Origin of the sequence: Pseudomonas putida (assembly GCF_002025705.1) — a bacterium.
Classification (GTDB): domain Bacteria; phylum Pseudomonadota; class Gammaproteobacteria; order Pseudomonadales; family Pseudomonadaceae; genus Aquipseudomonas; species Aquipseudomonas putida_J.
On sequence record NZ_CP018846.1, the window covers coordinates 3,212,543 to 3,268,341 of the forward strand.

Genomic DNA, 55,799 nt, shown 5'->3' on the forward strand with positions numbered 1-55,799 from the left:
GCGCATCATGGTCGGTTACTACCGCACCGAAATGGCCATCAACAACAACCTGCTGGGGCTGGCCGACCGGCCGGACGGGCAGCTGGAATACAAGGACACCGATGTCGGCGTGGGCGTCAACCTGGGCCTGCTGTATCAAGTCGACCCGCGCACCCGCGTCGGCCTGGCCTACACCAGCAAGGTCAAGCTGGAGTTCGAGGACAAACCGCACCTCAAGGACATCAACAACCCGTTGCTCAACGCCGCCCTGCGCCGCCTCGACGTGGATTCGCTGGAGCTCGACCTCAATGTGCCGCAAACCGTGACCTTCAGCATCGCCCATGAGCTTGACGACCAGTGGACCCTGCTCGGCAGCCTCAACTGGCAGGACTGGAGCGACTTCGGCGACGTTGGCGTGGAGGTCGACAGCAACGCTGGAGGTACCAGCCGCACGGTCGACCGCAAGTACAAGGACACCTGGCATGCCTCGGTGGGCGCACAGTACCAGGCCACCCGGCAATGGCGCTGGAGCGTTGGCCTGGGTTATGACAGCTCGGCCGTGGACGACAAGGACCGCACGGTCGACAACCCGATGGGCGAGGCCTGGCGGCTGGCCGCCGGTGTCAATTACCAGGTTGACGAGGGCCTGGACCTGCACCTGGCCTACACCTTGGTGTGGCTCGGCAACATGGACGTTGAACAGACCAAGTCGCGCTCCGGCACGACCTTGTCCGGCAGCTACGACAACAGCGCCCTGCACATCGTTGGCGGTGGTGCCACCTGGCGCTTCTGACCCACCCGGTACTGCTTTGGGAATTGATCATCGCGACGAAGGAGAAGCTGCATGAACACCAAGACATTGGCTGCATCGTTGTGCCTTGCAACCTTGATGTTGCAAGGGTGCGCCAGCAAGTACGTGGAATCCGACCAATATTCGGGCTTTCTGAAGGACTACAGCGTACTCAAGGAAGACAAGTCGCCTTCGGGCGCGCCCGTGATGCGCTGGATAAAACCGGGGGTCGATGCCAAGCGCTACACCAGCGTCTATATCGAACCCAGCCAGCTCTACCCCAAGCCGCAACCGACCGATAAGGTGCCGCAAGCGACCTTGCAGGGCATCACGCAATACTACGACCAGACACTCAAGAATCACTTCTCCCAGGCCTTGCCACTGGCAACCAGCCCTGGCCCGGGCGTGCTGGTGGTGCGCCCGGCGATTACCGCCGTGAGCGCCAAGACCAAGAGCCTGCGCCCCTATGAAGTGATCCCGATTGCGCTGATCGCCGCCGGCATCAGCACCGCCACCGGTATTCGTGACCAGGACACCAGCATTGCCACCGAGGCCGCGTTTATCGATGGCGACAGCAACCAGGTAGTGGCCGAAGTCGTACGCAAGGGCGCAGGGACCGAGCTGGAAAACTCATCCCAGGTCATGCAGGCAAAAGACGCAAAAGCCGTACTCGATGGCTGGGCCAAGGACATGGTCAGCTCGTTCCAGGCCTTGAGAAAATAAGCCACTTCCCTTCAGCACGGGGCGCACTGAACAGCGCCACTTCATGGCCCACTTGCGCATCACCCTGGCGGGGGGCGGCAACTATCGCCGCCCTCCCTGCCAGATTACGGGTCGTGCCTGCCCAAGCGGTGCAGGCGTTTGAGCCCCCTCCTCTGAGCTACTGCCCTTGGCTGCGATAGCTGCGTGGCGCCATCCCCAGTTGCTTCTTGAACGTCTTGGAAAAATGCGCGGAATCGGCGAAGCCCCAACGGGTACCGATGTCGGTGATCGAGCGATGACCATAGGCAGGGTTACGCAAGTCCTGAGCAGCCCTGAGCAGCCGCTCGCGCAGGATGTAGCGGCAGACGCTGTCACCGCTGGCCTCGAACAGGCGATACAGCTGGCGGCTGGAGATGCCCAATTCCTCGGCCAGGGCGACGGGCGTCAGGCGCGGCGAATCCAGGCGCTGCTGGATCAGTGACTGCACTTCGTGAAGGTGCAGGCCGGGCGAACTGTCACGCGCCCGGTATTCCAACACCGAGCCAAGCAGCCCGACCAGCGCGGCCTGCAACCCGTCACCGTCTTCCGGGCAGGCCCACTGTTCGAGCTCGCCTTCGGCCACCTGGCGCACCAACGTCGCCAGCAACTGGCCACACACGCCGGCGGTGGACAGCTTGCCGAAACGGCTGGGGTCCAGGTTTTTCAAGCGCTCACGGGGCACGTGAATGGACACGTGGGAGAACAGCCCGCGGGGGATCATCTTCATCGCCTGCGCCGAGTCCAGCAAGGCCATGTCACCTTCGCGCAGCTCAATTACCCGGTCGCCCAGCTCGATGGACATTTCCCCGTGCTGTTGTAACACAAGGAAACAATGTGTATCGCCGTCACGCCCCGCCTCGCGCCCCGAACGGGCGATCGCATGGGCATTGCTACGGATATGGGCGACCTGCGTGGTGCCCAGCAGCGAGGGGCGCAAATCGCCGATGAAAAGGCTCTGGCAGTGGTCGTAGCGCGTTTCGAAGCGCCCGCATACCGCGTGGACACTCGCGTTCCAGACAGACATCGCTTGACCGTTCATGAACCACCTCTATCGAGAGCACGCGCCATATTAGTGCAATATTCACGTGATTTTGGGTAACAAAAAGACTGATAGGCGAACGGTAAGCACATACCGCGCCACATTGCCTTTCGTCACCTACCGCCGAGCCATCGTTGCACGTAACGCAACAACATTGCGCCTGGCTGTCATTGAGCGCCCCACCCACTGACCTTTAGCGTTTCCTACCGTTTTGCCCGGGCGTTGCCGTGCGGGGAAGGTCCGGGCCTTTTTTATCCAGGAGCACGCTTGATGTCCCACCACTACGAACTGCTGCGTTTCACCTTGCGCGTGCGCACACCCGGCCAGGCCTTGCCGCGCCTTCAGGAGGCCTTGCAGGCTGCCATGGAAGGTGTCGAGCTGATCGGCTGCTGGGTGTCCGAGATCGGCCCGCAGAACACCATTGCCGTGCTGCGCCGCTTCGCCAGCGTCGAAGTCCAGGCGGCCGAACGCGAGCGTGTGCTGCTGGCCAGCGACGCCTTCGGAATCGGTGAGTTCGTGCTCGAGCAGCACATGGACGACTACCGCCTGTTCCCCTTCCTGCAGCCGCTGGCCCCCGGCAAGCATGGGCCGTTCTACGAGCTGCGTGAGTACGACCTGGTCAGCTCCGGGTTGCTACCAACCCTGGACGGCTGGCGCAAGGCGGTCGGGCCGCGCACTGGTGAGCAGTACTCGCCAGTATATGCGGCGTTCTACGCCACCAATGGCCGGGTGCCGCGCTACCTGCACATCTGGCCCTACGCCAGCCTGGAGCAGCGCCTGGATGTGCGCACCCGCGCCGTCGGCGACGGCGTGTGGCCGCCGGAGAATTCTGCCCCGCAGCTACAGAAGATGAACTCGGTGGTGTATCTGCCCGCCGCCTTCTCACCGCTGCACTGACAAAAGCGCACGGCGCCGCTGCGCCCTGCGCAGCAGCCTGTCGACGGCAGCCATGGCCGGGGCTTGCACGCCTTGGCGCCGGGCATGGGCGAGCAAGGCGCCGGACAGCGCGTCGACCTCCATGCGCCTGCCATGCTCAAGGTCCTGGAGCATGGAAGGCTTGTGCGCGGCGTGCACGACGAACGCCTGTTCCACTGCCTGCGTGACCCGCAGCGGATCCAGCGCCACACCCACCGACGCCGCAATGGCCGCAGCCTCGGCGACCAATGTCAGGGCCACTTCGCGCCCACGCGAGCATCGGCCAAGCTCGCCGACATTCTCCCCCGCCAGGGCACACAGCGAGTTCAGGGCCGTGTTGAAGGCGACCTTTTCCCAGATGCTCACCTCGATGTCCGGGTCCTCGATGCAGTGCATGCCGCCGCGGCGCAAGCAATCGATCAGAGCTTGCAATGGGCCGAGCGGCTGCGGCCCAGGCAACAGCCCGCGCAAGCGCACCTCGCCAGCGCCGCAGCTGCGGACGCTACCCGGCGCCAGCACATCGGCCGGGTAGAGGGTCATGCCTATGGCCAGGCAACGGTCAGCCACGAACTCGCGCAGCACCGGCACGCTGTCCAGACCATTCTGCAACGTCACCACCAGGGTCTGCTGGCTGAGCAGATGCCGATTTGCCTGCATGGCCTGGCGGGTGTGATAGCTCTTGGTCAACATCAGCAGGACATCGACCTGGCCGTGCAACTGCTCGGCGCGCGCCGCCTGCGGCCAGTACACGCGTGCGCCCAGTTCGTCTTCCAGGCGCAGGCCATGGGTGCGCAGGGCGTGGAGCAAGTGCTCATCGACATCGACCAAGGTCACCTCGGCACCGGCATCGATCAACCTGGCGGCAAACAGGCTGCCCATCGCCCCTGCCCCGATCACAGCAATCTTCATGCTTGGTTTCGTCCTTATCTGCGTGAAATGAAAAAGCTCGCCGGGTCATCCCCGGCGAGCCTCTTCTACCCAGGCTGCATCCGTCACAGCTTTGGCAAGGTCACCGCGTCGCCAATCGGCTCGCGCTTGCCCGCCTGCTGCGAGCGCAGCACGGCAGCACCGTAGATCGCCAGCACGCTGATCGAGCAGGCACCGGAGAACAGCAGCACGGCGGTGTAGCCGTAAGATTCGATCAGCAGGCCACCGACCGCCGGCCCCACCGCCGCGCCGACCGACAGGCACAGCGCACCCAAAGCAACCAACCGCCCCGACAGGTCGAACTCGGCCATCACGCCGAAGGTGTAGGCCAGCACGAAACTGATCGAGAACAGGAAGCACATCACCCCGGCCACGTAGGTGGTCAGCGAGTCGAACTGTGCCAACAGCACCAGGCCGGCCACCTCGGCCGCAATGATCACCGCCACCGGCAGGAAGCGCCCGGCCTTCAGGCCGACCGACGAGGCGATGAAACCGCCACCGGCGTTGATGATGAAACCGAGCGCCAGCACCGAGCCAATGGTGTCCGAAGACAAGCCGCTCTTCTTGCCCATCAGTTCAAGGAATGCCCACACCGACATGATGCCGGTCAGGAACACCAGGCTGGCGAGCAGGCTCAGCCAGGCAATGGTGCGGCTCTCGCGGCACACCACCGGCGCCCCGCCTGCGCGCGCCTCCAGCTGCCGCGCGCTGCGGCTCGGCACCCACGGCAAAGGCGCGACGCCCATCAGCAGCATGCTGATGACCAGTGTCACCAGCATGCCCTGGAAGCCCCACAGCGGCGCCACGGCGACCGGCAACACGATCAACAGCACGGCGCCGGGCACGGTCTCCATGCCCAGCTTGAAACCGAATGCCCGCTCAGGTTGCGCGCTGTCGCCAAAAATGGTCATCGCCAAGGCATACAGCCCACCGGTACCGGCGCCTGCCAGGGCCATGAGCAGCATCAGCGTCTCGTACGTGGGGTTGCCCAGCATGCCCGCCAGCGCAGCCGCCACCAGCAGCGAGGCCAAAGTGGAAATCACCCGCCAGCTCAGGCGCTGGATCCACAGCAGCGAGGCCAGGCCGAGCACCCCGAAACCGAGGTTCATGGCCATGGCCAGGCTGCCCAGTTGCTGTTCGCCATAACCGAACTGCTCGGCCAAGGCGCCGAACAGTACCGGCAGCACATTGAGCAGCAGCGCCCCGCCAGCGGAAACCAGGCCTGCGCAGATGTACACGGATGTCTTGTCAATCGGATTGGATGTTGTTGTTTTCATGGGCTGATCCTGAATTGAGGTGCCTTGCGACCGCCACAGTGTGCAGCGCTCGAAGGCACATGGCATGTACCGCATTGCCGGGCTTTTGGCCATGCCTGCCAACACCACCGTGGCCCGAAATGCGTCGAAAACACGCAAAGCCCCGGGCTAGAGAGCACGGACCGGCATGGCTGCAGGCACCCCGTCATTCCTGACCAATTCGGGATAGCCGCGCGCCCTGGCGCATTCCTAACATCGGCACCGTCAGCAGCAGCCCCCCGCTGCAGGCACTTCCCCCATGCCTTCGAGACAAGCCATGACTACAACTACAAAAATCGACTTTCTCTACCTGTCCGAGCAGGACATGATCCGCGCCGGCGTCACCGACATGCTGGCCTGCGTGAACACCATGGAGCAGATGTTCGCCCTGCTGCACCACGGTGACTACCGCATGGCCGGGCCGAACAGCGATTCCCACGGTGCAATGATCACCTTCCCCAAGGACTCGCCTTTCCCCAACATGCCCAAACCTACCGCCGACCGGCGCATGATGGCGATGCCGGCCTACCTGGGCGGCGACTTCTGCACCGCCGGGGTCAAGTGGTACGGCTCCAATATCGCCAACCGCGACAAAGGCCTGCCGCGCTCGATCCTGATGTTCACCCTCAACGACCCCGACACCGGCGCCCCGTTGGCGCACATGTCGGCCAACCTGCTGTCGGCCTACCGCACCGGCGCCATCCCCGGAGTCGGCGCACGCCACCTGGCCCGCCGCGACTCGCGGGTGATCGGCCTGCTGGGCCCTGGCGTCATGGGCAAGACCACCGTGGCCGCGTTCATGGCCGTGTGCCCGCAAGTCGATACGCTCAAGCTCAAGGGCCGCGGCCAGAAAAGCCTGGACGACTTCATCAGCTGGGTAGGCGACACCTATCCGCAGATCACCACCATCGAAGTGGTGGACAGCATCGAGGCCGTGGTACGTGGCTCGGACCTGGTGACCTACTGCACCTCCGGCGAAACCGGTGACCCGTCCAGCTACCCGCTGGTCAAGCGTGAATGGGTCAAGCCCGGCGCGTTTCTCGCCATGCCGGCTGGCTGCAGCATCGATGCCGGCATGGAACAGGCCGACGTGCGCAAGGTGGTCGACAACACCGGCCTGTACGAAGCCTGGTTCGAGGAGCTGCCCAAGCCCGCACACAACCATGTGCCGCTGGTGGGCGTGCGCTTCATGGACATGATCGCCGAAGGCAGCCTGCCGGCTGATCAGCTGGAGGACATCGGCAAGATCGTCGCAGGCGTTGCGCCCGGCCGGCGCAACGACGAGGAGATCATCATCATGTCGGTGGGCGGCATGCCGGTCGAGGATGTGGCCTGGGGCACGGTGGTGTACCGCCAGGCGCTGGAACGCGGTGTCGGCGTGCGCCTGAACCTGTGGGAAAGCCCTGCACTGAGCTGATTCATCCACCCAACCCTGAGGCCAATACCATGCTGCAAATCACCAAACTGAAAACCGGATCGAAATACGAGACCCTGGGCAGCTACTCGCGCCTGGTAGCCGTGGACGACTGGATCTTCGTCTCCAACACCGCCGGGCGCAACCCGGCGACGGGCGAAATTCCCGAGGACCTCGAAGCACAGACCCGCCAGGTGTTCGCCAACATCGAAGCCGCGCTGAACGCCGTGGATGCAACCCTCGCCGACGTGGTCTGCTCACGGGTGTTCATCCAGAACCCTGCGGATGTCGCCACCGTGATGACCATCGTCGGTGAAGTGTTCCGAGGAGTCGACCCAGCCAGCACGGTCACCTGCCCGCCTCTGGGCTCGACGGTCTACCGAGTGGAGCTGGAGGTCACCGCCTACCGCGGAGCATCCCGCGCCACCACCCACCTGATCGACCTGCAGCGCTAGCCCGCCCGCTTCGAGGAGAACCGCCCATGTCCCCTGTCATCGCGCCGGTGCACTGCGCAACCACACCCCCCAGTGCCACCACCGTGGTCATCATCGGCGGCGGCATCGTCGGCCTGACCGCTGCACTGACCCTCGCCGAACGCAACATCCCGGTGGTGGTACTGGAGAAAGGCCGCATCGCTGGCGAGCAGTCCTCGCGCAACCTGGGCTGGGTGCGCAAGACCAGCCGCCACCGCGAGGACCTGCCCCTGGCCCTGGCAGCGGACCGCCTGTGGGCACAGATGCCCGCCCGGGTCGGCCGCGAGGTCGGCTACCGGCAGGCGGGCATCCTGTTCGCCGCCCGCGAGCCCGGGCAGATGGCCATGCACGAAGCCTGGCTGGCGTCGGTGCAAGGCCTGCCAGTGGGCTCGCGCCTGTTGAGCAACGCCGAAATCGCCCGCCGCGTACCGGGTGGGCAAGCGACCTGGGCGGGTGGCATCTTCACCGAAAGCGACGGCCGTGCCGAGCCAACCTTGGCCAGCAGCGCCATCGCCCAGGCCGCCATGGCCCGTGGCGCAGTGATTGTCGAGCAGTGCGCCGTGCGCAGCGTCACCACCGCCGCCGGGCGCATCGACGGCGTGGTGACCGAACACGGCGAGATCCGCTGCGAGCAGGTGCTGCTGGCGGGCGGCTTGTGGTCGCGGCGCCTGCTGGGCAACCACGGGGTCGCCCTGCCAAGCTTGCCGCTGAACTGCTCGGTGCTGCGTACGGCGCCCATGGAAGGCCCGACCGACATCGCCGTGGGCGGCCCAGATTTCTCGTTCCGCAAGCATATCGACGGCGGTTTCATCATCACCCAACGGGGTGCCCTCGACGCGCACCTGACCCTGGATCATGCCTTGCTGGGCTCACGCTACCTGCCGCAGTTCCGGGCACAACGGGGTTTGCTGCGGGTGTCGTTCGGCAAGCCGTTCTTCAAGGACCTGGCGCTGGCGCGGCGCTGGTCGCCCACTGCGGTCTCGCCATTCGAGCGGATCCGCACCCAGGACCCTGCTGCCAACCCGGCCTTGAACCAGGAGGCGCTGAACAACCTCAGAGCCGCCTGGCCGGTATTCAAGCAGGCGCGCATCGAGCAGGCGTGGGCCGGCACCATCGATGTGACCCCCGACTCGCTGCCCGTGATAGGGCCAGTCAAGCAGCTACCGGGGATGGTGCTGGCTACCGGCTTCTCCGGCCACGGCTTCGGTACCTCGCCAGCGGCCGGGCAACTGGCGGCGGACCTGGTCGATGGCAGCACTCCCCTGGTGGACCCGACCCCTTACCGCCTGGAACGCTTTGCCTGACCAAGGCTGTCCAGGCGACGGGTGTGCGAAGGCAGTTCACCGAACAGCGCGCGGTAGGCCCCGGAAAAATGCCCGAGGTGGGTGAAGCCAAGATCACTGGCCACCCGGGCAACGGTGAACTGCTCGGCTGCGGTGCGCTGCAGCCGTTGACGCACGGCATTCAGGCGTACCGTGCGCAGGTACTCGACCGGGCTCAGGCCGGTGACCCCCAGGAAGCTGCGCTGCAAAGTGCTGCGGCTGACATCCAGCCGCTCGCAGATCTGCAACACCGATAACGGCTCGTCCAGGCAGTCCAGAGCCATCTGGTGCGCCTGGCGGACCAGATAGGCGCTGACCGCAACATTCCCCCCACGCCCGCTGCCGTCCTGGTTGACCTGATCCAGCAGCACCAGCATGCACTCGAGCAGCGAGTCTTCGAGCTGCGCTTCCACCAGCGCTTCACCCTGCAGCGCCGCGTCGATCAAGCCTTGCAGTTGCAGACGTACCGCCCCCAGAAAAGCCGGGCTGACGTTCAGCCGGGTGGTGCGGTTCAATGCACGCAGCTCCTGGGCACTGAACTCACGCTCGGCCAATTGTTCCAGACGATCGGCGTCGACACTGACCGCCAGCAGGTCCATGCCCTCGGGCGCATGGACGAAAAATTCCTGACCACTGTGAAGAAGAGTGACATCCGCGCTACCGACGCTGCTGCCCTGGAACACCCCGGCACCCGCGCTGCCAGCGGGTATCGCCAGGCAAAAACGCCGCGCCGGCGCCACCCCGTGCTGGACCACGCGCTTGTCCAGGCACTCATGAAAAATCTGGAAGCGCTCTGCGGTGAGATGGGTGAGTTCGGTGTGGGCGCTGCCGGCGCTGATCTGGTCGTAGGTCTGCTGCCAGCCGAGGATGGCGCTGGCATGGGTGTTGACGTCATTGAAGCGATGGCGTTGGGCGTGCATGGCGTTTCTGTTACCTCAAGTGCATGTGGCGCAGAGAAGCAAAGAGCGGGCCACACGGGTAAGCAAGCGGGTTATCCTGCAAGCCCCCTTCGTCACGAGATTGCCATGTCCTCCGCTGCCGATGCGGCGCCCATCCAGCGCGCCGACCGAGATTCGCGCAACGCCGCCCAGGTACTCGGCCTGTGCCTGCCCAGTGATGTGCTGCTCTACCTGTTGCTGCCGATGTTCGCCGCCGACTTTGGCGTAACCCTGGCCGAAGCGGGCCTGCTGCTGGCGGCCAATCGGCTGGTACGCATCGTCGGCTACAGCTGGGTGGTGCGTTTCTACGCTCGCCACGGCGATCGCGCGGCCTGCAGCCTCGCCGCCGCTGCGGCGGCGCTGTGCGCACTGGGCAATGCCACGCTTTCCGGTTTCGCCGCGCTGCTGGTATTGCGCCTGGTCTGGGGCCTGTGCTTCGCCACCTTCAACCTCAGTACCCAGACCCTCGCCACCGCCGAGGCGCAGGGTGCGGCCCGGCGTGCCGGGCGCTCGCGGGCTACCCTGGCCATCGGGCCGATGCTGGCGTTGCCGCTGGGCGCAGTGATGGCCCAGGCCTGCGGCCCGCGCAGCGTGTTCTTCGTGCTCTGCATCAGCGCCTTGTGCGGCCAGTGGCGCGCCCGCGCCCTGCCCGCCCGCGGCCACGCGATTGCCAGCCCAGGCGGCCGACGCCTGCGTCTGCCGGACAGCATCGCCACCTGGTCCTTCATTGAAGGGGTAACCCTGGACGGGCTGTTCATCTTCGGCCTGTCGCTCTATGCGCAACTCCACATGGGCAGCTCGGGGGTGCTGGTGGCCGGTGTGCTGATGGCGGTGCGCTACCTGAGCGAAATGCTCTTCAGCCCCTTCGGCGGGCGGCTGGCCGACCGCTTCGGGCCCCTGCGCATGCTGGTGGTGCTGTCGCTGGCCACCTCGCTGGCGCTGCTGGTGTTCGCCAGCCAATGGCTGTTCATCGGCGCCTTCTTCGTGCTCGTGCTGCGCGCCTTGCAACTGCCGCTGGTGATGACGCTGGTTGCGCTGCGCAACCCGCAGGGGCGCATCCAGGCACTGGCCGGCAATGCCGTATGGCGCGACATCGGTGCCGGGCTCGGGCCGATGCTGGCCGGTGTGCTGCTGCCGCAAGTACCCGCGATCTGGGCCTATGCGGGCGCGGCCTCGGTGCTGGCCCTGGCGGCGCTGAATTGCGCCTGGCAGCCACGGCGTTGAACCTGCAGAGGCGGTTGGTGCTGCAAAGGCAAGCACCAACTCGGGTCAAAATCGGCAGCAGGATGCATAACGCGCCTTTTTGATGCACGCCGGGCGGCTTCTGCGGCCATGGGCAGCTACCACTGCGCGCTGTGTGGCCCTTCAACGCCTCGATAAACCACACAATTTCAGGGCGTTACCGCACATCCTCACAACTTCCAGCGCTGCGCCGAACTTTCGGCACCTTCATTGCAATGGCCTTTTGCATGCACAACGCACTGCCAGCAACGGTGGCAAGGAGTGGCTATGGACCGGGCTTTTTTCAATGAGATGTACGAAGCGAACGGCAGTTGCCGCCCGCATTACCAGGAATTCGCCCGCTGGTTGGCCAATACCCCGCTGGAGCTGCTGGAGCAACGTCGGCGCGAAGCCGACCTGCTGTTTCACCGAGCCGGCATCACCTTTACGTTGTACGGCGACAAGCAGGACACCGAGCGCCTGATCCCCTTCGACATCATCCCGCGCAGCATTCGCGCCAGCGAATGGCGCATGGTCGAACGTGGCTGTATCCAGCGGGTGCAGGCGCTTAACCTGTTCCTGCAGGACATCTACCACGACCAGCGCATCCTCAAGGCCGGCATCATCCCGCCAGAGCAAGTGCTGGCCAACGAGGGCTACCAGATCGCCATGCAGGGCCTGGACCTGCACCGTGGGCTGTACGCCCATATCGCCGGCGTCGACCTGGTGCGCGATGGCGATGGCAGCTACTTCGTGCTGGAAGACAACCTGCGCACCCCCAGCGGTGTCAGCTACATGCTCGAAGACCGCAAGATGATGATGCGGCTGTTCCCCGAGCTGTTCGCCGCCCAGCGTATCGCCCCTATCGACCACTACCCCAACCTGCTGCTGGACACGCTCAAGAGCGCCAGCCCGCTGGACAACCCGACCGCGGTACTGCTCACCCCGGGGCGCTTCAACAGCGCCTATTTCGAACATGCCTTCCTGGCGCGGGAAATGGGCATCGAACTGGTCGAGGGCGCCGACCTGTTCATCCGTGACGAGCATGTGTACATGCGCACCACCGCCGGGCCGCAACAGGTAGACGTGATCTACCGCCGGCTGGACGACGACTACCTCGACCCGCTGTCGTTCAACCCCGACTCGATGCTGGGCGTACCGGGGCTGATCTCGGTGTACCGTGCCGGCAACGTGGTGCTGGCCAACGCAGTGGGCACCGGGGTGGCCGACGACAAGTCGATCTACCCCTATGTCGACGACATGATCCGCTTCTACCTGAGCGAAGAGCCGGTCCTCAACAACGTCCCCACCTGGCAATGCCGCCGGCCTGCGGAGCTGTCCCATGTGCTGGCCCACTTGCCCGAGCTGGTGGTCAAGGAGACCCAGGGCTCCGGTGGCTACGGCATGTTGGTCGGGCCGGCGTCGACCAGCGCGCAGATCGAGGATTTCCGCGCCCGCATCAAGGCCCGCCCGCATGCCTACATCGCCCAACCCACGCTATGCCTGTCCACCTGCCCGACCTTCGTCGACAGCGGCATCGCCCCGCGCCACATCGACCTGCGCCCGTTCGTGCTGTCAGGCAGTGAAACCCGCCTGGTGCCCGGTGGCCTGACCCGTGTGGCGCTGCAGGAAGGCTCGCTGGTGGTCAACTCGTCGCAAGGCGGCGGTACCAAGGACACCTGGGTGGTGGAGGACTGAACCATGCTTTCAAGAACCGCTTCCGACCTGTACTGGATGTCGCGCTACCTGGAGCGTGCAGAAAACCTCGCGCGCATGCTCGAGGTCAGTTATTCGCTGTCGCTGATGCCCCAGGCCGGGCGCAGCGACGGCCATGCCGAGCTGGCCATGTCGCTGCTGGCCTCCGGAACGCTGGACGACTACCGCCGCCGGCACACCACGCTCGATACCGAACGCATGCTGCACTTCTTCGCCCTCGACGCGACCAACCCGAGCAGCATCTATTGCTGCCTGCAGGCAGCCAGGACCAATGCCCATGCGGTGCGTGGCCGCATCACCGCCGACATGTGGGAGAACATCAACGCCACCTGGATCGAGATGCGCAACATCGCCAGCAACGGCCTGGGCCGGTACGGCATCAGCCAGTTCTGCGACTGGGTCAAGGAACGCTCGCACCTGTTCCGCGGGGCGACCTCGGGCACCATCATGCGTAACGATGCCTACAGCTTCATCCGCCTGGGGACCTTCCTTGAACGGGCGGACAACACCCTGCGCCTGCTCGATGCACGCTATGAAATGTTTGGCGAAGCCTCCGAAGAAGTCAGCGACGACTCTGCCCGCGGCTATTACCAGTGGAGCGCCTTGCTGCGCGCGCTGACCTCGTACGAAGCCTTCAACGAACTCTATCGCGCCGCGCCCAGTGCCCGGCCGGTATCCGAGCTGCTGTTGCTGCGGGTGGACGTGCCGCGCTCGCTGCATGCCTGCATCGAGGAGCTGGACCAGATCCTGGCCAGCCTGCCGGGCAGCACCGGCCGCGCTGCCCAGCGCATGGCCGCCGAACTCAATGCACGCCTGCGCTACACCGCAGTCGACGAAATCCTCGAAGCAGGCCTGCACCCATGGCTGACCGACTTCCTCGGGCGCATCAACCAACTGGGCCAGGCGGTCCATCACTCCTACCTGGAGGTCGTATGAAACTGTCCATTCGCCACGACACCACCTACAGCTACGCCAGCGACGTCTGCAACAGCATCCAGTTCCTGCGCCTGACACCACGCAGCAGCGAACGCCAGCGCATCCATGAATGGCACCTGGACCTGCCCAGCAAGGTGAAGGGCCAGATCGACCCGTATGGCAACATCCTGCATGTACTGACCCTGGACAAACCCCATGGCCACCTGGCACTGACCGCCAGCGGCCAGGTGGAGATCGACCCGGCACACGAACAGGAGGCCGGTGAACAATCACCGCTGCCGTTCCTGCGCGGCAGCCACCTGACCCAGGCCGACGACACACTCAAGGCCTTTGCCAGCCGCCACTGCGGTGCCCACCGCGACCGCGCGGCACTGATCGGGCTGATGCAAGGCCTGGCCGAACACATGCCGTACCGCCCGGGCAGCACCTCGGTGGGCACCACCGCCATCGAAGCGTTCAACGGCGCTGCCGGGGTCTGCCAGGACCACACCCACGCCTTCCTCGCCTGTGCACGCAGCCTGGGCATACCGGCGCGTTACGTCTCCGGTTACCTGTGCACCGAGGACGAGCAGCACCTGGCCAGCCACGCCTGGGCCGAAGCCTGGGTCGACGACGCCTGGTACAGCTTTGACATCACCAACCGCCTCACCCGGCCAGAGCGCCACCTGAAGCTGGCCGTGGGCCTGGACTACCTCGATGCCTGCCCGGTCAGGGGCGTGCGCCGGGGTGGCGGCGCCGAGTCGATGCAGGCCAGCGTCCATGTGCACCGCCAGTGACCGGCGCTGCATCCGTTCACAGCGATAACAAGGGAACCCGCATGACTTACTGTGTCGCCATGCACCTGGCGGACGGGCTGGTCTTCATCAGCGACTCACGCACCAATGCCGGTATCGACCAGATCTCGACCTTTGCCAAGTTGTTCGTGTTCAGCCTGCCGGGCGAGCGCCTGATCGTCCTGCAGACTGCCGGCAACCTGGCGACCTCGCAGTCGGTGGTGAACCTGCTCCAGCAACGTACCCAGGGCCCTGGCCCGCACCTGCTGAACGTTGCCACGCTGTACGACGCCACGGTGCTGGTCGCCGACACCCTGCGCGAGGTGGTCAGCCGCGACCGCAGCAAGCTGACCGCCGGCATCGACCTGAGCTGTTCGTTCATCGTCGGCGGCCAGATTGCTGGCGGGCCCATGGCCATCTTCAACGTCTACGCGCAGGGCAACTTCTTCCAGGCCACCGCAGATACCCCATTCCTGCAACTGGGCGAAAGCAAGTACGGCCGGCCGATTCTCGACCGCAACCTGAGCTACCACACGCCCCTGGACGAAGCGCTGCGCTGCGGCCTGATCTCCTTCGACTCGACCATTCGCAGCAACCTGTCGGTGGGCATGCCGCTGGACCTGCTGGTGTACCGCAAGAACAGCCTGGAGGCGCACGCGCGCCAACGCATCAGCAGTGACGATGCCTACTACCAACAGATTCGCAGGCAATGGAGCGATGGCCTGAAAAGGCTGCTGGCCGAACTGCCAGCGCCCCCTTACGGTTGAAGGCCTGATGAATGCCGAGTGATAAAACTGTACAGAAATTTTCTTCTGTATAGCTTTATCCGGATACCTGCACTATACCTTGTACATCAGCCCAATTTTGTACAGGTATTGTGCATGTCCACCTACCTGCAGCACTTCACCGAACGCTTTGCCACGCTAGGTGCACACAATCTCGACCTGCTGGGCGACTTGTACAGCGAGGATGTCACCTTTCGCGACCCGCTCCATCAGATCAGCGGGCTCACAGCCTTGCGTGGCTATTTCGCGCAGCTGTATGCCAACGTTGCCGAGGTTCGCTACACCTTCGAGGGCCTTGATGAGCCACAGCCCGGCCACGGCTACATCCGCTGGACCCTGCACTACCGCCACCCACGCCTGGCGGGCGGGCAGCCGATCAGTCTGCAAGGCTGCAGCCATCTGCGCTGGCGCGGTCGGGTTCACTTTCATCAGGACTACTTCGACGCCGGCGCCTTGCTGTATGAGCATGTTCCCGTCATGGGCCGGGCGGTTCGCTGGCTCAAGAGCAGGCTGGCATGAGCCGCTGCTGGCTGACCGGTGCCAGCAGCGGCATTGGTGCAGTACTGGCGCTGCGCCTGCTGGAGCAAGGCCACCAGGTAGCGCTTGGGGCGCGCCGGGCAGACAGCCTGGCGGAGCTGGCCGCACGCTTTGCCGGCCAGGTCCTGCTGGCGGTCGGCGATGTCGACCAACCTGAGCAGGTGGCACGCATCGCCGCGCAGATCGAACAGGCCTGGGGCTCGCTGGACCTGGTAATCCTGAATGCCGGCACCTGCGAGTACCTGGAGCCGGGGCAGTTCGACCCGGCCCTGGTCGAACGGGTGGTCCGCACCAACCTGATCGGCACCAGCCATTGCCTGGCCGCTGCCCTGCCCTTGTTGCGCCGTGGCCAACGCCCGCACCTGGTGGTGATGGGCAGCTCGGTCAGCTGGCTGGCGCTGCCACGGGCCGGTGCCTACGGCGCGTCCAAGGCAGCGCTGCGCTACCTGGTCGAGTCGCTGCGCCTGGACCTTGCCCGCGAAGGCATCGATGTCACCCTGGTCAGCCCCGGCTTCGTCGATACCCCGCTGACGCGCCGCAACGACTTCCCCATGCCACAGCTATGGAGCGCCGAGCGCGCGGCCGGGTACATTGCTGCGCGCCTGCCACACCGCCCACTGGAGATCACCTTCCCCGCCACCTTCACCCTGTTGCTGCGCCTGCTCGGCGCACTGCCGGCACGCTGGCGCCTGAAGCTGGGCCAGCGCCTGGCGCGCCAACCCCAGGGCTGAGCCATGCACATCGCCATCATCGGCAGCGGCATCGCCGGCCTCACCTGCGCCCACCTGCTGTCCCGCCGGCATACCGTCACGTTGTTCGAAGCGGCGGACCGGGTCGGTGGGCATACCCATACCGTCGATGTGCACTGGCGCGGCCAGCACTATGCGGTGGACACCGGTTTCATCGTCTTCAACAACTGGACCTACCCGCACTTCATCCGCCTGCTGGAACACCTGGGCGTCGCCTCGCGGATCACCGAGATGAGCTTTTCGGTGCACGACCCGCGTACGGGCTTCGAGTACAACGGGCACAACCTGCGCAGCCTGTTTGCCCAGCGCCGCAACCTGCTGTCGCCAGGCTTCTGGGGCATGCTGGGCGATGTGCTGCGCTTCAACCGCCAGGCGCCGGCCGACCTCGACCAACAGCGTATCGATGGCGCGACCACTCTGGGCAATTACCTGCGCGACAACCGCTACGGCCAACGCTTCATCGACCATTACATCGTGCCCATGGGTTCGGCCATCTGGTCGATGTCACGGGCCGACATGCTGCAGTTTCCGCTGCAGTTCTTCGTGCGCTTCTGCCGCAACCATGGCCTGCTGTCGGTCAACCAGCGCCCGCAATGGCGGGTGATCGAGGGCGGTTCACGCAGCTACCTGGCGCCGCTGTGCCGGCCCTTTGCCGAACGCATCCGCTTGAGCTGCCCGGTGCAACGGGTCAGCCGCGACGACGAAGGCGTGAACGTGGCCTGGGCAGGCGGCAGCGAACGCTTCGACAAGGTGGTGTTCGCCTGCCACAGCGACCAGGCCCTGGCGCTGCTGGAAGCCCCCAGCGAGCACGAACAGGCAATCCTCGGCGCCATCCACTACACCAGCAACGACGTGGTGCTGCACACCGACACCCGCCTGCTACCTCAGCGGCGCAGGGCCTGGGCCAGCTGGAACTACCGCCTGGGCAGCAGCGAACAGGCACCCGCTGCCGTTACCTACGACATGAACATCCTGCAAGGCATCGAGGCGCCGGTCACCTTTTGCGTCAGCCTCAATCAGACCGCACTGGTGGACCCCACGCAAATACTCGCCCGCTTCGAGTACGCGCACCCGCAGTACAGCCTTGCCGCCGTGGCCGCCCAGGCCCGTCAGGCCGAACTGCAGGGCCCGCTGCACAGCTACTACTGCGGCGCCTACTGGGCCAACGGCTTCCACGAAGACGGCGTGCTCAGCGCGCTGACCGTCGCCAGCCACTTTGGAGAACAGCTGTGAACAGCAGCCTGTGCCACGGCTGGCTCAGCCACCGGCGCCTGACGCCTGGGCACCACGCGTTTCGCTACCGCGTCGGCATGTGCTACCTGGACCTCGACGAGCTGCCGCGCCTGCTGGGCCTGTCCCGCTGGCTTGGGCGCTCGCGCCTGGCGCCGTTGTGCTGGCGCGAAAGCGACTACCTGCCCGCATTGACTCGCCAGGGCATGCCCCTGGTCGAGGCCGCGCGCCTGCTGGTTGGCCAGGCCACCGGGCAGGTGCCCGAAGGTGCCATTCACCTGCTGACGCAACCACGCTGCTGGGGGCTGTCGTTCAACCCGGTCAGCGTCTACTTCTGCCACGACCGCCAAGGGCAGGTGGCGGCCGTGCTGCTGGAGGTGCGCAATACCCCCTGGCGCGAGCGCTTTCACTACGTGCTGCCGGTGCAAGGCAACCTGGCCCAGCCATTTGCCGTGGCCAAGGCCTTCCACGTCTCGCCGTTCATGCCGATGGACATGGACTACCGGCTGCGCTTCGCCCTCGATGCGCAACGTGTACGCGTGCACATGGAAAACTGGCGCGCCGGGCGCAAGGTGTTCGACGCCGACCTCGCCCTGCAACGCCAGCCGCTCGATCGCGCCAACTTGCAACGCCACATCCTGGCCTTCCCATGGATGAGCCTGCGCACCGTCACCGGCATCTACTGGCAAGCCCTGCGCCTGCTGCTCAAACGCACCCCCCTATACGACCACATCGCCAGCCAGCACGACCTGGCGCCAGGCCAAGCCATCCGCGAGGAGCCCGACCATGTCCGAACCGACCTTGAGCGTTAGCAAATCGGCCAGCATCGCTCCGCTGCTCGGCGGCCTGGCCAGGCATGCGGTACTGGCGCAGCTGCGCCAGTTGAGCCACGGCCATCTGCGCCTGATCAGCCAGGACCGGCAATGGACCTTCGGCGACGTCGCCAGCCCGCTGTACGCCGAGGTGGAGATCCTTGACGATGCCGCCTGGGGCCTGGTGGCCGGCAATGGCTCGATCGGCGCCGGCGAAGGCTATATCCATGGCTACTGGCGCAGCCCGGACCTGGCCGCGGTGACCCGGCTGTTCGTCGCCAACCTCGACGTGCTGGACGCCATGGAGGGCGGCCTGGCCCGCCTGGCGCGCCCGGCCCTGCGCCTGCTGCACCGCTTCAACCACAACAGCCGACGCGGTGCGCGGCGCAACATCCTGGCCCACTACGACCTGGGCAATGCCCTGTTCGAACGGCTGCTCGATCCGACCATGATGTATTCCGCTGCGCGCTTCGACAGCGCCGAGCAAAGCCTGGAGCAGGCTCAGGCAAACAAGCTCCGGCTTATCTGCGAGAAGCTCGAACTCAAGCCCGACGATCACCTGCTGGAAATCGGCAGCGGCTGGGGTAGCCTGGCCATCCATGCCGCCGTGCAGCATGGCTGCCGGGTCACCACCACCACCCTCTCCGCCGCGCAGCACGCCCACACCTTGCAGCGGGTCAAGGCGCTGGGCCTGGAACGGCATGTCACCGTACTGCACGAGGACTACCGCGACCTGCGTGGGCGCTTCGACAAGCTGGTGTCCATCGAAATGATCGAGGCCGTCGGCCACCGTTACCTGCCCACCTACTTCCGTCAGTGCGCCTCGCTGCTCAAGGACGATGGCCTGATGCTGCTGCAGGCCATCACCATTCGCGACCAGCGCTATGCTCTGGCCCGGCGCTCGGTGGACTTCATCCAGCGCTACATTTTCCCCGGCGGCGCGCTGCCCTCGCTGAGCGTGCTGCTCGACACCGCCAGCCGCCAGACGGCGCTGAACCTGGTGCACCTTGAGGACTTCGGCCAGGACTATGCGCGCACCCTGCGCCATTGGCGCGACAACCTGCTCCACTCGCGCACGGAGCTGGCCAGGCTCGGTTACGACGATGCCTTCCAGCGCCTGTGGGAGTTCTACCTGTGCTATTGCCAGGGCGGCTTCGAGGAACGGACCATCGGCGTGGCACAGATGCTGTGGGCCGGGCCCAAGGCACGACGGGCGCCGCTGCCGGGCGCCTGAACATGGGCCGCCGTGGCTGGCTGCTCGGCAATGCGCTGTGGCTGCAGGCCGGCTGGTGGCTTTGTGTACTGGGGGTGCACAGGCCCTGGCTGTTGCTGATCGTGCTGGCCGGCCTGCTGCTGCACCTGCGCCTGAGCCCCGGCGGTGAGTGGCGCGTGCTGCTGGCAATAGCGGCGGCTGGCTGCCTGCTGGACAGCACCCTGGGCATGCTCGGCGTATTCAGCTTCGGCCAGTGGCCGCTGCCGCCCTGGCTGGCACTGCTGTGGCTGGTGTTGGCCAGTGGCATGCGCCACAGCCTGGCAGGGTTTGCCCGGCCAGCGTGGCGCGCGGTGTTGCTGGGCATGTTCGGTGGCCCGTTGGCTTACCTGGCCGGCGCCCGGCTGGCCGGTGTCGACCTGCCACTGGGGCGCCTGGATACCGCGCTGGTCCTGGCGCCGGTCTGGGCATTGGCGCTGCCGCTGGCCTTGCGCTTCGCAGCAAGGGCAAAGCAGACCGTTTGAGCCCCTGCCGCAGCTGGCCATCGGCCTGTTGCGCGCATGCCTTTCACTTTTCCAGCGCCGCTGCCACCTCTGCAGCCAGTTCGATGAATGCGCGGGCGGTTGCACGCTGATAACCGCCCCTGCGCTGCATCAATACCGCCGTGCGCTGCAAACGGACCGGTTCGAGTGCAATGGCAACCAGGTCTTCATTGGCAAGGGCAATGGTTGCAGGCAACAAGGTCGACAGGGACGTACGGCGTACGATCTCGATCACTGCACTGATGGTGTTGGCCTCCATCCGCACCTGTGGGTGAATGCCATGTTGCTGGAAGAAACGGTCGATCTGTTCGCGGGTGGCGAACTCCCCGCTGAGCAAGATCAATGATTCAGTGCTCAGCGCTTGCAGCCCGATACCTGTTGCCTTGGCCAAGGGGTGCCGGCGGTTGACCACCAACGCCAAGGTCTCGACCAGTAAAGGGCTGGCCTCGATGTCCTGGGCCTGAACGTCCTCGAATGCGATCCCCAGGTCCAGCTCGTCTGCAAGCAGCATCGCTTCCATGCGCTCCTGGGACATTTCACGCACGTTCAGGGTGATGTTCGCATAACGAGCATGGAACGCCTCGACCAAGGGGCCGACCAGGTAAGTCGTGAACGTTGGCGTCACGGCCACCCGCAGCAGGCCGCGGCTGAGGTCGCTGACGTCATGAATCGCACGCTTGGCTTGCTCCAGTTCCTGCGCGGCCCGTCGTGCATAACGCAGGTAGACCTCCCCGGCATCGGTCAGCCGTGTGCTACGCCCCGAGCGATCGAACAGCTGCGCGCCAAGGCTTTCCTCCAGCTGCCGCACCTGCTGCGACAGTGCCGGCTGCGACACATGCAGGGCCGTTGCGGCGCGAGTGAAGCTTTGGTGTTGCGCCACGGCGAGGAAGTACTGGATGTGTCGGGCAAGCATGGTCACTCACATAAGATAATCTGATTGACCTAATCATAAATGAGACTTTTACCTTATGCCACGCGCTCCGTAACCTTTGCTCCAACACACCGCGACATTGAGGCAGCAGCCATGAAAGACATCATCGACGGTTTCCTGAAGTTCCAGCGCGACGCCTTCCCCGAGCGGGTCAAGCTGTTCAAGGACCTGGCCACCCAACAAAGCCCAAGGGCACTGTTCATCTCCTGCTCCGACAGCCGCCTGGTACCCGAACTGGTGACCCAGCGCGAGCCCGGCGACCTGTTCGTCATCCGCAACGCCGGCAACATCGTGCCCTCCTACGGCCCTGAGCCGGGTGGCGTATCGGCTTCGGTCGAATATGCCGTCGCGGCGCTGCAGGTGGCCGACATCGTGATCTGCGGCCACTCGGACTGCGGCGCAATGACCGCCATCGCCACCTGCAATTGCCTGGAGCACATGCCCGCCGTAGCCGGCTGGCTGCGCTACGCCGACTCGGCCCGGGTGGTCAACGAAGCCCGCCAGCACCCCGACCAGCCGACCAAGGTCGCGGCCATGGTGCGCGAGAACGTCATCGCCCAACTGGCCAATATCCAGACCCACCCGTCAGTGCGCCTGGCCCTCGAAGAAGGCCGCGTGACCCTGCATGGCTGGATCTACGACATCGAAAGCGGCCGCATCGATGCCTTCGATGGCCGCAGCGGGAGCTTTGTGTCACTCGCCGCCAACCCCGACGTATGTGCCGTTTCCCATCAAGCCAGGCACGTTGCCTGACAGCAATTTCCACCCAAGGAGATAACCCCATGATCCAGTCGCAAGCTACCCAAAGTGTTCGCCAGGCCCTGACCGAAGTCATCCTCATGGCCAAGGCCCGCAAGGACCTGTCCTATGCCCAGATCACCGAGGGCACCGGCCTGTCCGAGGCCTTCGTCACCGCCGCCCTGCTCGGCCAGCACCCACTGCCCGCCGATGCCGCCAAGGTGGTAGGCGAAAAGCTTGGCCTCGACGTTGACGGCATCGCCCTGCTGCAAACCATCCCGGTACGCGGCTGCATGGAAAACGGCGTGCCGACCGACCCGACCATCTACCGCTTCTACGAGATGCTGCAGGTGTACGGCACCACGCTGAAAGCGCTGGTCCACGAGAAGTTCGGCGACGGCATCATCAGCGCCATCAACTTCAAGCTGGACGTGAAGAAGGTCGACGATCCGGAAGGCGGCTCCCGTGCCGTGATCACCCTGGATGGCAAGTACCTGCCTACCAAGCCGTTCTGACCCGGCTTTGACCGGCTCGCCGCCCGAGGGCGGCGGGCCCGGCCCGACGTGAGGAGCAACGCCATGGATATCATCTTTCGAAACGTGCGCATCGATGATGCGCAACCCTTGCTGGACGTGGCCGTGCACAACGGCAAGATCGCCGAAATCGCCCCGACGATTGCCGCCCGTGCTGCGCAGGAAGTCGAGGGCAAAGGCAACGTGCTGATACCGGGGTTCGTCGAAGGCCACCTGCACCTGGAAAAGGCCAACGTCATGCAGCGCAAGGCCAATCGCTCCGGCACCCTGAAGGAAGCGATCGCGGTCACCGCCGCGCTCAAGCCGACACTGACCCGCGAAGACATCCTCGAGCGCTCGACCCAGGTACTGCGTGCACTCGTGCAGGCGGGCAGCAGCCATGTCCGCGCCCATGCCGAGTTCGACCCTGTACAGGGTTTTACGGGGCTCGACGTGGTGCTGGAGCTGCGCGAAAGGTTCCGCGATGTCATCGACATCCAGGTGGTCGCGTTCCCCCAGGAAGGCATCCTGAAACTGCCGGGCATGCAGGCCATGATGGTCGAGGCCATGGAGAAAGGCGCCGATGTCGTCGGCGGTATTCCCTACAACGACGATTCACCTTTCGACCACATCGATTTCGTCTTCGAGCTGGCCAAACGCTACGGCAAGGACATCGACTTCCACCAGGACTTCGCCGATGACGCCGAGCAGATGACCATCGAGTATGTGGCCCGGCGCACCATCGCCGAGGGCTATCACGGCCGCGTCTGCGTCGGCCACCTGACCAGCCTGGCCGCGGTCGAGCCCGAGCGCCAGGCGCGCATCATCGAACTGCTGCGCGAAGCCGACATCAGTGTGATGTGCCTGCCAGCCACCGACCTGCACCTGGGTGCCCGTGGCGACAGCCATAACGTACGGCGCGCACTGACCCCGGTGCGGGCGTTGCGCGATGGTGGCGTGAACGTCTGCCTGGCCACCAACAACATTCGCAATGCGTTCACCCCGTATGGCACGGGCGACTTGCTGCACATCGCGCAACTCGCCATCCCGGCCTGCCACCTGGGCGGCGCCGATGACCAGGCCACGGTGCTGCCGATGCTCACGACCCGCCCGGCACGGGCCTTGGGGTTGCGCAACTATGGCCTGGAAGTGGGCAAGGACGCTGACCTGGTGCTGGTGGACACGCAGGCGGTCAGCGATGTGATTCTCGATCTGCCGGCACGGCTGATGGTGCTCAAGCGTGGCAAGGTGGTGGCGACTGCGGAGCATCGGCGTTCTGTGGTTTTCTGAGTCCTGCGCCGTTACTGCTGCTGGCGCGTGGCACAGACCACGATCTCGCGAATGCATACCGATTGCGGCTGGCCATAGGCGAAGTCGATCACTTCAGCGATGTTGTCGGCGGTCAGCACGCCGCCCATGCCTTGCTTCCAGTCGTTGTAGCCCGCCTTGATGGCCTCATCGCTGGTGTGGCTGAGCAGTTCGGTCTCCACCGCGCCCGGCTCGATGGTGATCACCCGCACATTGCTCGGCGACAGTTCTTCGCGCAGGTTCTCGGACAGCCCGCTGACGGCGAACTTGGTACCGACGTAGGCGACGTGGTTGGGGAACGTCTTGCGCCCGGCCACGGAGCTGACGTTGATGATGGTGCCGTGCTTGCGCTCGACCATGCCGGCAGCCACGGCATGGATGCCGTTGAGCAGGCCACGCACATTGATGTCGAGCATGCGGTCCCATTCGCCAGGGTCCTGGGTAGCGATGCTGCCCAGCAGCATTACGCCGGCGTTGTTGATGATCGCATCCACCGGGCCGAAGCGCTGCTCGGCCTGGGCTACCGCGGCCAGTACCGCCGCTCGGTCGCTGACGTCTACCGACAGTGCCAGGCTGTTCGGCAGCTGCAGTTGCAGCATCGGCTCCAGGCGGCGCGCCAGCAGCAACAATGCGTGGCCACGGCGCGACAGCAGCCTGGCGGTGGCCAGGCCAATGCCGGAGCTGGCGCCAGTGATCACGACCAGGGGTTTATGGGTAGTCATCGCGAGACTCCTGCTATTTAAAGTGCCTATGGATAAGTGCTTGGGAATAAACCGTAAGGCCAGTATAGGCAGGCGCTGAAACCACGAAAAATGGGATATTCTTGTGGCTGCCATCGGCAGAACTTATGGGTAACCCGTGGATTATCGTCAGCTTCGCGCGTTCATCGCCGTGTTTGAAGAACGCAACATCACCGCCGCCGCGCGCGCCATTCACCTCAGCCAGCCAGCACTTTCGGGCAGCATCAAGGCACTGGAGGATGCGCTGGGCACCACGCTGTTCGTGCGTAAGCCCAGGGGCGTTGAGGTGACCGAGGATGCGCGTGCGCTCTACCCCGAAGCCCAGCGCATGGTTGCCGAGGCAAGCAGGCTGCTGACCCGCTTTCGCAGCGACCGCGTCCGCGCGGCGTTGCAGATCGGTGTGGAGCAGGATGTCAGCTCGGCGGTAGTGAAAAAGGTGGTGCAGGCTGCGGCGGCGATCACCCCTGCCGTACGCCTGCAGTTGGCGACCGGCTGCATGGGGGCGGCGCGGCTGGCCAGCGAGGACCTGCGTTGCGAGGACGAACTGTTTCTGCCTTTGCACAGTGACCTTTACGTACTCGCACGGCCAGTTGCCGAGCAGGGTCCGGACACGGCGCCAACGCACTGGATCACTTGCCCGGCCCATCCCAGCCATCAGCGGCTGCTGCCGTTTTACGGGGTGGCCGGCAATGCCCCGGTGGCAGAGGCCGATACCTTCACCCTGGCTCTGGAACTGGTCGCAGCCGGGCTGGGCACGGCCATCGTCCCCGAATCACTGGCCGCCGAACACCGCGGTGTGCACGTCGAAGCATTGCCACAGCTGGACCTGCGGCGACGCATCGGCTTGTGTTATTCCGCCCAGGCGCTGGCGCTCGAAGGTGTTGTCCAACTGCGTGACGCGCTCGATTTGGCGGCGAGCTGAAAAGGCCTGCGGAATTTGACAGCCCCCGCCAGGCAAACTACTGAATAAGTTCCTGAAATCGCAATGTGAGGAACATGAACATGGAGCGTACCCTGGCTTCCCTGCTGATCGCGAGTGGCCTGCTGGCGGCCGGGCAGTCCCTCGCAGGCGGAAAGGACCTGGCGCCAGGGCCAGTCGTCAACGACGGGCCGCTGCTCTGGCACAACGAAAGCCTGACGTACCTCTGGGGCAAGAACTACAAGGTCGACCCGCCCATCCAGCAAACCTTCACCTTCGAGAGTGCCAGCAACTGGACGTGGGGCGACATCTGGTTCTTCGTCGACCAGATCAACTACAACGGCAAGGACAGCGCCAACAACGGCAAGAGCAGCTATTACGGCGAGTTCAGCCCGCGCCTGTCGCTGGGCAAGATCACCGGCAGCGACCTGTCGTTCGGCCCGATCAAGGATGTGCTGATCGCCAGCACCTACGAGTTCGGCGAGGGTGATGTCGAGGCTTACCTGCTTGGCCCGGCCGTCGACCTGGCCATCCCCGGCTTCGATTACTTCCAGCTGAACGTCTACTACCGCAAGCCCGACGGCAATCGCGTGCCCTCCGGCGCGTGGCAGGTGACGCCGGCCTGGGCCATCACGATCCCCGTCGGCAACTCGGACATCCTGTTTGACGGCTTCATGGACTGGGTCGTCAACAACAAGGATGCCAGCGCCAGCCACCGCAACCAGTCGGACTACCACGCCAACCTGCACTTCAACCCGCAGCTCAAGTACGACCTTGGCAAGGCCATGGGCTACGAGGCCAAGCACCTGTACGTGGGCCTGGAATATGACTACTGGTCGGACAAATACGGCATCAGGGACTCGAAAGGCTTCACCACCGATCAGAACACCGCAAGCGCCCTGGTCAAATATCACTTCTGAGGTTGCCCAACGGCAGTGAATGTCAGGCAGTGGGGCCCGACACCGCATTGACGCCTTCCAGCGTCGCAAAGGAAATGTCTTTTGCAGTGAGCAGGAAGTCACTCATGTACGGCACTGCGAGCATGTCGCTGCGCACCGCCGCGAACAGCGTCGCCTGCAGGCCCGTCTCGCCCAGGCGCCGGGCAATCACATAGCCGCGCGCGGTGTACAGCAAGAGGCAGGCACTCATCGCTCAGCGCACCTTCAGCAGGTGGTCCAGGGACAGCCTGCCCGCTCCCCGCGCGATCAACAGCAGCAGCAAACCCGCCCAGGTCAGGTGCGTGGGCCATGCATCGGGGTAGACGAACACTTCGATTACCGTGGTCATGCCCAGCAGCGCCAGCGCCGACAGCCGTGTCATCAGGCCAAGCACCAGCAGCAGCGAGAACAGGTGTTCGGCGTAGGTGGCCAGGTGCGCCGCCAGCCAGGGGGACAGCAGCGGCAGCGCGTACTCGGTGCGAAACAGCTCGTAGGTCCCCGGTGTGATGGTCAGCCAGCCTTCGACCTTGGTTCGCCCGGAAAGGAAGAACACCGCGGCAATACCGAACCGGGCAACCAGGCACAAGACGGTATCGCCAAGGTGCTGTTGCACGGTGTCGGCAAGCCGGTTCCAGGTGTGCCGCAGGTTGCTGGCCAATGGCGTGGAGTGAACGCGGTCCATGGTGGTGTCCTCAAGCAAAGCTGAGCGGGCAGAAGACCTGTGCGCCAAGCAACCGGCCGAGCAGGTCGGTGAAGTCCAGGTCCGGTTGGGTGAGCTGCGCAAACTGTGAGGCCTTTTCAAGGGGCTGCCGGGCTGCGCAGGCTTGCAGGAACGCACAACCGCCCTTCTCCAGTGGTTGATGGCAAACGCCCTCGGGGCTGCCTACGAACAGCACGCCCTCGCCGGCCCAAGGGTGATCGTCCGCCCAGTCCAGTTGCTCGCGGCCGCAGCGCCAGAGGCTGTAGGCCGGATGTTGCTCGCACCAGTGCCAGCGAGCGTTGCCACGGGGGCGCAAGACACTGCGCGCAAGGTCGCCGGCAGTCATGCCCGCCAGCCCGGCAAGGTTGAGGCAAGGTTCATCGAGCGCGCTGAATGCCTCGTTCCAGCAGGCATCCAGCCGGGCGACTTCGGCCAGGTAGGGCAAGCCGTGTTGCGCCTGCAACTGCTCAAGGTAGTCTGCAAAGGCTGCGCCGTAGTGAATCAGCCGGGTATCGCCAGGCGGCGCTTGCCGCGCATAGTCCGCTGCAGCCGCTTCCATCCATTGGCGCCCGACCAGGGTCAGGATGCTGGGGAAATTGGCGCACAGCGCCTCCACGCAACCGGCCATCACCGTATTGCGGTACACCGCGAACGCCGCCTGCTCGGTGAGCGCCGCCAGACCGGGCGCCGGGCGCCCCTGCAACGCTGCGACGAAGGCGTCCTGGTACTGGCTCAAGGTAAGTTTCATGGCTGCACTCCCGGACCGCTCAGGGTCGACTGGGCCATGGCGCGTTCGCCAAGCAGCTCGGTGAACGGCGGAACATTGCCATCACGCTCGACCAGCGTGGGGCGCGGGCCGACCCGTGCGATCAGGCGCCGGTAAAGCGCCCAGACCGGCTCGGCGACACGCGCATCATGGGAGTCGATCAACAAGCCGGCCTGCGCGTCCTGGCTGTACCCCGCCAGGTGGATTTCGCTGATGGCCTGCGCCGGAAAACGGTCCAGGTAGTCGGTGGCACTGAAGCCCAGGTTGTGTGCACTGACGTACACGTTGTTGACGTCCAGCAGCAAGCCGCAACCGGTGCGCCGGGTCAGCTCCGCAAGGAAATCGATCTCATCCCAGTCGTGCCCGTCCAACTGCAGGTAATGGCTGGGGTTCTCGATCGAGATACGCCGCCCAAGCGCGTCCTGGCTGCGCTGGATGTTGCTGACGATGCGGGCCAGGGCCTCGCTGCTACGCGGGAACGGCAGCAGGTCGGGATGATAGTCGCCGCGCCAGGTCGACCAGGCCAGGTGCTCGGACACCAGCACCGGCCGGACCTGGTCGATCAGCGTGCGTAACCGTTGCAGGTGCAGCGGATCAGGGTCGGCATCGGCCGCCAGCGACAGCGCCACACCGTGCAGCGACAGCGGATGGCGCTCGGCGATGCGCCTCAACCAGGCAAGGCGTGGGCCGCCGACCATGTAGTTCTCTGGGTGAACCTCGAACCAGAGCCCCTCGGCGCTGCACGCAAGGGCCTGGGCGTAGTGCTCGGCCTTGAGCCCGATCCCGGCGCCCAACGCTACATTGCCGTTCATGGTCGGCCTCCTCTGCTCAGGCCTTGACCGGAGTCAGCGAGCCCATGCCCGCTGGAGTCTTGATCGAAGTGCAGGTGCCTGCCGGGACGTTTTTCCAGTGCATGCCGTCGTAGTCTTTCTTGGCAGAACCTGCGCAGGTGGTGCCGGCGCCTGCCTTGCAGTCGTTCTTGCCGGCCATGGCGACGCCATAGCATTTTTCCATGGCGGCGGCGCTGCCGGCCGGCTGGGTGGGGGTGGCCGCCAGGGCGGCACTTGCCAGCGAAGCGAGGGCCAGGGCGGCGGTGGCGAGGGCTAAGGTTTTCATGCTGAAGTCTCCAGGGTGTGTGGCCGTGGCACGTTTACCGGCGGCTCATGGAGTAGTTCGTGGCATGCCCGGATTGGGTTACAGCCCTGGAAAAATTTTTCGCTCAACCGGCCGCGGCGACCTAAGGTTTCAATCCAGGGGGTCGCCAACGGCGGGCTCACAGAAAATGCACCCACGGTGTAACCCAGGCGGCCCATGCAGCGAACTAACTCACAGGCAATGCTCGATGCACGCGAAGCCCAGCTGCAAGCCTTGCTGCTGGCAGGCCTGGCGGGTGATGCGCAGGCCTACCGGGCATTCCTTGCGGCCCTGGCGCTGCATATCCGGGCGTTTCTGCGCCGGCGCCTGGCCCGGCGCCCTGCCGAGGTCGAAGACCTGTTGCAAGAGGTGCTGCTGGCGGTGCACAACGCGCGGCATACTTACCAGGTGCAACAGCCGTTGACGGCGTGGGTGCAGGCCATTGCCCGCTACAAGCTGGTCGACTACCTGCGCAGCAGGGCTCGCCTGGAGGCGCACAGTGCGCCCCTGGATGACGACGCGGAACTGTTCGCCAGCAGCGATGCCGAGCCGGCGGAAGCCAGCCGGGACCTGGCCAGGCTGCTTGAACAGCTGCCAGCGCGCCAGCGGCTGCCGATCGTTCATGTCAAGCTGCAGGGGCTGTCGGTGGAAGAAACCGCCCAACTGACCGGGCTTTCCAGCTCTGCGGTCAAGGTGGGCATACATCGCGGCCTGAAGGCGCTGGCCAGGCTGATTGGAGGCAAGCATGAAGACCGATGACCTGATCAGCCTGCTGGTCGCAGGTGAAGGCCCGGTGCAGCGCATTGTGCCGAGCAGGCACCTGGGGCTGGCCGTGGTGCTTGGACTGCTGGCGGCAGTGCTGATGACTGCGGCCCTTTACGGTGTGCGCAGCGACCTTGCCGAGGTGGCGCGCACGCCGCTGTTCTGGGCCAAGGTTGCCTTGCCCGGCAGCCTGGCGGCGCTCGGGCTGTGGCTGACCAGCCGGCTGGCCAGGCCGGGCGTACGCGGTGGCATGGCCTGGGGGCTGCTTGGCCTGCCCTTGCTGCTGCTGTGGCTGGGTGCCGCGCTGAGCCTTGCCGGCGCCCCCCTCGATGCGCGCGCCGACCTTCTGTTCGGCCGCACCTGGCGCACCTGTGCGCTGAACATTGCCTTGCTGTCGCTGCCGGGGTTGGTCAGCGTGTTCTGGGCCCTGCGCGGCCTGGCACCAACCCGTTTGCGCCAGGCCGGTGCCGCAGGCGGCCTGCTGGCCGGGTCGACGGCCACCTTGGCCTACTGCCTGCACTGCCCGGAGATGGGGGTGCCGTTCTGGGGCCTGTGGTACGTCCTCGGCATGCTGCTGCCAACCGCGCTGGGCGCGTGGCTGGGCCCGCGCCTGCTGCGCTGGTAAGCCCTGCCCGCACGAAGCCACTGGGTATGCCTCAGGTGCGCCGCAACCAGCCGATGAACTGGGCGAACAGCTCTGATTGCGAGTTGATTTCCAGCTTCAGGTAGAGATTCTTGCGGTGCATCCGTACCGTCTCTGGCGAGATGCCCAACTCATGGGCCGTGGACTTCACCGAATGCCCCTGCAACACCATCTGCGCCACTTCCCGCTCGCGCTCGGTCAGCACCCCGCAACCAAAACTGTCGAACGCGGCCTGCACGCTCTCCTTGGCCTGCGGCTGCGGCTCCAGCCCATGCCGGGCAGAACGCATCAGCAGCTCGCGCACCATCGGCTCGACCGCCTGCAACAGGTGCAGTTGTGCCACCCCCAGGCGCGCACCGCTGCAGCCTTGGAACAGGCTCAGGGAAATCTTGCTGTCATTGCCCAGGTCGACGATGAAGTAGCTGTCCTCGCTGCAGCCGGTGCCCAGGTAATAGGTCTTGTAATAGTCGCTGTCGAAGAAGTTGTCCGGGGCGATGTCTTCCAGGTGGTAGAAGCCCTGCGCCAGGCCCTTTTCCACCGCCAGGCAGAACGGGTCGAGCAGGTAGCCCGCGGCGAAATAGCGCTCCAGCACCGCCTCGTGGTAACGGTCCGGGATGCCCTGCTGATACAGCAATTGCGGCGGCTGGCCCTTGCGTTCGAGGCTGATCAGCATCGATTCGGCGCCCACCAGCTGGCTGATGGCGGCTGCCAACCAGGCCAAGGCGTCCGGGCCCTCGCTGTGGGCGAAGGCCTGTTGCAGGGCGCTGTGCCATTGCTGCAGGGCATGAAACGGCAAGTTTATTGTGGTGTTTTCGTGTGCTCGGCTCATGCCCCGCAGTCTACCGGCCGGGGCATGCACGTGCATCTTTGGCTGAAGGTCGATCATTGGCCGTGATACAGGCCCTGCTCGGTCAGTTCCTGCGCCGCCTCGAGAATACAGCTGCGCAGGGTATCGACGATCTCATCCACCTGGGCATGGGTGATGATCAGCGGCGGCGACATCACGTTCAGGTGCATGATCGGGCGAACCAGCAGCCCCTTGGCCTGGGCCCGCACATGGATGCGCTCACCAATGTTCACGGCGTCCGGGAACAGCGCCTTGGTCTGTTTGTTGGCGACGAACTCGACACAGGCCATCAGCTTCATGCAGCGCACCTGCCCTACCAGCGGCAGCTCGGCCAAAGTCTGCAGGCGCTGCTCCAGGTAGCTGCCGACATCATTGACATGGGCCAGCAGGTTTTCCCGCTCGATGATCTCGATGTTCTTCAGCGCCGCCACGCAGCACACCGGGTGCCCACTGTAGGTGAACCCATGGGTGAAGCAGCGGCCCTTGCCAGGTTCGGCGATCACCTTCCAGATGCGCTCGGAGAAGATGCACGCGCCCAGTGGCAGGTACGCCGAGGTCAGGCCCTTGGCGGTGGTGATGATGTCCGGGGTGACGCCGAACAGTGCTTCGGAGGCGAAGAAGGTGCCCAGCCGGCCGAACGAGGTGACCACTTCGTCGGCAACGAAGAGGATGTCGTAGGTCTGGCACACCTGCCACATGCGCTGGAAGTAGCCCTTGGGCGGAATGATCACCCCGCCCGAGCCCATGATCGGCTCGGCGAAGAAAGCTGCAACGTTGTCTGCGCCCAGGGAGAGGATCTTGTCCTCGAACTCGGCCACCAGGAAGTCGAGGAACTCGGCCTCGTCCATGTCGTCCGCCGCCCGGTAGTAGTTGGGGTTGGAGACGTGGTGGATCAGCTCGTGGGCGTAGTCGAACTCCGGCACCCGGTCGGCGGCCTTGTTGCCGATCGACATGGTCAGGCAGGTGGAGCCGTGGTAGGCGTTGTAGCGGGCGATCACATGCTTCTTGTGCGGCTTGCCGCGGCAGTTCTGGTAGTACTGGATCAGCCGGTAGGCGGTGTCCACGGCGGTGGAGCCGCCGGTGGTGAGGAACACGTGGTCGAGGTCACCGGGCGCCAGGCTGGCGAGCTTCTGGCACAGCTCGATGGCTTTGGGGTTGGCCATGTCCGAGAACGGGTTGGAATAGGCCAGCTGGCGCACCTGGTCGGCGATGGCCAGGGCCATTTCCTCGCGGCCCAGGCCGATATTGGTGCACCACATGCCTCCGACAGCGTCGAGGAAGCGGTTGCCCTGGGTATCGTGGATGTAAGCGCCGTCACCGGCCTGGATGTTCAGCGCGCCCTGCTCGGCGTGCTCGTCGAACATGTGGTAGCCGTGCATGTAGTGGGCTTTGTCGGCTTTCACCAGCTGGTCGTTGATCGGGGTGGCGGCCAATGGGCGAGTCGGGGTAGCCATAAGCAATTCCTTGTCGGATCGGTACGGTGAGAGGTGTCAGATGCCGGTCTTGACCGTGCTCCAGACCCGGGTGATGGCGCGCATGGCCTGCGGGTCCTGGGATTTCTGGGTGAACAGGCGTTCGCGGGTCTGCTCGTCGGGGTAGATCGCCGGGTCGTTGCGGATATCGGCCTGCACCAGGGGCGTGGCGGCCGCGTTGCTGTTGGCGTAGTGGATGTAGTTGGTCACTTCGGCCATGGTCTTGGGCTGCAGCAGGTATTCGATGAAGCGGTGGGCATTGGCCACATGGGGAGCGTCATTGGGCAGGTAGAGGCTGTCGAACCAGATCAGCGAGCCTTCCTTGGGAATGAAGAACGCCAGGTTGATGTCTTTCTTCGCCTCCACCGCGCGGGCCTGGGCGGTGGCGTAGTCGCCGGACCAGGTCAGGGCCATGCACACGTCGCCGTTGGGCAGGCTGGTGAGGTAGTTCACCGAGTCGAACTTCTTGATGTAGGGGCGGATGCCCATGAGCACGTCCTGGGCGGCCTTGAGATCGGCCGGCTTGGCGCTCTGCGGGTCTTTGCCGAGGTACTTGAGGGCCAGCGGGATGACTTCGCTGGGCGCGTCCATCACGGTCACGCCGCAGTCGGCGAAGCGCGAAACGATCTTCGGGTCGAACAGCATGGCCAGCGAGCCGATCGGCGCGTCGGGCATGCGCTGTTTGATCTTGTCGACGTTGTAGGTGATGCCGGAGCTGCCCCAGGTGTAGGGCGCCGAGTAGCGCATGCCGGGGTCGAAGGCTTGCAGGCTCTGTACCACCTGCGGGTCGAGGTTGGCCCAGCTGGGCAGTTTGGACTTGTCCAGCGGTTGGAACACCCCAGCCTTGATCAGCGGTGGCACCAGTGAGCCATTGAGCATCACCAGGTCATAGCCGGAGCGGCCGGTGAGGAGTTTGGTCTGCACCGTCTCGTAGCCGTCGAAGGTGTCGTAGATCACCTTGATGCCGGTCTGTTTCTCGAAATCGGCGAGGGTGTTTTCGCCGATGTAGTCGGTCCAGTTGTACAACCTGAGCGTGTTGCTGGTATCCGCCTCGGTGGCCAAGGCCGCAGTGGCGGTACAGCACAGCAACAGACTGGAAATCACTTTCAATGCCTTGCGCATAGCAACTCCATCGTGTGATCAGGATGAAGCCTACTATCGAGGGATTGAAAGCCTGGGACCATACCCCGAATGGGTGTGTCATCGCGGTGCTGTGTCATGCCAACAAGGCTGGCGCCGCATCTCTCGCAGACATGACTGGCCCGAAACAAACTGTAGGAGCGGATTCATCCGCGATGCGCCGCGCGGGCGGCGCTCGATCTCGTAGGCGCTGAAAAAACATTGCCGAACACCTGGCGGCCTTCATCCAAAGGCTACCAGGTGCCTGACGCAAGCCCTTCAGCGTTATCAAGACCGAGCGCCGCCCGCGCGGCGCATCGCGGATGAATCCGCTCCTACATTTGTTGCAACGTGGCCATGCCTGCGAGGCCATGGTTGTCAGCCTTGTTGGCATGCCTTGGCATTGCGGGGGTGTCAGCGTGCCAGTGGGTACAGCGCCTCGTCGAACTGGTCCAGGCGGGGGAAGCTCAGCGGCAGGTCATCCGACAGGTGCTGCAGGCGTTGCTGGTAACTTTGCAGAAACGCCTGGCGCGCTTCATCGCTGATGTACGGCACATGCCACGCCACGAACGGCTCCAGCACCTCGAAGCCGACATAAGCCAAGGTGCCGCGTAAAATCGGCCGCAGCATGTCTTCCAGCGGCCCGTGGATCGCTCCCTCGCCGAACATGTGCTCACGCCCGCCAAGGGTCACGGTCACCAGCGCGCGCTTGCCGGCCAGGCCGCCCTGGTCGTAGAAACGCTTGCCGCCGTAGCACACCCCGGACACCAGCACCCGGTCGATCCAGCCCTTGAGCATCGCCGGCGCCGAGAACCAGAAGATCGGGAAGTTCAGCACCAGCAGGTCGGCCCACAGCAGCTTGTCCAGCTCTTGCTGGATGTCCGCTGCGATGGAACCACTCTTCACCCCCAGGCGCTGCTCCAGCGCGTACACCAGGTACTCCGGGTTTTCCCGGTGACTGAAGTCGTCGGCACTGGCTACCGGGTTCCAGCCCATGGCGTACAGGTCGCTGACCTGCACCTCATGGCCCTGGGCACGGAAGGTCTCTGCCGCCTGGTCACGCAGTGCGGCGGTGAAGGATTGAGGCTCGGGATGAGCGTGAACGATCAATACTTTCATGGGCAATCCTCAAACAGTTGCCAAAGGGGAAGTGGAATTGCGCGTCGCCAGCAGGCGGTCAAGCCAGTCGGGGTCCATCTCTGGCTCGCAGGAAAACAGCAGCCCGGTGTAGTCACGGTGCGGCGGCTGGAAGATCGCCTCGCGGCTGCCATGGTCGACCACCCGCCCGCGCTGCATCACCAGCACCTCGTCGGCGATGGCGCGCACGGTGGCCACGTCGTGGGTGATGAACAGGTAGGCCACGCCCAGCTCGCGCTGGATACGGTCGAGCAGCTTGAGCACGCCCTCGGCCACCAGCTGGTCAAGCGCCGAGGTCACTTCGTCGCAGATGATCAGCTGGGGTTCGGCGGCCAGGGCGCGGGCGATGCAGATCCGCTGCTTCTGCCCGCCCGACAGCTCGCGTGGCAGGCGGTCCATGTATTTGGCCGGTTCCAGGTCGATCATCCGCAGCAGTTCGGCGACTCGCTCGCGCAGTGCCTTGCCCTTGAGCCCCAGGTAGAAGCTCAGCGGCCGGCCGATGATGTCGACGATACGCTGCCTTGGGTTCAGCGCCGTGTCGGGGATCTGGTAGATCATCTGGATGCGCCGCAGTTGCTCCTTGCTGCGCTGGCGGTAGTCTGCCGGCAATGCCTCGCCGTCATACAACACCTGCCCCGAAGTCGGCGGCAGCAGGCCGCTGATCAAACGCGCCGTGGTGCTCTTGCCGCTGCCCGACTCGCCGATCACCGCCAGGGTCTGGCCGCGATAGAGCTTCAGCGAAACATCGTGCAGCACCGGCTGATGACCGTAGCAGGCATCGGCATTGCGCACTTCCAGCAAGGGTTTTTCATGGCGTGGGCAGGCCTTGGCCGTGGTGTGGAAGTTGCGCACCGCCCACAGCGACTGGGTGTACGCCTGCTGCGGGGCGCTGAGCATGCTGCGGGTCTGCGCCTCCTCCACCAGGCTGCCGTGGCGCAGCACCATGATGCGGTCGGCCATCTGCGCCACCACCGCCAGGTCATGGCTGATGTACAGCGCGGCGCTGCCGAAGGTCTTCACCGCGTCGCGGATCGCCGCCAGCACCTCGATCTGGGTGGTGACGTCCAGCGCCGTGGTCGGTTCGTCGAAGATGATCAAGTCCGGGTGGCAGGCCATGGCCATGGCCGTCATCACCCGCTGCAACTGGCCACCGGACAGCTGGTGCGGGTAACGCTGGCCAATGTGCTCAGGGTCGGGCAAGCGCAAAATGCGGTACAGCTGCACCGCCTCGGCCTCGGCCTTGGCGCGGTCGATGCCACCGTTGGTCACGGCCGTTTCCACGTGCTGGTCGATCAGCCGGTGCGCCGGGTTGAACGAGGCGGCAGCGCTCTGCGCCACGTAGGCGATGCGCAGGCCGCGCAACTTGCGCAGGGTTTCGGCGCTGCAGTCGAGCAACGGGATGCCATCGAAGCAGACGCTGCCGCCGGTGATCCGGCAGCCGTCGCGCACGTAGCCCATCGCGGCCAGGCCCAGGGTCGATTTGCCGGCACCGGACTCGCCGATCAGGCCCAGCACCTCGCCACGCTTGAGGGTCAGGTCGATGCCCTTGATCAGCGGGTGCCAGGCATCGTCATGGTGGCCCTCGATGCGCAGGTCACGGATTTCCAGCAAAGTATCAGGGTTCATGCTCAGCACTCCTTCAGGCCACTGGACAGGTGCAGCACCCAGTCGACGACGAAGTTCACGCTTACCGTGATCAACGCCACCGCCAGGGCCGGAAGCAGCGGGCTGATGTCACCGAAGGTGATCAGCACCGCGTTGTCGCGCACCATGCTGCCCCAGTCGGCGGTCGGCGGCTGGATGCCGAGGCCGAGGAACGACAAGGCGCTGATGAACAGGAAGACGAAACAGAAGCGCAGGCCGAATTCGGCGATCAGCGGCGCCGCGGCGTTGGGCAGCACCTCCCGGCTGACCAGCCACCACAGCCCTTCGCCACGCAACCTCGCGGCCTCGACGAAGTCCTGCACCACCACGTTCATCGCCACGGCCCGGGACAGGCGGAACACCCGCGTGGCGTCGAGCAAGGCGATCACCAGCACCAGCGAGGTGGCCGTGGTGCCGACCACGCTGAGGATCAGCAGGGCGAAGATCAACTGCGGGATGGCCATCAGGATGTCCACCAGGCGCGACAGGCCCTGGTCGATCCAGCCGCCCTTGATGGCTGCAACAAGCCCGCACAGGCCACCCAGCAGGAAGGCCAGGCTGGTGGTCAGGAAGGCGATGCCCAGGGTATTGCGGGCTCCGTACAACAGGCGGCTGAAGGTGTCGCGGCCAAGGTTGTCGGTGCCCAGCAGGAACTGCGGGCTCCACGGCGCGAAGCCCTCGCCCACCACCTGGGTTTCGCCATACGGCGCCAGTAGCGGCGCGAACAGCGCCACCACGGTGTAGGCAACAATCACCAGCAGGCCGAACTTGGCGCTCAGGGGCGCGCGCAGCACAGGTGTGATCAGGCTCATGGTCTACCCCTTCGGATGCATCAGGCGTGGGTTGCTGGCAATCGACAGCACGTCGGCGCCGGTATTGAGCAGGATGTAGGTGCCGGCGAAGATCAGGCTGCAGGCCTGTACCACCGGGATGTCGCGCTTGGCCACCGAGTCCACCAGCAACTGGCCGAGCCCCGGGTAGACGAACACCACCTCCACCACCACCACGCCCACCACCAGGTACGCCAGGTTCAGCGCCACCACGTTGACGATCGGCGCCAGGGCATTGGGCAAGGCGTGCCTGAAGATCACCCGCGCCGGCGACACGCCCTTGAGCCGGGCCATTTCGATGTAGGGGCTGGCCAGCAGGTTGATCAGCGAGGCGCGGGTCATGCGCATCATTTGCGCGATCACCACCAGGCTCAGGGTCGCCACTGGCAGCACCGAGACTTCCAGCACCTCACCCAGCGAAGCGTCCGTGGGCAGGCTGGAGATGCCCGGGAGCCATTCGAGCTTCACCGCGAACACCAGGATCAGCAGATAGGCGACAAAGAACTCGGGAAACGACACGGCGCTCAAGGCGCCGGTATTGAGCAGGCGGTCGAACCAGCTGTTGCGGTACAACGCTGCGAGCATGCCCAGCAGCAACGCTGTCGGCACCGAGAACAGCGCCGCCAGCAGGGCCAGGCTGAAGGTGTTGCCCAGCCGCGCACCCACCAGTTCAATGATCGGCCGCTGGTTGGCCAGCGACACCCCCAGGTCACCGTGCAACAGGCGCCACGCCCACTGCACGAAGCGCTGCACGGGCGACAGGTCCAGCCCCAACTGGGCACGCAAGGCGGCCACGGTTTCCGGGGTGGCCGACTGGCCGAGCATGGCCTGGGCGATGTCGCCTGGCAGCATGCTGACTGCCAGGAAGATCACCACCGAGACCGCAAACAGCGACAGTAGGCCCAGGGCCAGCCGCTGCAGTAGGAGTTTGCCAAGATTGTTCAACGTAACTCTCCTTGACCAGATGCCTTGACCAGATGCCTTGACCAGATGCCTCGACCAGATGCCTCGACCAGATGCCTCGACCAGATGCCTCGACCAGATGCCTGGACTGGATGCCTCGACTGAATGCAGGGTTGAACCTCGCGCAATGCCAGCGGGTCAGGCCTGCCACCAGCGCTCGATCACCCGCAGCCCATCCAGCTCGCCATAGGGCGCCGTCAGCGGGCCATGGGCCACGCGGCTGGAGCGGGCGGCGACGGAGCTGGCGAACAGCGGCACGATGGCCCCGCCGTCGTCGCGGCACAGCGCCTGCATTTCGTTGTACATCTCGCGGCGCAGCGGCTCGTTCATCTCGCCACGGGCGGCGTTGAGCAGCTGGTTGAAGCGCGGGTTGTCCCAGTGGGTCTCGTTCCACGCCGCGCCCTTGGCGTAGCCGATGCTGAACATGCGGTCGGCGGTGAGGCTGGAGTACCAGAACGAAGTGGTGAACGGCTGCTTCATCCACACATTGGTGAAGAATCCATCGGCAGGTTCGCGCACCACGTCGATGTCGATCCCGGCCTGGCGCGCCTGCTCCTTGAACAGCACCGAGGCATCCACCGCACCGCTGTAGGCGGCATCGGAAGCCTGCAGGCGCACCTTGAGGCTGTCCATGCCGGCCTGGCGCAGATAGAAGCGGGCTTTGTCCGGGTCGTAGACGCGCTGCTCCAGCGCCGGGTTGATGAAGCGGTTGGCCGGCTGCAACGGGTGGTCGTTGCCGACCTGGCCGTAGCCGTAAAGCACCGAGGCCAGCAGGGTCTCGCGGTTGATCGCGTGCTTGAGGGCCATGCGTACGTTGTTGTCACGGAACTGCTGGCTGTCGGTGAGCATCGGGAAGGTGTAGTGCTGGGCGCCCTTGGTTTCCTCGATCACCAGCTTCGGGTTGCGCTTGAGCAAGGACACGGTCTTGAGGTCGACCTTGTTGATCACATCGACCTTGCCAGTGACCAGGGCGTTGACCCGTGCGGCGCCGTCGGCGATGGCGATCAGCTCGGCACTGGCGAAATGCGCCCTGCCCGGCTTCCAGTAGTCCGGGCTGCGCTCCAGGTCCATGCGCACGCCGGGCTCGAAGCCCTTGATGCGGTAACCGCCGGTGCCGACGCCGGCCTGCCAGTCGGCCAGGCCGTCCTTGGCGGGCATGATCACCAGGTGGTAGTCGGCGACCACGTAGGCGAAGTCGGCGTTGCCCGAATGCAACTCGAATACCACGGTGTCGGGGGCGCTGGCGTGCACCTTGGCAACATCGCCCAGCACGGTCTTGGCTGCGGAAGTGGACTTGTCGCCCAGATGGTGCTGAATCGAGGCCACCACATCATCGGCGCTCAGGGTCTTGCCATTGTGGAAGGTCACGCCCTGGCGCAGGGTGAAGGTCCAGACCTTGGCGTCGGGGCTCGATGCCCAGCGCTCGGCCAGTTCAGGGATGGCCGTGCCGTCCACGGCAATTTCGGTGAGGGTGTTGTACACCGCCGAGAAGCCGATGAAGGTGAAGGTGTCGACCCACGAGCCCGGGTCCTTGGAGTCGGTGGTACTGCCCCCGGCCAGTCCCAGGCGCAAGGTGCCGCCCGGCTTTGGCGTGGCCTCGTCGGCATGGCCAGGCAGCGGCAGGCCGAGGGAAAACGCCCCGGCAATGGCCGCAGCGACAGCGCTGTACTTGAGGAAATCCCGGCGCGGCAGGCTGCCGTCGGGAATGGCGTGAGGATTGTTCTTGTTGTTATCGCTCATGGCATTTGCCCCTGTTGAACCGCAAGAAATTGTTGTTCGGTCAAAGCGGATTGCGTAGAAGCTGTTTACAATTTGTAATTGTTACCGTAACAAATACATTAGCGGTAGGACAAGCTGATTTCCAGCGCCCGATACCGGGCTTTTTCAGTGGTGTACCATTGACGTTTTCGCAGGGAGCCTTTGCCCCATGAGCCAGTCGACCCGACTCATCACCGCCTCGTACATCCTTTCGTTCGTGGCGGCCAATGCCCCGCAGAAGTTGCGCACCGAGACCATCGCCAAGTGGGTCAAGGTGCACCCTACCCGCGTGCGCTCGATGGTGTCGCAGATGGTCAAGGCCAATATCCTGACCTCGTATCGCGGTGCCCAGGGCGGCGTGACCCTGGCCCGCGCGCCGCAAGAGATCACCTTGCGCGAGGTGTATGACGCCGTGCAGGAAAGTTCGCTGATCGCCGAAAAGATCGACAACCCGTTTGCCGGGCTCGAGGACCACTGCAAGGTGTACGAAGTGTTCACCCGGCTATTTGCGATGCTGGAGCAGAACATGCGCCTGGACCTGGGGGCGATCACGGCGGATCAGCTGTTTGTGGCGTTTGATACGCCCAAGGAACACACGGCCTGAACGCCAACCCTGAGCGGCCTGTGGGAGCGGCCTTGCGTCGCGAAAGGGGTGCGAAGCGCCCCCAGGATCTCAGCTTCGCCGCATGAATTGCTGGGGCCGCGTTGCGGCCCTTTCGCGACACAAGGCCGCTCCCACAGATGCTCCCGCAGCCACAGGCGCTCTCACATTGCTCAGAGCTGGATGGCCTTCACCTCGACAAACTCGTTGAGGCCTTCCTCCCCCCATTCACGGCCATTGCCCGACTGTTTGTAGCCGCCAAACGGCGCCTGGTAGTTGAACGCCCCGCCATTGACGAAGCACTGCCCGGCGCGCAACTGGCGCCCCAGTTGCAACGCCTTGTCACGGCTACCCGCCCACACCGCACTGGACAGCCCGAACGGCGAGTCGTTGGCCAGGGCAATGCCCTCGGCCTCATCGGCATAGGGAATCAGGCACAGCACCGGGCCGAAGATTTCTTCCTGGGCAATGCGCATGCGGTTGTCGACGGCGGCAAAAATTGTCGGCGGCACATAGAACCCACGCTCGAAGCCCGGCGCGCTGGCCCCGCCACACACCAGCCGCGCGCCCTCTTCCTGGCCGACCCGGATGTATTCCTGCACGGTGCGCCGCTGCCCGGCCGAACACATCGGCCCAAGGAAACTGCGCGGGTCCTGCGGGTCGCCCATGACCAGGCCGCGGGCCTCGTCCACGGCAATCTCCACGGCCTCGGCATAACGCGACGCCGGCAACAGCATGCGCGTCAGCGCCGTGCAGGTCTGCCCCGAGTTGATCATCACTTCCTGCACGCCATGGCGCACCGCCGCTTCGAGCGGGGCGTCGGCGGTGATCAGGAACGGCGACTTGCCGCCCAGCTCCAGGCACACCCGCTTCACCGACGGCGCCGCCGCCTGGGCAACCCGCACACCCGCGCCGGTCGAGCCGGTAAACGAGACCATGTCCACCTGTGGGTGCCGTGCCAGTGCCTCACCGACCTTCGACCCTGGCCCGCTGACCAGGTTGAACACCCCGGCCGGCAGCCCGATGGCCTCGACCATTTCGGCCAGCAGGAAGGCATGCAGCGGGGTTTCCTGACTTGGCTTGACCACCACTGTGCAGCCTGCAGCCAAGGCTGGTGCGAGCTTGCCGATCAGCTGGTGCAGCGGGTAGTTCCAGGGGTTGATGAACGCGCATACGCCCACGGCCTCGCGGTACACCAGCGAGTTGCCGACCTCGCGTACCTCGTCCATCAGGCCGGCCAGCTCGATGTACTGCTCAAGGCCGATGATGGGCCCGTCGACCTGCACTGGCCGGCACCACTGCACCGGCATGCCCAGTTCGGTGGTGATCACTGCAGCCATCTCGTCGGCCCGCGCCTTGAGCTGCTCGGCCAAGGCGCGAATGAACCCGGCGCGCACATTGGGGGGCGTTCGCGACCAGCCGGCGAACGCCCGGCGCGCCGCCTGGACCGCCCGCTCCACATCTTCTTCATTACCCAGCGGCACCTTGCCAGCTACCCCCTCGCTGGCCGGGTCGATCACCTCGGCCATGCCCTGCCCCGCCGGCTGCTGCCAGCGACCATCGATGAACAGACGGCTGTATTCACGCATGCGGTTGCGCCTCCATCAGTTCACTGGCGCAGCGGGCGATACGCCGGCAGGCTTCGCGCAGCGGCTCGGCGCCCAGCACCAGCCCCAGGCGGATATGCCCGGCCGCGCTCGGGCCGAACGCTTCACCGGCCAGCACCGACACGCCATGCCGGTCGAGCAGGCGGTCGGCGAACGCTTGCGCGCTGAGCCCGGTTTCGCGGATATCGACCATCACGAACATCCCGCCATCGGGCTTGAGTGCCCGTATGCCAGGGCAGTCTGCAAGGCTTGCACACACCAGGTCACGGCGTTGGCGGTAGGCTTCGCGCATGCCGTCCAGCTCTGGCAACTGCAACTCCAGCGCAGCCACCGCCGCATCCTGGATGAAGTCAGGCGAGCCATACAGCATGCACAGCGCCAGGTTCTCCAGGTGCCCGGACAACGCCGGCGAGCCGACCACCCAGCCAACCCGCCAACCGGTCATGGCATGGGACTTGGACAGGCTGTTCAGCGTCGCCGTGCGCTCGGCCATGCCCGGCAGGCTGGCGGGGCTGATGTGCTCGCCGTCGAACAGCAGCTCGCTGTACACCTCGTCGCTGATCAGCCACAGGTCATGGGCGATGCACAGTTCGGCCAGGGCCTCCCAGGTCCTGCGCGGCAGGCTGGCACCGGAAGGGTTGTGCGGGCTGTTCAGTGCCAGGGCGCGGGTGCGCGGGGTGATCCGCGCGGCGACGTCTTCGGCTTGCACGCGAAAGCCATGCTCCGGGCGCACCGGCACCGGCACCACCTTGGCACCGCAGGCACCGAACACCGCCTCGTAGGTGACATACATCGGTTCGGCGACGATCACTTCATCGCCCGCCTCCAGCACGCATTGCGCCACGCAGAACAGCGCGCACTGCGCCCCTGCCAGCACCGTCACCTGGTCAGCGCTGACCACCTGGCCACTGCGTTGCTGGTGGCGCCGGGCGATGGCCTCGCGCAGGCTGCGCTTGCCGCGCACATCGGCGTAATGGGTATTGCCGGCCTCAAGGCTGGCCACGGCCGCCTGGACGATCGGCGCCGGGGTGTCGAAGTCCGGGTCGCCGACCGAAAGCAGCAGCACGTCGTGGCCCTGCTCGAGCATGGCCAGGGCGCGGTAGTGGATCTCCCAGGCGGCGGCGCCGTCACCGGCGATCCGTTGGGTCAATGAGGAAAATCGCATGGCTGGTTGTCCTGTTATGTGCAGTGGGCTCAGCGCGCGCAGGCGTGCTTGAGCTCGATCAGGGTCACGCCGTTGCGGGCAAAGCCGCCGCGCAGGTCGCGTTGCAGGTCGTCGAGGCTCTGCGGCTGCGCGACCGTGCAACCAAAGGCACGGGCCAGGCCGGCGAAGTCCGGGTTGCGCGGCAGTACGCCGATGGGCTCGATGTCCAGGTCGAGCATGTCGTCGCGGATCTGCCCCAGGGCATCGTTGTTCCACAACAGCACCACCAGCGGGCGGTCCAGCTCCTCGACTGCGGTCGCAAGCTCTTGCGCGGTGTAGAGGAAGCCACCGTCACCCACCAGCACCAGGCCTGGGCGGTCGGCAGTGGCGAACATGGCACCGATACCTGCCGGCAGGCCGTAGCCAAGGGTGCCGTAGCCGGTGGGGTGTAGCCAACTGCGCGGCGCCCTGCTGTTGAAGACGTAATTGCCGGTGTAGGCCAGCTGGGTCATGTCGGTGCTGACGAAGGCGTTGTCCGGCAGCTCGGCCGCAACCCGCTGCAGGATCGCCTGGTGAATCGCCTGCAAGGGGCCGTGGCCGGCCTGCACGGCATCGCGCAGGCGGCGCACCGCAGCGCTCGCCTGGGACGCATCGCGCACGCCGTCCGGCAACTGTTCGAGCAGCCCCGTCAGGGTCTGCCGGGCATCGCCATGCAACGCCAGCGCACAGGGGTAGAAGTCGTTGAACTTGCGCGGGTCGATGTCCACCCGCAGCAGTTCGCCGGTCAGTGGCAGGCGCTCGCGCCAGAAGTCGGTGTCGGCCATCTCGGTACCGACTGCCAGCACCACATCGGCCTCACCGATCATTGACCAACCCGGCTCCACACAGAGGGTGGAACCGGCGTTGAGCGGCGAGTCCAGCGGCGCCAGCCCCTTGCCGGCGACGCTGGTGAACAGCGGTGCCGCCAGGCGTGTGCTGAGCTGCTGCAGTTCGGCGCCAGCCTGCAGGGCGCCGCCCCCAGCGATGATCATCGGGCGCTTCGCCGCCGCCAGCCTGGCGGCCGCCTGCTGCAGGCTGTCGAGGCTGGCCGGGCCGCGACCAGGGCGGCGTACCACATCAGAGCTCCAGTCCCGCGCCACGGGCGCAGCCAGCACGTCCAGCGGCACCGAGATATGCACCGGGCGCGGGCGTTCGCTGTCGAACACGGCATAGGCGCGGGCGACCAGCTCTGGCAGGTCCTCGGCCTTCAGTGCCACGGCCGAGAAGGCGGTGATTGGCGCGGTCATGGCGCGCTGGTCCTGGGTTTCGTGCAGGCAGCCCCAGCCTTTGCCCAGGCTTGCCGTGTGGTTGACGCTGGAGATCACCAGCAGCGGAATCGAGTCGGCGTAGGCCTGGCCGATGGCGGTGGCCGCGTTGGTCACGCCGGGGCCGGTGATGACGAAGCAGACACCCGGCTTGCCGCTGACCCGGGCATAGCCGTCCGCCATGAAGCCGGCACCCTGCTCGTGACGGGTGAGCACATGGCGGATGCCACTACCGGGCAGGCCGCGGTACAGCTCCAGGGTATGCACGCCGGGGATGCCGAAAACGGTATCGACGCCGTAGTTGGCCAGCAGGCGCACCAGCGCCTGGCCGCCCGTGAGTGTGGGGTTGGTCATGTTCATGTCCTTACACTTGGCCGAGGCGGATCAAGGCATCGACCGCCGTGGTGCCGCTGGCACCGACCATCAATGGGTTCACATCCAGTTCCAGCAGCTGGCTGGCGTTTTCGCAGGCGTAGTCGGCCACCGCGCGGATGGCGGCGACCAGCGCGTCCAGGTCTGCCGCCGGCTTGCCGCGAAAGCCCTGCAGCAAGGCCGCACTGCGCAAGCCGAGCACCGCCTTGCGGATGGCGCCATCCGTGGTTGGCAGCAGCAGGCTCTTGCTGTCCTTGAGCAGCTCGACGAGGATGCCGCCGGCACCGATCACCAGCGCCAGGCCGAAATCCGCCTCGCGCTTGATGCCGACGATCAACTCGGCCAGGGGCGCACTGGCCATCGGTTCGAGCAGCACCTGGTCGAAGGCAACGCCGGGCGCGTAAGCGCCAATGCGCGTGCGCATCTGCTCAAGCGCGTGGCCGAGGGCTGCCTCGTCGGCCAGGTTCAGTGCCACTGCACCGGCCTCGGTCTTGTGCGGCAACTGCGCGCTGACGGCCTTGAGCACCAAGGGGTAACCCACCGTGCCGGCATCGGCCAGCGCGTGCTGTGGGTTGCTCAGCACGCCATTCGGGATGGGCAGGCCGAAGCCGCGCAGGGCTTGCTTGGACTCCCATTCGTTGAGCAGGCGGCTGTCACCGGCGAGTGGCCGCGGGCACAGCGGCACCAGCGCCGACTCGCCCAGCGCCAGCAAGGCCGGGCGTTGCTGCGCGTAGCGGGCAACCCGGCCCCAGGCGGCAAGGCCATCCTCCACCCCTTGCAGCGCCGGCACACCGGCAGCGTGCAGGCGCTCACGGGCGCTGGCTGGCAACAGCTCGGGGAAGGCCGAGGTGACGAAACCGGCCTTGCCATGGCGCTTGAGCGCCGCGCAATACAGCTCCAGCAGCAGGTCACATTCCTTGCGCTCGCCAGTGAACTCGGCGGGGTAATCAAGCACCAGCATCGCCGCGTCGGCATCGCTGCGCAGGGCGCTGTCGAGCATGCGCGCCTTGGCCGGGCCATCGCCCCAGATTGCCGTGGTGAAGTCCAGCGGGTTGACCAGGTTGGCATACGCCGGCAGCACCTGGGCCAGTGCTTCTACCTGGCTGGCGTCCAGGGCCGGCAGGCTCAGCTGGTTGCTCTCGCTGTAGTCGGCGATCAGCCCGGCATCGCCGCCCGAGCAGGCCAGCGCGATCAGGCTGCCACCCTTGGGCAGGTTGCCACAGGCAGCGGCCTTGAGGGTTTCGACGAAGCTCACCGGGCCGCTGACGCGAATTACACCCAAGCGCTCGAACAGGCTGTCGTACAGCGCATCGGAACCGGACAGGGAACTGGTGTGGCTCAGCGCCAGCTCGGCGCCGATCTGCGACACACCGGTCTTCAGCGCCACGATCGGGATGCCTTTCTCCAGCGCCTTGTGCGCGGCACGGGCAAAGCCCGGCACGTTCTTCAGGCCTTCCAGGTGCAGGCCGATGGCGGTAACCCGGGGCTCATCGAGCAGCACGTCCATCAGCTCAGCGATGCCCAGTTGTGCCTGGTTGCCGACCGAGGCCATGTAGGCCACTGGCAGCGAGCGATCGCTCATCGACAGGTTGTAGGCGAAATTGCCGCTCTGGGTCAGCACCGCCACGCCCTGCTCCACCGCCTTGCCACCGTGTGCCACCGGCCACAGGGCGGCACTGTGCAGGTAGTCCAGCAGGCCGTAGCAGTTGGGGCCGAGCAGCGCCATGTCACCGGCGGCTTCGAGCAGCTGCTGTTGCAGCGCCTGGCCCTCGGCGCCGCTTTCGGCGAAGCCCGAGGCATAGCAGATCGCCCCGCCCGCGCCCTTGGCGGCGAGTTCGGCGACACAGGCCAGGGTCAGTTCGCGGTTGGTGGCAATGAACACCGCGTCCGGCGCACAGGGCAGCTCGGCCACGCTGCGCACGCAGGGGACGCCATCGATGCGGTCCTGCTGTGGGTTGACCAGCCACATCTGGCCCTGGTAGCCGCCTTCGGCGCAGCGCCTGAGCGCGCGGGCCATGCTGCGGCCACCGACGAAGGCCAGGTGCCGTGGCGCCAGCAGGCGTTTGAGGTTGTCACGAATGGCTTGCGACATGGTGATGCTCCGGTTCGGTCAGCGCAGCAGTGGGCGCAGCAGTTCGCGGGAAATGATGTGCCGCTGGATTTCCGAGGTGCCTTCCCAGATCCGTTCGATCCGCGCGTTGCGCCAGATGCGCTCGACCGGCCCTTCGTCCATCAGGCCCATGCCGCCATAAATCTGCACCGCCTCGTCGGCGACCTTGCCGAGCACTTCGCTGGCAAACAGCTTGGCCATGCCCGCCTCGCCGTCGGTCATGCTGCCCTGGTCCATCTTCCAGGCGGTGTGCAGGGTCAGCAGTTCGGCAGCGCGGATCTGCGTGGCCATGTCGGCGAGCTTGAACGACACGCCCTGGTAAGTACCGATCGGCTGGCCGAACTGCTTGCGGTCGGCCGCCCATTGCAGCGACACGTCCAGCGCACGCTGGGCCTGGCCGACACAGTTGGCAGCGACCATCACCCGGCCTGCGGTCAGCCAGGCGTTGGCCACTTCCCAGCCCTTGCCGACCTCGCCGAGTACCTTGGCGGCCGGCACCTTGCAGTCGTCGAAAAACAGCTCGTAGGTGTGGTAGCCACGGTTGCTCACGCACTTCGGCCCGCGGCGGATGGTCATGCCCGGGGTGCCGCGGTCGACCAGGAAGGCGGTGACGGCGTTGCGCTTGCGACCGTTGTGCTCGTAGGTGTCGGTGACGGCAAAGACGATGGCGAAGTCAGCATGCCCGGCATGGCTGATGAAGTGCTTGCTGCCATTGATCACGAAGTCGTCGCCTTCGCGCACGGCGCGGGTCTTGATCGAGTTGGCGTCGGAGCCGGCGCCCGGTTCGGTCAGGGCGAAGCAGTCGGTCTTCTCGCCACGGATGCACGGCAGCAGGTAATCCTCCACCTGCTGGCCGGTGCAGGCCATGAGGATCTTCGAAGGCCGTGCGACGAACACGTGCAGCGCCCAGGAGACCTTCGACAGTTCACGCTCGATCAGCGCCTGGGACAGGTAGTCGAGGCCGCCGCCACCGACTTCCTCGGGCATGTTGAAGGCGTAGAAGCCGGCGGCGATGGCCTTGCCACGGATCTGCGCAGCAAGCTCCGGGGACACTTCGTCGGCACGGTCCACGGCTTCTTCATGGGGCAACAGCTCTTTGGTGACGAAGCTGCGTACGGCATCCACCAACATTTCTTGTTCTTGGGTCAGTTGGAAATTCATGGCCTGTTCCTAAACCGGGGTAAGAGAGCGTGCTTATTTGCCGCTGAAGCGTGGCGAGCGTTTTTCCGTGGCCGCGCGCAAGGCCTCGGCACCGTCCTCGCTGCGCCCACAGAGCAGGCCGGCTGCCAGTTCTGCAGTGAGCTGCTCAGCCAGGCTGCGCGAGGCGCCATCGCGCATCAGGCGCTTGGTCTGGGCGTAGGCGAACGTCGGCCCCTGGGCCAGGCGCGCCGCCAGTTCGGCGGTGGCGGCTGGCAACTGGTCGTCGGCGACCACTTCACCGACCAGGCCGGCCGCCAGGGCGCGCTCGGCGCCCCAGAGTTCGTCGAGGAACAGCAGGCGCTTGGCCTGTTCGCTGCCGATCAGCCGTGGCAGGTGCCAGCTGGCGCCGGCATCCGGCGAGTAGGCCATGCTGGTGTAGCCGGCCTTGAAACGGGCCGACTGGGCAGCCAGGCGCAGGTCGCAGCACAGCGACAGGTCCATGCCGGCGCCGACGGCAGTGCCGTTGATGGCGGCAATGGTGGGCTTGTCCAGGTTGTGCAGGCAGTGCATCAGGGCGTGGGCGGTTTCGGTCCAGCCGTAGGTTTCCAGTGCGCCACGGGCTTCGGCTTCGGCCCATTCGGCGAGGTCGGCGCCAGCGCAGAAGCTGCGGCCAGTGCCGGTCAGCACCACCACGCGCACGGCGGGGTCACTGTTATAGGCCTCGAGGGTGGCGTGCAGCTTCTTCAGGGTGGGAATGTCCAGCGCGTTGCGCTGCTCGGGGCGGTTCAGGGTGATCCAGGCAACGCCGGCTTCAACCTGCATGAGTAGGGACGACGGAGCGGTCATGACGGGCCTCGAATTATTGTGATTGCTGTGAGAGGTGAGGCTCATGCTAAACGAGTGTTCAGTAAGGAGGCAATTGCCGAGGAAGCGGTGTTACAACTTCGAACAAGTGGGGAAATGAGGGGTGGAAATGGATTGCGTTAGGGCCACCAGGTGTATGGCGATAGGTTTTCAGCGCCTGTGAGATCGAGCGCCGCCCGCGCGGCGCATCGCGGATAAATCCGCTCCTACATTTGTTTCTGGCCAATTATTCCTGTGAGGTTACCGCTGTCCGCCTTGGTGCATGGCGGGAGACAGATGGAGGAGCGTCAATGCCCACAGAGATGCATCGCCATACCAAAGAGGCGGTCCCTGTTGGCTTCACAGGAGTGACTGGCCCGAAACAAATGTAGGAGCGGATTCATCCGCGATGCGCCGCGCGGGCGGCGCTCGATCTCACAGGCGCTGCAAAAACACCGACGAACCCCTGCAACCCCACCTCATACCGCCGGCACTTCCACCCCCACGCCCTGGCGCTTGCGCTGCACCACAAAGTAAGCCGCATAACACAGCGCTATGAAGCCAAACCCCCAGTACAACGAAGGCCGCTGCGTCTCATCCATTGCCAGGAACACGAACAGCGAACTGCACAGGGTGATGCACAGCAACGGCACCAGCGGGTACAGCGGCGCGCGGTACTTGAGTTCGCTCAGCTGGCCGCCATCCCGCAGGAACTGCTTGCGAAAGCGATACTGCGCCAGGGCGATGACGATCCAGGTCACAGTGCCAGACATGCCGCTCACCGCCATCAGCACCATGAACAAGGTGTCGGCGGCGACAAAGCTGGTCATCAGCGACACCAGCGCAAAGCACAGGGTGATGAACAGCGCCCGCAGCGGCACACCGCGGCTGCTCAGCGGCGACAGGCTGCGGGGGGCCATGCCGGTCTTGGACATCGCCCAGAGGATGCGGGTGGAGGCATACAGCCCGGAGTTGCCCACCGAAAGAATCGCGGTGAGGATCACGAAGTTCATCAGGTCTGCGGCGTAAGGAATGCCGACCATGTCGAACACCTGCACGAACGGGCTTTCCATCAGCCCGGCCTGCTGCCACGGCACGATCGCCGACAACACCACGATCGCCAGCACATAGAAGATCAGCACGCGGAACACCACGTTGCGCACGGCACGCGGGATGCTCTTTTCCGGCTGGTCGGTTTCGCCCGCCGCCACGCCCATGATCTCGCAACCCTGGAAGGCATAGACCACGGTCATCATCACCGCGAACACCGCCGACAGGCCGTTGGGGAACAGCGAATCGCCGATCAGGTTGCTCATCATCGGCGCCGGCGCCCCACTGGTCAGCGGGATGGCACCGAAGATCACCAGCACACCAACGATGATGAAACCGAGTATCGCCGCCACCTTGATCCCGGAGAACCAGTACTCCGCCTCACCGAAGGCGCGGGTCGCCAGTGCGTTGATGCCGAACAGCACCGCAACGAACAGCGCCGACCAGTACCAGATCGGCACCTCCGGGAACCAGCGCACCATCAGCATGCCGGCGGCGGTGAACTCCAGGCCCACGGTGGTGGCCCAGCTCATCCAGTACACCCAGCCGATCATGAAGCCCGTGGCCGGGCCGATGAATTTCGTCGCATGGGCCTGGAATGAACCGGATACCGGCATCTGCACCGACAACTCACCCAGGCAGACCATCACCAGGTACATCAGGAAACCCGCGACCAGGTAGGCCAGGATCGCGCCCACCGGCCCGCCCTGGTTGATGGTCACGCCCGAGCCCATGAACAGCCCGGTGCCGATCACGCCACCGAGCGAGAGCATGAAGATGTGCCGGCTCTTCAATGCCCGCGTGAGGTGGATACCTTCAGCTTTACGGCCTTTCATTATTATTATCTCCAATAAGCGTCGAAGACCGCGTGTGCAGCGGTTGCGTCCGATTATTGGAAAGCGATGTAAGGCGCGGTTGATCGTAAAGATCAAAGATGTAAAAAGTCGTAAGGATTTTGTCGCTCAGGCCGCCAGCAGTTCGCCCAGGCTGTTTTCGGCACGCTGCAACTGCTCGCGCAGCATCGGGCCCATGGCCCTCACACTGGGTTTGTCGCGGGCCTGCGCATGCTCCTCAAGCCGGCGCAAGGTCGCCGCCAGGCCGCACAGGCCCATGGAATCGCTGCTGCCGGCCAGCCGATGGGCCAGGTGGGCCACTTCGGTACAGTCACCCGCGTCCACCGCTTCGAGCAAGGGCTGGCGCTGTTGCGCCAAACCGTCTCGCAGCCCGGCCAGCAGGCCTTGCAGCTTCTGCTCGCCAAGCAGCGTGCGGTGCGTGGCCAACAGTTCATGGTCGAGCCAGGCAGGTGCCTGCGGCTGTTGCGCCTGCACGTGCCCCGCCAAGGCCTGGCGCAGGTTTGCAAGTTTCAGTGGCTTGCCCAGCACGCCCTGCATGCCGGCATCCAGATAGGCACGCACCAACCCCGGCTGAACGCTGGCAGTCAGCGCCAGGATGCGCGTATCGCGGTTGGGCGTGTTGCCGGCACGCAGCTGGCGGCACAGCTCCACGCCGCTGATGCCTGGCAGGTGCACATCCAGCAGGAGCAGGTCGAAGCGCTGCCGTGCACAGAGTTGCAGACCCTGCTCGGCATCCTCGGCCAGCCAGACTTCATGCCCGTCACGCTCCAGCAACCCGCACACCACTTCACGGTTCAGGGCCACGTCTTCCACTACCAGGATTTGCAGCGGCGACGCCGCACGATCAGACCCCGCCACGCACTGGGGAGCCTGCACCGTCTCCAGTTCCAGCTCCAGCCAGAAGCAGCTGCCCTCCCCCTCGCGGCTGCGCACGCCGATCTGCCCGGCCATCTGCTCGACCAGGTGCTTGCTGATCGCCAGCCCCAGGCCGGTGCCGCCATAGCGCCGTGCGACCGCCTCGCTGGCCTGGACGAAGCGGTCGAAGATCTTCGGCTGCATCGCCTCGCAGATGCCGATGCCGTCATCGGTGACGCTCAGGCGCAAGCGTTGCCGCCCGGGCAGGCTCTGCAACACCTGCACCTCGACGAGAATCTCGCCGCCCTCGGTGAACTTGATGGCGTTGGCCAGCAGGTTGCTCAGCACCTGGCGCAGGTACTGCTCAGCGCCATGCTGGTACGCAGCCAGCTGCGGGTCGATGCGGCACAACACCAGGCTGTCGTTGGCCAGCGCACGGGGTTCGAGCAGGGTCACCACCTCGGCGCACAGCTGGCGCAGGGCAAAATCCACCGCCTCGGGGCGGCTTTCGCCCTCTTCGAGGCGGGCAAAATACAGCACCTCGTTGAGGATACTCAGCAGCCCCTCGCCGGCCTTGTACAACGCCTCCAGGCGCTGACGGTCCGGCGCTGCTAGCCCGGCGCCACGCAGCAGTTCGGCCATGCCGAGGATGCCGTTGAGCGGCGTACGCAGCTCGTGGCTCATGGTGGCAAGGAAGCGCGACTTGGCCAGGTTGGCCGCCTCGGCATCGTCCTTGGCGCGCATCAGGCTTGCCGTGCGCCGTTCGACCTGTTTCTGCAGTTCGTCGCGTTTGTCCTGCAAGGCCAGGCGGTCAGATTCGCGGCGTTCGCTGTCACTGAGGATCGCCCGGCGCATGTCGTCCAGCGCCAGCGCCACGCTGTCGATTTCGTCGGTGTGCGGCGAACGGCGTTTGTTCAAGCGCAGCGGCTCCTGCCACTGCCCGGCGCCGATGCGCCGGGCGAAGTCGGCCATGACCTGCAGGTGGCGGGTCACCAGGCGATAGAACAGCCCGGACAACGCCAGTGCCAGGCCACAGAGAAACACGCTCATCCACAAAAGGCTGGTGAGGCCGGTGGCAAACAGCCGCCGGTGCACCGCGCCCAGGTCAGTGCTCACTTCCAGCTCGCCCAGGTGCCGCACAGGCCCTGAAGGTGGCTGATAGTCCAGCGCAAACCGCTCGACCCGCAGCGGCCCCTGCGGGGACGGCTCACCTTGCTGCAAGGTGAAGTCGGCACTGTTCAGGCGCACCCGCGCCACATCGGAAAAGTCCACCAGCCCGCGCAACTGCACGTTCAGCTGCTCCTGGTTCAGGTCCCACAGGCTGCGCTCCAGGCTGGCCAGGTAGCCTGCGCGGATCAGCGCCATGCGCGCGTCGATCTCGCGCATCTCGCGGCGGTACTCGAAATACAGCTGCACGCTGCTGGCCAGCACCGTGAAGCACAGGCTGAACAGCAGGATGAACAGCAACAGCCGACGCAGCAGGCCCCCCGGTTGCAGGCGGGTCATGGCTGGTTGACCATGTCGCGGTAGGTGACCTCGCTTTCATGCAGCCAGCGCTCCAGTTCGCCGGCATCGGTCATCTTCTGCAGTTGCCCGTCGATCTCGTCCATGCGCGCGCTCAACGGTGAATGGCGCGACACCGCCACGCGCAGGTAGTCAACGCTCAGTGCCGGCGGCAGCGCGACGATGTCCCGGGCGCCGGGCAAGTGCTCGACGAACAACTGGCCGGTGCGCCGTTCCTGGACCACGAAGTCGATACGCCCGCGTATCAGCTTGCCGAAGTTCTGCCCGCTGTCCGACACCCACTCGATGTTCTGGTGCTGCGCCACGAAGCGGTCGAACGCCGGGCCGTAGCTTTCGCCGAACAGCAGCCCGCCACGGTACCTGGCCAGGTCTTCGAGCTTGTCGAACTGCAGCGGGTGCTGGCGGTTGGCAAACACCGCCACCTCCTCGCGCAGCACCGGTACCTGGGAAAAGCGCATGGACCGGGCACGTTGCTCCGAGGTGTAGGCCAGCACCACATCCACCCGCCCTTCGGCCGCGTCGAGCAGGCAACGTTGCCAGTTGCCCAGCACGACCATCTCGACCTGGTAGCCCAGCCGCCCGAACAACTCGCGCACGACCGTCGGCGCCAGCCCGCGGGGTTGCTTGCCATCGCTCCAGGAAACAGGTGGGTAGACCGGGTAATCGCAATAGCGCACGGTGCCAGCGGCGTGTAGCACGCCGCTGGCCAGCAGCACCAGCAGGCCCAACAGGTATTTGCTCACGCCGCCACGCTGGCGGTGAACAGGTAGCCGGCACCGTGGATGGTGATGATCAGCTCGGGCTCAGCGGGGTCGTCATGCAGCTTGCGCCGCAGGCGGCCGACCAGCACGTCGATGGACCGGTCGTTGGGCACCCACTCACGGTTGCGGATCTGATCCATCAGTTGGTCGCGGCTGAGGGTATGGCCGCTGTTGCGCAGGAACACGCTGAGCAACTGGAATTCGCCGTGGGTCAGCAGGGTTTCGCTGCCTTGCGCATCGATCAGGCGGCGGCGGTCGCAGTCCAGTGACCAATCGCCGAACTGCTTGAGGGTGGCATTGGCCACGCCGGCCGGCCGTGTGCCCTGGGCGTGGCGCACGCGCCGGATCAGGTTCTTCGCGCGGGACACCAGCTCACGGGGGTTGAGCGGTTTGCTGACATAATCGTCGGCGCCGCACTCCAGGCCAACGATGCGGTCGATCTCGTCATTGCGCCCGGTGATCAGGATGATCCCCACTTCCGAGCGCACCCGCAGCTCGCGGGTCAGGGTCAGGCCGTCCTTGCCGGGCAGGCGGATGTCCAGCATCACCAGTTCCACCGGCTGCTCGGTCAACAGCGTTTCGGCCTGCTCCGCAGTGGCGGCGCAGTGGACGGTATAGCCTTCCTGGGACAGGTAGGCCTGGAGCAAGTCACGAATCAGCGGATCGTCATCGACGATCAGTACCTGAGAGGTCATTGCGGGTAGTCCTGAAGCGCCCGAAGGCGATTTTTTTATTAGAGCGGGCCAAGACTAGCGATTGCTGAACGGTCGATCAACAGCCCTCGGTGGCTGTGCTGAAGCGTTGCCGACCGCCGGCCTGCAGGCCATCGACCCAGGCCTCGCAAATCTGCACGCCCTGGGCCGGGGTGAAGGTGCCGGGGTTCAGCCCGGACTCCAGCCACAGGCCGTCGAGCAAGGCGCTCAGGCTGATGGCGGCGAGGTCGGCATCGAAGCGTTCCCAGCCCTCCTCCTGCGCCAGCTCGGCGAGCAGCGTGCGCAGTTCGCGGCGGTACTCACCGTAGGAGTGGTCGTGCACCTGGTTGATCGCCTCGGCAGTTTTCACCGCCCCCCAGAACGCCAGCCAGGCATCGAGCAGCTGCGGGTCGAGCAGCTCGGCGCTGAATGAGCCTCGGAAGAACGCCGACAGCCGTTCACGGGCGTTGGGCGCGACCTGGGCCATCGCCTCGCGCAGCAGTTGCATGACCCGGCCAGTGACGGCCATGTAAGCCTCGGCGACCAGTTCGTCCTTACCTGAATAGTGGTGGCTGATAAGCCCCACAGAGACGCCGGCTTCGGCAGAAATCTTGCGGATCGAGGCGCCCTGGAAGCCGTGGCGCTTCAGGCAGGCCAGCGTGGCCTCGACCAGATTGGCCTTGCGCAGTTCGGGCAGCATGCGGCTGAAGCGGGCTTCCTGGGTCATTGGTGGCTCT

The 55,799-nt window shown here is 65.4% G+C and carries 54 protein-coding genes and 1 pseudogene (1 of these 55 cut by a window edge); 25 read left to right on the forward strand and 30 right to left on the reverse strand.

Annotation, left to right across the window (positions count from 1 at the left end):
• Window positions 1-772 carry the 3' portion of an OmpP1/FadL family transporter gene (locus BUQ73_RS14430; RefSeq protein ID WP_079228536.1) on the forward strand. 521 nt of this gene lie to the left of the window's left edge, so the window shows 772 of its 1,293 coding nt (coding positions 522-1,293); its start codon lies beyond the left edge, outside the window; it ends in the stop codon at window positions 770-772.
• 51 nt (window positions 773-823) lie between these two features.
• On the forward strand, window positions 824-1,492 hold the full coding sequence (locus tag BUQ73_RS14435) for a DUF3313 domain-containing protein (RefSeq protein ID WP_079228537.1): 669 nt from the start codon (window positions 824-826) through the stop codon (window positions 1,490-1,492).
• A 157-nt stretch (window positions 1,493-1,649) separates the two neighbouring features.
• Here BUQ73_RS14435 and feaR read toward each other — a convergent pair whose 3' ends face one another.
• A complete protein-coding gene (gene feaR / locus BUQ73_RS14440) occupies window positions 1,650-2,549 on the reverse strand; it encodes a transcriptional regulator FeaR (protein ID WP_079228538.1) in 900 nt (299 codons plus the stop codon).
• 270 nt (window positions 2,550-2,819) lie between these two features.
• Between feaR and BUQ73_RS14445 the strand changes: the two genes are divergently transcribed.
• Complete coding sequence (locus BUQ73_RS14445; protein WP_079228539.1) at window positions 2,820-3,446, forward strand: NIPSNAP family protein; 627 nt, start codon at window positions 2,820-2,822, stop codon at window positions 3,444-3,446.
• On the opposite strand, the gene BUQ73_RS14450 is transcribed toward BUQ73_RS14445, so the two are convergent.
• Window positions 3,432-4,373: a ketopantoate reductase family protein gene (locus BUQ73_RS14450; RefSeq protein WP_079228540.1), complete on the reverse strand. Its 942-nt coding sequence runs from the start codon at window positions 4,371-4,373 to the stop codon at window positions 3,432-3,434. The two genes, BUQ73_RS14445 and BUQ73_RS14450, sit on opposite strands and share 15 nt — an antisense overlap.
• An 83-nt stretch (window positions 4,374-4,456) precedes the next feature.
• Window positions 4,457-5,668 (reverse strand): MFS transporter, encoded by a 1,212-nt coding sequence (locus BUQ73_RS14455; protein WP_050437211.1) that lies wholly within the window; start codon window positions 5,666-5,668, stop codon window positions 4,457-4,459.
• 295 nt (window positions 5,669-5,963) lie between these two features.
• Between BUQ73_RS14455 and BUQ73_RS14460 the strand changes: the two genes are divergently transcribed.
• Genes BUQ73_RS14460 through BUQ73_RS14470 form a run of 3 tightly spaced genes read left to right on the forward strand, consistent with a single transcriptional unit; the run spans window position 5,964 to window position 8,877 of the window.
• A complete protein-coding gene (locus BUQ73_RS14460) occupies window positions 5,964-7,103 on the forward strand; it encodes a tyramine oxidase subunit B (RefSeq protein WP_079228541.1) in 1,140 nt (379 codons plus the stop codon).
• 29 nt (window positions 7,104-7,132) lie between these two features.
• Window positions 7,133-7,555, forward strand: coding sequence for a RidA family protein (locus BUQ73_RS14465; RefSeq protein ID WP_079228542.1), 423 nt, complete (start codon window positions 7,133-7,135; stop codon window positions 7,553-7,555).
• Between the two features lie 26 nt (window positions 7,556-7,581).
• Window positions 7,582-8,877, forward strand: coding sequence for an NAD(P)/FAD-dependent oxidoreductase (locus BUQ73_RS14470; RefSeq protein ID WP_079228543.1), 1,296 nt, complete (start codon window positions 7,582-7,584; stop codon window positions 8,875-8,877).
• On the opposite strand, the gene BUQ73_RS14475 is transcribed toward BUQ73_RS14470, so the two are convergent.
• Window positions 8,853-9,815 carry a helix-turn-helix domain-containing protein gene (locus BUQ73_RS14475; RefSeq protein ID WP_079228544.1) on the reverse strand — a complete coding sequence of 321 codons (963 nt, stop codon included), beginning with the start codon at window positions 9,813-9,815 and terminating at the stop codon, window positions 8,853-8,855. The genes BUQ73_RS14470 and BUQ73_RS14475 overlap by 25 nt on opposite strands.
• A gap of 105 nt (window positions 9,816-9,920) precedes the next feature.
• Here BUQ73_RS14475 and BUQ73_RS14480 point away from each other — a divergent pair, with 105 nt between their 5' ends.
• The 11 genes from BUQ73_RS14480 to BUQ73_RS14530 all read left to right on the forward strand — a co-directional run bounded on the left by BUQ73_RS14480 (window position 9,921) and on the right by BUQ73_RS14530 (window position 20,326).
• Window positions 9,921-11,057, forward strand: a complete 1,137-nt coding sequence (locus BUQ73_RS14480) for an MFS transporter (protein ID WP_079228545.1) — start codon at window positions 9,921-9,923, stop codon at window positions 11,055-11,057.
• A gap of 285 nt (window positions 11,058-11,342) precedes the next feature.
• Window positions 11,343-12,752, forward strand: a complete 1,410-nt coding sequence (locus BUQ73_RS14485) for a circularly permuted type 2 ATP-grasp protein (protein WP_079228546.1) — start codon at window positions 11,343-11,345, stop codon at window positions 12,750-12,752.
• Between the two features lie 3 nt (window positions 12,753-12,755).
• Window positions 12,756-13,706, forward strand: a complete 951-nt coding sequence (locus BUQ73_RS14490; protein WP_079228547.1) for an alpha-E domain-containing protein — start codon at window positions 12,756-12,758, stop codon at window positions 13,704-13,706.
• On the forward strand, window positions 13,703-14,482 hold the full coding sequence (locus BUQ73_RS14495; RefSeq protein WP_079228548.1) for a transglutaminase family protein: 780 nt from the start codon (window positions 13,703-13,705) through the stop codon (window positions 14,480-14,482). The genes BUQ73_RS14490 and BUQ73_RS14495 overlap by 4 nt, the downstream gene beginning before the upstream one ends.
• 41 nt (window positions 14,483-14,523) lie before the next feature.
• On the forward strand, window positions 14,524-15,246 hold the full coding sequence (locus BUQ73_RS14500) for a proteasome-type protease (protein ID WP_079228549.1): 723 nt from the start codon (window positions 14,524-14,526) through the stop codon (window positions 15,244-15,246).
• 114 nt (window positions 15,247-15,360) lie between these two features.
• Window positions 15,361-15,783 (forward strand): nuclear transport factor 2 family protein, encoded by a 423-nt coding sequence (locus tag BUQ73_RS14505; RefSeq protein ID WP_079228550.1) that lies wholly within the window; start codon window positions 15,361-15,363, stop codon window positions 15,781-15,783.
• The gene (locus BUQ73_RS14510; protein ID WP_079228551.1) at window positions 15,780-16,532 is read left to right on the forward strand and encodes an SDR family NAD(P)-dependent oxidoreductase; all 753 of its coding nucleotides are present in this window, start codon (window positions 15,780-15,782) and stop codon (window positions 16,530-16,532) included. The genes BUQ73_RS14505 and BUQ73_RS14510 overlap by 4 nt, the downstream gene beginning before the upstream one ends.
• Before the next feature lie 3 nt (window positions 16,533-16,535).
• The gene (locus BUQ73_RS14515; protein WP_079228552.1) at window positions 16,536-17,783 is read left to right on the forward strand and encodes an NAD(P)/FAD-dependent oxidoreductase; all 1,248 of its coding nucleotides are present in this window, start codon (window positions 16,536-16,538) and stop codon (window positions 17,781-17,783) included.
• The gene (locus tag BUQ73_RS14520) at window positions 17,780-18,592 is read left to right on the forward strand and encodes a DUF1365 domain-containing protein (protein WP_079230563.1); all 813 of its coding nucleotides are present in this window, start codon (window positions 17,780-17,782) and stop codon (window positions 18,590-18,592) included. The genes BUQ73_RS14515 and BUQ73_RS14520 overlap by 4 nt, the downstream gene beginning before the upstream one ends.
• Window positions 18,567-19,826 (forward strand): SAM-dependent methyltransferase, encoded by a 1,260-nt coding sequence (locus tag BUQ73_RS14525; protein ID WP_079228553.1) that lies wholly within the window; start codon window positions 18,567-18,569, stop codon window positions 19,824-19,826. Before BUQ73_RS14520 ends, BUQ73_RS14525 begins: the two co-directional genes overlap by 26 nt.
• Window positions 19,827-19,828: 2 nt before the next feature.
• Window positions 19,829-20,326: a DUF2878 domain-containing protein gene (locus BUQ73_RS14530; protein ID WP_079230564.1), complete on the forward strand. Its 498-nt coding sequence runs from the start codon at window positions 19,829-19,831 to the stop codon at window positions 20,324-20,326.
• Between the two features lie 43 nt (window positions 20,327-20,369).
• On the opposite strand, the gene cynR is transcribed toward BUQ73_RS14530, so the two are convergent.
• Entirely contained in the window at window positions 20,370-21,257 is an 888-nt protein-coding gene (gene cynR / locus BUQ73_RS14535; RefSeq protein ID WP_079228554.1) for a transcriptional regulator CynR, read from the reverse strand.
• Window positions 21,258-21,368: 111 nt separating this feature from the next.
• Here cynR and BUQ73_RS14540 point away from each other — a divergent pair, with 111 nt between their 5' ends.
• From BUQ73_RS14540 to BUQ73_RS14550, 3 genes are all read left to right on the forward strand, one after another.
• Window positions 21,369-22,028 (forward strand): carbonic anhydrase, encoded by a 660-nt coding sequence (locus BUQ73_RS14540; RefSeq protein WP_079228555.1) that lies wholly within the window; start codon window positions 21,369-21,371, stop codon window positions 22,026-22,028.
• 29 nt (window positions 22,029-22,057) lie between these two features.
• Window positions 22,058-22,528: a cyanase gene (gene cynS, locus BUQ73_RS14545; RefSeq protein ID WP_079228556.1), complete on the forward strand. Its 471-nt coding sequence runs from the start codon at window positions 22,058-22,060 to the stop codon at window positions 22,526-22,528.
• 63 nt (window positions 22,529-22,591) lie between these two features.
• Entirely contained in the window at window positions 22,592-23,815 is a 1,224-nt protein-coding gene (locus BUQ73_RS14550) for an amidohydrolase family protein (protein ID WP_079228557.1), read from the forward strand.
• Window positions 23,816-23,826: 11 nt separating this feature from the next.
• Here the strand turns inward: BUQ73_RS14550 and BUQ73_RS14555 are convergent, their stop codons facing one another.
• On the reverse strand, window positions 23,827-24,555 hold the full coding sequence (locus tag BUQ73_RS14555; protein ID WP_079228558.1) for an SDR family oxidoreductase: 729 nt from the start codon (window positions 24,553-24,555) through the stop codon (window positions 23,827-23,829).
• A gap of 136 nt (window positions 24,556-24,691) precedes the next feature.
• Between BUQ73_RS14555 and BUQ73_RS14560 the strand changes: the two genes are divergently transcribed.
• Both BUQ73_RS14560 and BUQ73_RS14565 read left to right on the forward strand, forming a co-directional pair.
• On the forward strand, window positions 24,692-25,495 hold the full coding sequence (locus tag BUQ73_RS14560) for a LysR family transcriptional regulator (RefSeq protein ID WP_079228559.1): 804 nt from the start codon (window positions 24,692-24,694) through the stop codon (window positions 25,493-25,495).
• An 80-nt stretch (window positions 25,496-25,575) separates the two neighbouring features.
• A complete protein-coding gene (locus tag BUQ73_RS14565) occupies window positions 25,576-26,412 on the forward strand; it encodes an outer membrane protein OmpK (protein ID WP_079228560.1) in 837 nt (278 codons plus the stop codon).
• Between the two features lie 22 nt (window positions 26,413-26,434).
• Here BUQ73_RS14565 and BUQ73_RS14570 read toward each other — a convergent pair.
• From BUQ73_RS14570 to BUQ73_RS14590, 5 genes and pseudogenes are all read right to left on the reverse strand, one after another.
• Window positions 26,435-26,620 (reverse strand): annotated as a pseudogene (locus BUQ73_RS14570) (LysR family transcriptional regulator); the annotation flags it as partial.
• A 24-nt stretch (window positions 26,621-26,644) separates the two neighbouring features.
• On the reverse strand, window positions 26,645-27,112 hold the full coding sequence (locus BUQ73_RS14575) for a DoxX family protein (protein ID WP_079228561.1): 468 nt from the start codon (window positions 27,110-27,112) through the stop codon (window positions 26,645-26,647).
• Window positions 27,113-27,122: 10 nt separating this feature from the next.
• On the reverse strand, window positions 27,123-27,878 hold the full coding sequence (locus BUQ73_RS14580) for a DNA-binding domain-containing protein (protein WP_079228562.1): 756 nt from the start codon (window positions 27,876-27,878) through the stop codon (window positions 27,123-27,125).
• On the reverse strand, window positions 27,875-28,708 hold the full coding sequence (locus BUQ73_RS14585; RefSeq protein WP_079228563.1) for a DUF692 domain-containing protein: 834 nt from the start codon (window positions 28,706-28,708) through the stop codon (window positions 27,875-27,877). The genes BUQ73_RS14580 and BUQ73_RS14585 overlap by 4 nt, the downstream gene beginning before the upstream one ends.
• A gap of 16 nt (window positions 28,709-28,724) precedes the next feature.
• Complete coding sequence (locus BUQ73_RS14590) at window positions 28,725-29,012, reverse strand: DUF2282 domain-containing protein (RefSeq protein ID WP_079228564.1); 288 nt, start codon at window positions 29,010-29,012, stop codon at window positions 28,725-28,727.
• Window positions 29,013-29,207: 195 nt separating this feature from the next.
• On the opposite strand from BUQ73_RS14590, the gene BUQ73_RS14595 reads away from it, so the two are divergent.
• Both BUQ73_RS14595 and BUQ73_RS14600 read left to right on the forward strand, forming a co-directional pair.
• The gene (locus tag BUQ73_RS14595; RefSeq protein ID WP_079228565.1) at window positions 29,208-29,789 is read left to right on the forward strand and encodes a sigma-70 family RNA polymerase sigma factor; all 582 of its coding nucleotides are present in this window, start codon (window positions 29,208-29,210) and stop codon (window positions 29,787-29,789) included.
• Complete coding sequence (locus tag BUQ73_RS14600; protein ID WP_079228566.1) at window positions 29,776-30,417, forward strand: DUF1109 domain-containing protein; 642 nt, start codon at window positions 29,776-29,778, stop codon at window positions 30,415-30,417. Before BUQ73_RS14595 ends, BUQ73_RS14600 begins: the two co-directional genes overlap by 14 nt.
• Before the next feature lie 31 nt (window positions 30,418-30,448).
• Here BUQ73_RS14600 and BUQ73_RS14605 read toward each other — a convergent pair whose 3' ends face one another.
• The 8 genes from BUQ73_RS14605 to BUQ73_RS14640 form a co-directional block, all read right to left on the reverse strand.
• Window positions 30,449-31,264 (reverse strand): helix-turn-helix transcriptional regulator, encoded by an 816-nt coding sequence (locus BUQ73_RS14605; protein ID WP_152031556.1) that lies wholly within the window; start codon window positions 31,262-31,264, stop codon window positions 30,449-30,451.
• A 53-nt stretch (window positions 31,265-31,317) separates the two neighbouring features.
• Window positions 31,318-32,736, reverse strand: coding sequence for an aminotransferase (locus BUQ73_RS14610; RefSeq protein WP_079228568.1), 1,419 nt, complete (start codon window positions 32,734-32,736; stop codon window positions 31,318-31,320).
• A gap of 36 nt (window positions 32,737-32,772) precedes the next feature.
• A complete protein-coding gene (locus BUQ73_RS14615) occupies window positions 32,773-33,876 on the reverse strand; it encodes a polyamine ABC transporter substrate-binding protein (protein ID WP_079228569.1) in 1,104 nt (367 codons plus the stop codon).
• 411 nt (window positions 33,877-34,287) lie between these two features.
• The gene (locus BUQ73_RS14620; protein ID WP_079228570.1) at window positions 34,288-34,992 is read right to left on the reverse strand and encodes an NAD(P)H-dependent oxidoreductase; all 705 of its coding nucleotides are present in this window, start codon (window positions 34,990-34,992) and stop codon (window positions 34,288-34,290) included.
• Between the two features lie 9 nt (window positions 34,993-35,001).
• Window positions 35,002-36,636, reverse strand: a complete 1,635-nt coding sequence (locus BUQ73_RS14625) for an ABC transporter ATP-binding protein (protein ID WP_192858655.1) — start codon at window positions 36,634-36,636, stop codon at window positions 35,002-35,004.
• A 2-nt stretch (window positions 36,637-36,638) separates the two neighbouring features.
• Window positions 36,639-37,466: an ABC transporter permease gene (locus BUQ73_RS14630; protein ID WP_079228571.1), complete on the reverse strand. Its 828-nt coding sequence runs from the start codon at window positions 37,464-37,466 to the stop codon at window positions 36,639-36,641.
• 3 nt (window positions 37,467-37,469) lie between these two features.
• Window positions 37,470-38,429 (reverse strand): ABC transporter permease, encoded by a 960-nt coding sequence (locus BUQ73_RS14635; RefSeq protein ID WP_079228572.1) that lies wholly within the window; start codon window positions 38,427-38,429, stop codon window positions 37,470-37,472.
• 156 nt (window positions 38,430-38,585) lie between these two features.
• Window positions 38,586-40,187 carry an ABC transporter substrate-binding protein gene (locus tag BUQ73_RS14640; RefSeq protein WP_079228573.1) on the reverse strand — a complete coding sequence of 534 codons (1,602 nt, stop codon included), beginning with the start codon at window positions 40,185-40,187 and terminating at the stop codon, window positions 38,586-38,588.
• Window positions 40,188-40,374: 187 nt separating this feature from the next.
• Here BUQ73_RS14640 and BUQ73_RS14645 point away from each other — a divergent pair, with 187 nt between their 5' ends.
• Window positions 40,375-40,809, forward strand: a complete 435-nt coding sequence (locus BUQ73_RS14645) for an RrF2 family transcriptional regulator (RefSeq protein ID WP_079228574.1) — start codon at window positions 40,375-40,377, stop codon at window positions 40,807-40,809.
• Between the two features lie 170 nt (window positions 40,810-40,979).
• On the opposite strand, the gene BUQ73_RS14650 is transcribed toward BUQ73_RS14645, so the two are convergent.
• The 11 genes from BUQ73_RS14650 to BUQ73_RS14700 all read right to left on the reverse strand — a co-directional run bounded on the left by BUQ73_RS14650 (window position 40,980) and on the right by BUQ73_RS14700 (window position 55,789).
• Window positions 40,980-42,395, reverse strand: coding sequence for an aldehyde dehydrogenase family protein (locus tag BUQ73_RS14650; protein ID WP_079228575.1), 1,416 nt, complete (start codon window positions 42,393-42,395; stop codon window positions 40,980-40,982).
• Window positions 42,388-43,578, reverse strand: coding sequence for a pyridoxal phosphate-dependent aminotransferase (locus tag BUQ73_RS14655; RefSeq protein ID WP_079228576.1), 1,191 nt, complete (start codon window positions 43,576-43,578; stop codon window positions 42,388-42,390). Before BUQ73_RS14655 ends, BUQ73_RS14650 begins: the two co-directional genes overlap by 8 nt.
• Before the next feature lie 29 nt (window positions 43,579-43,607).
• Window positions 43,608-45,215 carry a 5-guanidino-2-oxopentanoate decarboxylase gene (locus tag BUQ73_RS14660; protein WP_079228577.1) on the reverse strand — a complete coding sequence of 536 codons (1,608 nt, stop codon included), beginning with the start codon at window positions 45,213-45,215 and terminating at the stop codon, window positions 43,608-43,610.
• A gap of 10 nt (window positions 45,216-45,225) precedes the next feature.
• Window positions 45,226-47,325 (reverse strand): acetate--CoA ligase family protein, encoded by a 2,100-nt coding sequence (locus BUQ73_RS14665; RefSeq protein WP_079228578.1) that lies wholly within the window; start codon window positions 47,323-47,325, stop codon window positions 45,226-45,228.
• A gap of 18 nt (window positions 47,326-47,343) precedes the next feature.
• Entirely contained in the window at window positions 47,344-48,504 is a 1,161-nt protein-coding gene (locus BUQ73_RS14670) for an acyl-CoA dehydrogenase family protein (RefSeq protein ID WP_079228579.1), read from the reverse strand.
• Between the two features lie 33 nt (window positions 48,505-48,537).
• Window positions 48,538-49,329 carry an enoyl-CoA hydratase/isomerase family protein gene (locus BUQ73_RS14675; RefSeq protein ID WP_079228580.1) on the reverse strand — a complete coding sequence of 264 codons (792 nt, stop codon included), beginning with the start codon at window positions 49,327-49,329 and terminating at the stop codon, window positions 48,538-48,540.
• A 476-nt stretch (window positions 49,330-49,805) separates the two neighbouring features.
• Window positions 49,806-51,212: an amino acid permease gene (locus BUQ73_RS14680; RefSeq protein WP_079228581.1), complete on the reverse strand. Its 1,407-nt coding sequence runs from the start codon at window positions 51,210-51,212 to the stop codon at window positions 49,806-49,808.
• A 126-nt stretch (window positions 51,213-51,338) separates the two neighbouring features.
• Window positions 51,339-53,591 carry an ATP-binding protein gene (locus tag BUQ73_RS14685; protein WP_079228582.1) on the reverse strand — a complete coding sequence of 751 codons (2,253 nt, stop codon included), beginning with the start codon at window positions 53,589-53,591 and terminating at the stop codon, window positions 51,339-51,341.
• Window positions 53,588-54,352: a substrate-binding periplasmic protein gene (locus tag BUQ73_RS14690; RefSeq protein ID WP_079228583.1), complete on the reverse strand. Its 765-nt coding sequence runs from the start codon at window positions 54,350-54,352 to the stop codon at window positions 53,588-53,590. Before BUQ73_RS14690 ends, BUQ73_RS14685 begins: the two co-directional genes overlap by 4 nt.
• Window positions 54,349-55,065 carry a response regulator gene (locus BUQ73_RS14695; protein ID WP_079228584.1) on the reverse strand — a complete coding sequence of 239 codons (717 nt, stop codon included), beginning with the start codon at window positions 55,063-55,065 and terminating at the stop codon, window positions 54,349-54,351. The genes BUQ73_RS14690 and BUQ73_RS14695 overlap by 4 nt, the downstream gene beginning before the upstream one ends.
• 76 nt (window positions 55,066-55,141) lie before the next feature.
• Window positions 55,142-55,789, reverse strand: a complete 648-nt coding sequence (locus tag BUQ73_RS14700; protein WP_079228585.1) for a TetR family transcriptional regulator C-terminal domain-containing protein — start codon at window positions 55,787-55,789, stop codon at window positions 55,142-55,144.
• Window positions 55,790-55,799: the final 10 nt, after the last annotated feature.

Coding starts and splice junctions, on each gene's coding strand:
- BUQ73_RS14530 (WP_079230564.1), top strand. CDS start 19,829: ATGGGCCGCCGTGGCTGGCTGCTCGGCAATGCGCTGTGGCTGCAGGCC.
- BUQ73_RS14580 (WP_079228562.1), bottom strand. CDS start 27,878: ATGAAACTTACCTTGAGCCAGTACCAGGACGCCTTCGTCGCAGCGTTG.
- BUQ73_RS14455 (WP_050437211.1), bottom strand. CDS start 5,668: ATGAAAACAACAACATCCAATCCGATTGACAAGACATCCGTGTACATC.
- BUQ73_RS14650 (WP_079228575.1), bottom strand. CDS start 42,395: ATGCGTGAATACAGCCGTCTGTTCATCGATGGTCGCTGGCAGCAGCCG.
- BUQ73_RS14490 (WP_079228547.1), top strand. CDS start 12,756: ATGCTTTCAAGAACCGCTTCCGACCTGTACTGGATGTCGCGCTACCTG.
- BUQ73_RS14470 (WP_079228543.1), top strand. CDS start 7,582: ATGTCCCCTGTCATCGCGCCGGTGCACTGCGCAACCACACCCCCCAGT.
- BUQ73_RS14540 (WP_079228555.1), top strand. CDS start 21,369: ATGAAAGACATCATCGACGGTTTCCTGAAGTTCCAGCGCGACGCCTTC.
- BUQ73_RS14655 (WP_079228576.1), bottom strand. CDS start 43,578: ATGCGATTTTCCTCATTGACCCAACGGATCGCCGGTGACGGCGCCGCC.
- BUQ73_RS14630 (WP_079228571.1), bottom strand. CDS start 37,466: ATGAGCCTGATCACACCTGTGCTGCGCGCGCCCCTGAGCGCCAAGTTC.
- BUQ73_RS14695 (WP_079228584.1), bottom strand. CDS start 55,065: ATGACCTCTCAGGTACTGATCGTCGATGACGATCCGCTGATTCGTGAC.
- BUQ73_RS14590 (WP_079228564.1), bottom strand. CDS start 29,012: ATGAAAACCTTAGCCCTCGCCACCGCCGCCCTGGCCCTCGCTTCGCTG.
- BUQ73_RS14665 (WP_079228578.1), bottom strand. CDS start 47,325: ATGTCGCAAGCCATTCGTGACAACCTCAAACGCCTGCTGGCGCCACGG.
- BUQ73_RS14515 (WP_079228552.1), top strand. CDS start 16,536: ATGCACATCGCCATCATCGGCAGCGGCATCGCCGGCCTCACCTGCGCC.
- BUQ73_RS14680 (WP_079228581.1), bottom strand. CDS start 51,212: ATGAAAGGCCGTAAAGCTGAAGGTATCCACCTCACGCGGGCATTGAAG.
- BUQ73_RS14550 (WP_079228557.1), top strand. CDS start 22,592: ATGGATATCATCTTTCGAAACGTGCGCATCGATGATGCGCAACCCTTG.
- BUQ73_RS14660 (WP_079228577.1), bottom strand. CDS start 45,215: ATGACCAACCCCACACTCACGGGCGGCCAGGCGCTGGTGCGCCTGCTG.
- BUQ73_RS14465 (WP_079228542.1), top strand. CDS start 7,133: ATGCTGCAAATCACCAAACTGAAAACCGGATCGAAATACGAGACCCTG.
- BUQ73_RS14510 (WP_079228551.1), top strand. CDS start 15,780: ATGAGCCGCTGCTGGCTGACCGGTGCCAGCAGCGGCATTGGTGCAGTA.
- BUQ73_RS14505 (WP_079228550.1), top strand. CDS start 15,361: ATGTCCACCTACCTGCAGCACTTCACCGAACGCTTTGCCACGCTAGGT.
- BUQ73_RS14675 (WP_079228580.1), bottom strand. CDS start 49,329: ATGACCGCTCCGTCGTCCCTACTCATGCAGGTTGAAGCCGGCGTTGCC.
- BUQ73_RS14605 (WP_152031556.1), bottom strand. CDS start 31,264: ATGAGCCGAGCACACGAAAACACCACAATAAACTTGCCGTTTCATGCC.
- feaR (WP_079228538.1), bottom strand. CDS start 2,549: ATGAACGGTCAAGCGATGTCTGTCTGGAACGCGAGTGTCCACGCGGTA.
- BUQ73_RS14685 (WP_079228582.1), bottom strand. CDS start 53,591: ATGACCCGCCTGCAACCGGGGGGCCTGCTGCGTCGGCTGTTGCTGTTC.
- BUQ73_RS14565 (WP_079228560.1), top strand. CDS start 25,576: ATGGAGCGTACCCTGGCTTCCCTGCTGATCGCGAGTGGCCTGCTGGCG.
- BUQ73_RS14485 (WP_079228546.1), top strand. CDS start 11,343: ATGGACCGGGCTTTTTTCAATGAGATGTACGAAGCGAACGGCAGTTGC.
- BUQ73_RS14460 (WP_079228541.1), top strand. CDS start 5,964: ATGACTACAACTACAAAAATCGACTTTCTCTACCTGTCCGAGCAGGAC.
- BUQ73_RS14475 (WP_079228544.1), bottom strand. CDS start 9,815: ATGCACGCCCAACGCCATCGCTTCAATGACGTCAACACCCATGCCAGC.
- BUQ73_RS14700 (WP_079228585.1), bottom strand. CDS start 55,789: ATGACCCAGGAAGCCCGCTTCAGCCGCATGCTGCCCGAACTGCGCAAG.
- cynS (WP_079228556.1), top strand. CDS start 22,058: ATGATCCAGTCGCAAGCTACCCAAAGTGTTCGCCAGGCCCTGACCGAA.
- BUQ73_RS14480 (WP_079228545.1), top strand. CDS start 9,921: ATGTCCTCCGCTGCCGATGCGGCGCCCATCCAGCGCGCCGACCGAGAT.
- BUQ73_RS14600 (WP_079228566.1), top strand. CDS start 29,776: ATGAAGACCGATGACCTGATCAGCCTGCTGGTCGCAGGTGAAGGCCCG.
- BUQ73_RS14595 (WP_079228565.1), top strand. CDS start 29,208: ATGCAGCGAACTAACTCACAGGCAATGCTCGATGCACGCGAAGCCCAG.
- BUQ73_RS14585 (WP_079228563.1), bottom strand. CDS start 28,708: ATGAACGGCAATGTAGCGTTGGGCGCCGGGATCGGGCTCAAGGCCGAG.
- BUQ73_RS14575 (WP_079228561.1), bottom strand. CDS start 27,112: ATGGACCGCGTTCACTCCACGCCATTGGCCAGCAACCTGCGGCACACC.
- BUQ73_RS14450 (WP_079228540.1), bottom strand. CDS start 4,373: ATGAAGATTGCTGTGATCGGGGCAGGGGCGATGGGCAGCCTGTTTGCC.
- BUQ73_RS14445 (WP_079228539.1), top strand. CDS start 2,820: ATGTCCCACCACTACGAACTGCTGCGTTTCACCTTGCGCGTGCGCACA.
- BUQ73_RS14435 (WP_079228537.1), top strand. CDS start 824: ATGAACACCAAGACATTGGCTGCATCGTTGTGCCTTGCAACCTTGATG.
- cynR (WP_079228554.1), bottom strand. CDS start 21,257: ATGCTTGCCCGACACATCCAGTACTTCCTCGCCGTGGCGCAACACCAA.
- BUQ73_RS14615 (WP_079228569.1), bottom strand. CDS start 33,876: ATGCGCAAGGCATTGAAAGTGATTTCCAGTCTGTTGCTGTGCTGTACC.
- BUQ73_RS14525 (WP_079228553.1), top strand. CDS start 18,567: ATGTCCGAACCGACCTTGAGCGTTAGCAAATCGGCCAGCATCGCTCCG.
- BUQ73_RS14500 (WP_079228549.1), top strand. CDS start 14,524: ATGACTTACTGTGTCGCCATGCACCTGGCGGACGGGCTGGTCTTCATC.
- BUQ73_RS14645 (WP_079228574.1), top strand. CDS start 40,375: ATGAGCCAGTCGACCCGACTCATCACCGCCTCGTACATCCTTTCGTTC.
- BUQ73_RS14495 (WP_079228548.1), top strand. CDS start 13,703: ATGAAACTGTCCATTCGCCACGACACCACCTACAGCTACGCCAGCGAC.
- BUQ73_RS14640 (WP_079228573.1), bottom strand. CDS start 40,187: ATGAGCGATAACAACAAGAACAATCCTCACGCCATTCCCGACGGCAGC.
- BUQ73_RS14620 (WP_079228570.1), bottom strand. CDS start 34,992: ATGAAAGTATTGATCGTTCACGCTCATCCCGAGCCTCAATCCTTCACC.
- BUQ73_RS14555 (WP_079228558.1), bottom strand. CDS start 24,555: ATGACTACCCATAAACCCCTGGTCGTGATCACTGGCGCCAGCTCCGGC.
- BUQ73_RS14670 (WP_079228579.1), bottom strand. CDS start 48,504: ATGAATTTCCAACTGACCCAAGAACAAGAAATGTTGGTGGATGCCGTA.
- BUQ73_RS14610 (WP_079228568.1), bottom strand. CDS start 32,736: ATGGCTACCCCGACTCGCCCATTGGCCGCCACCCCGATCAACGACCAG.
- BUQ73_RS14625 (WP_192858655.1), bottom strand. CDS start 36,636: ATGAACCCTGATACTTTGCTGGAAATCCGTGACCTGCGCATCGAGGGC.